This window comes from Flavobacteriales bacterium (genome assembly GCA_016715895.1).
Classification (GTDB): Bacteria; Bacteroidota; Bacteroidia; order Flavobacteriales_F; family PHOS-HE28; genus PHOS-HE28.
Window position 1 is genome coordinate 2008233 of the sequence record JADJXH010000004.1, and the last position, 57671, is coordinate 2065903.

Below are 57671 nucleotides of genomic sequence, written 5' to 3' on the forward strand. Positions count from 1 at the left end.
GTGCGCTCGTAGCGGCCCTTGAACCCGGTGATGGTCTCGTGGTAGATGCGGTCGCCCTGAGCGTTGTGCACGTCCACCACGAGCTCGCCGCGCTCGGCCACGTCGAACTGGATGCGGTAGAAGCCATCGCTGGGATTGGGGGCGCAACGCAGGTCGCCGAGGTCCGGCGAACGGTCAAGGCCGGAGACCCCTTTCCGCTCGAGCAGGGCCCGCTCCTCCGGCGACACCTCCACCGTGCCCACTTCCACGTGCATCTCCCGGAGGATATCGCTGCGCATGGTGCGGCGCAGGTGCTCCATTTCGCGGCGCAGTTCCTCCATCTCGCGGCGGATGGTGGCGCGGTCCTCATCGGGCAGCGGGGGAAGGGGGGCCAACGGGGCCATCGGAGGCATCACCCACGAGCGCATGCGGCGTTCGCCCAGGGTCCCGGTGAGGGTGCGTCGTTCGCCATCGCGCAACACCTCCACCTGCACGGCCGTTCCCGGCTCCATGCCGGCGATGCGTTCCGCCAGGTCACCGAAGCCGGTGATCGGCGCCTCGTTGATGGCCACGATGCGGTCGCCCGCCTGCAGGCCCATCCGCTGGGCGGCCGAACTGTCCACCACGGAACCGACGCGCGCACCTTCACCGCTGGTCTCCGGACCTTCATCACCGTTCACGCCCAGGAAGGCGCGTGGCTTCACGGTGAAGGTCATCGGTGGAGCCTCCGGCTCATCCCACCTGTCGAACTCGAAGGTGAATTCCTCCGGGTCATCGGTCGTCTCCCCGAGTGTCACCTGGCGTTCCGAGCGCTTTCCATCGCGGAGCACCGCAAGCGTGACCACATCGCCGGGCTTGTGGGCGCGGATGCGTTCGGTGAAGGCGGCGAGGCCACCGGCCGGATCGCCATCCATCGCCACCACCACATCCCCATCCTTCAGGCCGGCCTTGTCGGCCGGTCCATCCTCGATCACCTTGGTGAGCACGATCCCCTCGACATCGGCCTCCTTGCGCCCCTTGCCCTCCTTCGGCGCATTGTACATCCCGAGATAAGCGCCCAGGTAGCCGCGCGGCTCCTGAGCGCGTGCACGCGCCATGGCCTCATCGCGGAGGGCGAAGGCGAGGCTCATGTCCTTCAGGGTGCCGCCATCACGAAGGCGACGCAGGTCGATGATCAGGTTCTCGTCCGCACCGATGGTGCCCAGTTCCTCCATCACGCCCAATTCCTGAAGCGCGTCCTGCAGCGATCGTTCGTCGTTGAGGTCGAACTCGCGTTCGATGCGGGAGGTGCGGCCGTCCTCGGTGGTGGTGATCTCGATGCGCACCTTCCGATCGTCGGCACCATCATCGGATTGGGCGGGCAGGACGAGCGGGATGCAGACCAGGGGCAGAAGCGTGGAGCGGAGCGAAGCGTACATGGTGGTGGGACTTGCACCCAAAAGTACCCGGGGCCCCGCGGGGGGGCGGTGTTAAGGAACGTTAGATCGTGTTAAGCCTTCCGCCGGTCCTACGGACGGATCAGCAGGCCTTGCCGGACGACGCCATCCGCCTCCAGCCGCACGATGTACGCGCCCGATGCGGCCATGGTGAGGTCGATGGGCACCTGGGTGCGATGGCCTGCGGCCAGCGTGCGCACCGGTCGCCCGGCCGGATCGAACACACGCGCCACGCCGCCCGCTCCGGCCGGCCGGTCGAGCACGAGCACATAGGAGCCATCCTCTGCTGTCGGGCGCAGGTCGAGAGGCTCGGATCCCGCCGGTTCGTCGATCGCGGTGGCCGGTTCCAGGCCGATGTCGTCCAAGGCCATATCGCTGTATGGGGAGTTGCCGGTGATCCCCCGGAAGCGAGCCGACACGGTGCTGCCGGCGTAGGCCGACAGATCTGCGGTGCCCTGCCGCCACTGGTCGCCCTGGTCGCCGCTGATCATCGGAACGATGTCGGGCATCAACACTCCGTCCACGATGAGGTCCACATGCAGTTCACCCTGGGTGGCACCGTACAGGTGGTACCAGAAGCCGAGCGCGTAGGCGCCCTGTGTGGGCAGCGTGAGGCACGGGGTGTGCAGGTCGGCGCGGCGCGCACTGCAGTAGCCTGAGGACTCGAGGTAGAAGTAGCGTCCGCTCGCGGTACCGAGCGTATGGTCCGTTGCCGGGCCGGTGGACGCGGTGGGCGTGCCCTCAGCGTCCACGCGCCAGTCGATGTCGTCGTCGATGCCGTTCCGCCCGTTGAACAAGGTGCCCACATCTGCGCAGGCGAGGTCGCAGAGGGCCGAGGAGGAGCACAGGTCGAGCCCTTCGCCGTTCTCCATGAAGGGGAGGCCCGAGGCGTCCATGGTGCTGTACACCTCGGTGGTCAGGGTGTCATTCGGGGGGAAGGACTCGTTCTGTGCGGTGGCCCACACACGCACGATGCTGCTGTCATCGTCCGTCAGGCCGTTCAACGGGGTGGTGAAGTTCACCAGCACGCTGTCCCCTGGTGCGATGAGCTGGCTCAAGGACTGGGTGGTGACCGGGCCGTTGTTCACCTGACGGCCCACGGTGAAGTCCTGCACGGGCAGCAGACCCTCGTTGCGCACCATCACGGAGATCGACGGTGCGGGATGGCATTGGAGCACGAGCGCTCCCGGCTGCACCAGGGCCACCGCCGCAAGGTCGTGTTCGGCCTGGCAGTTCACGAGCTGCTGGGGGCGTGGCAGCGCCATCGAACGCCGTGCACGCGCGCCGTTCGGCGCGATGGCCGTGACGGCGAACCAATCGTCGTGCGCGGCGTGGAGGCCGGTGAAGGTGTGGGTGGTGCCGATGGTGAAGCCCACGCTGTCCATGTACTGGGCGCCGAGCTTGTGCAGGATGTAGCCGCTGGCCTGCGGTACGGCCGACCAGGAGATCCCCGCGCTGTCGATGCAGTTGAACGTGACCTGCAGGCCGTCGGCCACGGGTATGATGGTGAAGGGGCCGCTGATGTCGGTGGTGCCGTTGCGCTCCACACGGAACAGGGCGTTCTCCACCACCACGTTGCCCAGGCCCAGGTCGAAGTGGCGACGCATCGCAGGGACCTGCGGATAACTGCTCCAGGTGATGCCGCCATCGAGGCTGAGCGACACGTCGAAGGATGCCGTCCCTTCGAGCGCATCCCAACGGAAGCGATGGCTCTCATCGGCGGCCACCACATCGCCGGCCAGTGGATAGGTGATGCGCGGTCCTTCGGGCAGGAACTCGTGCACGAGGTAGTACGCCTGCGGACCCGCCGGTACGTTGCCGCCGGTGACCGTGAAGCTCCAGGTGCCCTGCACCGGTGACGGCACGGCCACCTGTTCCACGTTGTTCACATGGTCGGCGCCACGCTGCGCGGGTGCGGCGAGGATGCCGGCCACGGGCGTGTTGTCGAGCTCCCAGGGTTGGTGGGTGACGGATTGCGGGTCGGTACCCAGCAGGTCAAGGTCGTTCACGAGCGCTTCAGGGGCCTGCAGCGAGGCCGCGGGGTCCATCCAGTACAGCATCACGCGCAGCTCACCCACGCCGGCAGGCACCTCGATGGTGTGGACCTGCTGCTGGCCCTGGTCCACCGTGCCGGTGATGAAACGCTCCTCCACGATGGCCTGCCAGGCGCGTGACGTGTTCAGGCGCCCCCAGCCGTAGGTGTAATCCGGCCCGTCGTTGCCGAGGTCATCGGCCGTGTTCAGCACCAAGGCCTTCAGGAGCCCGCTGCTGGGATCGTTGCCGAACAGTCCGCGCCAGCCCTGGTAGAGCACGGCCAGCGAGCCGGCCACGCCGGGCGAGGCGGCCGAGGTGCCGCTGCCGGTCATGTAAGCGTTGTCCGGGGCGTTGCTGATCTGGCCATTGCCGTACGCGCTGATATCAGGCTTCAGGCGGCCGTCGGCGCTGGGACCTCGGCTGCTGCTGTTCACCACCAGGTCGTTGTCCGTGAGGTTGGCGGTGGCGATGCAGTTCTTGGCGATCTTGTGTCCACCGGTGATGTTGCCCCAGTCGCTGCCGGCGCCGTAGCCACAGTCCTGCCCGCCATTATTGCCGGCGGAGAACACCTGAATGAGCGCGGGGTTGGCCACGGTCTCCTGGTCCACCTGGCGCGTCACCGTGGTGTAGCCCCCGTTGCATCCGTCGCTGTAGGAGCTGTTGAAGATCACGGCGCCGTTGTTCTGGTGCAGCGTCACCGTATTGGGCAGTGCCCCCTGGTACTGCCGCACGATGATCTCTGCGCCGGGCGCCATGCCCACGTTGCGCGGGTCGAGGTTGCCCGCCGAGCCCACGATGCCGGCCACCATATCGCCATGGTCGCCCACCAGGTCCTGGGCCACCGAGCTCTGCGCGGTGCGCCCCTTGAAGTCGATGTGCGGCCCCGCGAATCCGTCGTCGTTCACCACCACGGTCACACCGCTGCCGTCGAGACCGCCGGGTGCGCCGGGTACCGGGGCGATGGGGTTCACCCGATGGAAGGTGCGGCCGCGGATGTCCTCGGGCTCGCCGGTCACCGGCGCCGGAGCCACCCACTGCACGACAGGGCTGTCCAGGAGCTTTCGCAGGGTGCGGCCGGTGAGCTGCACGATGCGCGAACCTTCGGAACCCTGCTCCTCATAGGGAAGGTGTTCCAGCACAGGTGATCGGTCCAATGAACGGCCTCCCAGGTCGGGCCAGGGCACCACGGTGACGGCCACCGAACGGCCGCGCCAGCCCTTGCCGGTGAGCGCGGTGCGCAGGGCGGGGTCCAGCTTGTCCTCCGCGGTGGGTGCGTGCCAGGCCATGAGCCCGGCGGTGCGCAACAGGTCGCGATCGATGTCGGCGGGCATGGAAACGGTCCACGCCTGCGGTGTCAGCGGGTCCAGGAACCGCACGCCGGAGGTCTCCAGCCGCGCACGTTCATCGGCGTTCAGCGTGTGGTCGAAGGCCAGGTAGCGGTGGATGCGGCCCGCGCGCTGCTCACCCCGCTCCGATGGCAGCGGACCGGTCCCCGGGCGCAGGGCCTCGAGGATGACCGGGCCGGAGCGCAGTTCCAGGGTCACGGACTGGCCGAAGAGGGGAGCGGCAAGCAACAGGAAGGGGATCGCGGACAAGCGCATGGGCCGAAGATCGGATGACAGGGTGCACGTCGGCCTCCCGCTTGAACATGGAAGGCCCTCACCCTTGTAAACCCGCAGGGCGGGAATGGTTCAGGCCGGGTCCTTGAACCGGTCAATGTCGCGCCGGTCGCGTTTGGTGGGTCGACCCTCGCCCGGAGCGCGGCCCTGGGCCTGCACCCGGCGTGCCATCTCCAGCTTTTGCAGGTCATCCCAAGGCGTCTCGTCCACGATGTGGTCGGGCACGAGCCTGGCGGCCATGCGCGTGCGGGGCAGGGCCGTGACGCGGAACACGCGCCAGATGGGCGGCTCGCGCACGCCGATGCGGTCATCGATGTGCACCTCGGCGGCCGGCTTCACCTCACGGTCGTTCAGGCGCACGCGGCCACGCTGGCAGGCCTCGGTGGCCAGGCTGCGGCTCTTGTGCAGCCGCACGCACCAGAGGAACTTGTCGATGCGCATCAGGAGAACATCTGCCCATGTGACCATGTGCACAGGCACGCGGAGCTGGGTCGGAGGTCGGTCCGAAGGTCGGCCTTCCATCAGGGATCCTCCAAGCCAGGGGTCGTTCGAACTGCAGCGGGCAGCGGTTCGGAGCCCCCATGGGCGCGTGACCGCAAGAGCACATGGTCACATGAAAAAGGCGGCGCTCATCGCGCCGCCTCGTGACCCCGGCAGGACTCGAACCTGCAACCAACAGAACCGGAATCTGTCATTCTATCCAATTGAACTACGGGGCCGGTCCGCCCGGGGGAAGGTCATCCCCGCCCCCGGAAGCGCGGCAAAGATAGCGATCCGCCCCGCCACGCGGCAGGAAGCCCTACCTTTGCCGGCCTTTTGCACGGCCCTCCAATCCCTGCCGCCCCTGCGGTGCCTCCCATGACCGACCTGCGCAACATCGCCATCATCGCCCACGTGGACCACGGCAAGACCACGCTGGTGGACAAGATCCTCCACCAATGCCAGCTCTTCCGGGTGAACGAGGAGGTGAAGGACCTGCTGTTGGACAACAACGACCTGGAGCGGGAGCGCGGGATCACGATCCTCAGCAAGAACGTGAGCGTGCGCTACAAGGGCACCAAGATCAACATCATCGACACCCCGGGCCACAGCGACTTCGGCGGCGAGGTGGAGCGCGTGCTGAACATGGCCGACGGGGTGATCCTGCTCGTGGACGCCTTCGAGGGCCCGATGCCACAGACCCGGTTCGTGCTGGGGAAGGCCATCGAGCTCGGGTTGAAGCCGGTGGTGGTGATCAACAAGGTGGACAAGCCGAACTGCACGCCCGAGGAGGTGTACGAGGCCGTGTTCGAGCTGATGTTCGCCCTGGACGCCAGCGAGGACCAGCTCGATTTCCCGGTGGTGTACGGCAGCAGCAAGCAGGGCTGGATGGGCCCCGACTGGAAGTCCCCGACCGAGGATGTGAGCCACCTGCTCGATGTGATCGTGCAGCACGTACCGGCGCCGCGTCAGGTGGAAGGCACGCTTCAGCTGCGCATCACCAGCCTCGATTACAGCAGTTTTCAAGGCAGGATCGCCGTGGGGCGCGTCTCGCGCGGTACCGTCCGCCCGGGCCAGCAGGTCACCCTGGTGAAGAACGACGGCACCCAGCAGAAGGGGCAGGTCAAGGAGCTGATGGTGTTCGAAGGCCTGGGCAAGGAGAAGGTGAAGCACGAGGTGGGTTGCGGCGAGATCGTGGCGGTGATGGGGTTGGAGGGTTTTGACATCGGCGACACCATCGCGGACGCCGAGAACCCGGAGGGCCTGCCCCGCTTCTCGGTGGACGAGCCCACCATGAGCATGCTCTTCACCATCAACAACTCGCCCTTCTTCGGGCGTGAGGGGCAGTTCGTCACCAGCCGCCACGTGCGCGACCGCCTGTTCAAGGAGATCGAGAAGAACCTGGCGATGCGCCTTCAGGAGACCGACAGCCCCGACCGGCTGCTGGTGTTCGGACGCGGCATCCTGCATCTGAGCATCCTGGTGGAGACCATGCGCCGCGAAGGCTACGAGTTCCAGCTGGGCCAGCCGCAGGTGCTGTACAAGGAGGTCGACGGCCAGCGCCACGAGCCGATCGAGCTGCTCACCGTGCAGGTGCCGGAGCAATTCAGCAGCCGTGTGATCGACCACGTGACGCGCCGCAAGGGCGACATCCTCAACATCGAGCAGAAGAGCGACCGCACGGTGCTGGAGTTCAGCATCCCTGCGCGCGGCATCATCGGCCTGCGCAACGTGCTGCTCACCGCCACCGAGGGCGAGGCCATCATCGCGCACCGGTTCAAGGGCTATGAGCCGTACAAGGGCCAGATCGCCACGCCGCGCCCGGGCTGCATCGTGAGCGCCGAGACCGGCACCGCCATCGCCTATGCCATCGACAAGCTGCAGGACCGCGGCAAGTTCTTCATCGAGCCCGGGGAGGAGGTGTACGCCGGCCAGGTGATCGGAGAGAGCCCCAAGCCGGGGGAGGAGCTCGGTGTGAACGTGATCCGCGTGAAGAAGCTCACCAACATGCGCGCCAGCGGCAGCGACGACAAGGTGAACATCGCGCCTGCGGTCAAGTTCAGCCTGGAGGAGTGCATGGAGTACATCGCCGAGGACGAGTACCTCGAGGTGACGCCCAAGAGCCTGCGCATCCGCAAGATCCTGCTGGACGAGAACGAACGGAAGCGCGCGGCGAAGAAGCTGCAGGAGGCCTAGGGCATTGGTCCATGCGGACAGGTGTCCATGTGCCCATGGCCTTGCCCACCGCTCAGCGCATGATCTGGATCGGCCGCATGGCTCCCGGTGTGCACACCAGGTAGCTCCCTGCGGGAAGGCTGTTCAACGGGACCGTCGTCCGTTCGCCGGTAAGCGTTCCCTGCAGGACCACGTGCCCTGCGGCATCAACAAGCTGCATGGGCATGCCGCTCCACGAGGCGTCCGTCACGATGGTCAGTTCACCCGAGGCGGGGTTGGGAAGTACGTGGAGTTCCGCTTCGCCATGGACCGACGGCACGCTGGTGGTACCCTCCAGCAGCCACGCCAGCGCATCCATCATGTGCGTGCGGAAGAGCGTGTCGCTCACATAGTTGTCCGCCGCATGCCCGAGGGCGGTGTAGAACACGCGTGAGCCGGTGGGCAGGCTTCGGGTCCAGCTCATGGCACGGGGCGCGTCGTAGGAGTTCACCAGCCCGTTCGGCCCCACGGTTTGCTCCACGCGCAGCACCTCCACGTTGTCGGGCCCGTAGTACCCGCCCTCCCAGTAGTAGTACTCTTCGTTCTTCACCCAGAGGTCGGGCAGGTCGGCGGTGCTTGCGTGGCTGCCGATATGCTGTATGGCATACGAGGGCGTTCCGTTCACATGGTTCGGGGTCTGCTGGACGCTGGCGCCGATCAGCTCCGCGAAGAAGTCCCAGGTGCCCGTGTTGCCGCCGTTGGCCGAGCTGTGGCGGTAGGTGTCGCAGGCGGCATGGATGCCCAGCACATGGCCGCCGTTCGCCACCCAGGTCTCGAAGTGGGCCCGTTGCTGCGCATCAAGGATGGCATCGCCACTGGTGTTGGCGAAGACGATGGCATCGTAGGTGCCGAGCACCTGTGGATCGCTGAAGGGCGCACCGCTGGCATCATCGTCCACCAGCAGGCCGAGCTCCTGCGCGATGCCTTGGAACAGGGAGAAGGACACCGCCCGCGTACCGTGGTCGAAGCCGCTGGTGCGCGTGAAGTGGAGCACACGCGGTTGGGCGTGCACTGCGAAAGGCATCGCGCCCAGAGCGAGGTACAGGAAGCGCTTCATCGGTGCCTCGAAGCTAGGCGATCGAACCCGGGGCGGTGACGCGTGTACGGGTGGGCTGAACGGATGCCGATCGGCATCGAAACCCCACGATCATGCAACGCAACACCTTCATCGTTCTGGCCCTGTCGGCCACCGCCGGCATCGTCGTCCTGCTGGCCTCGTTCACTCCACCGACCAGCGACCCGCGCCATGCGGGGGTTCACTGTCCGGCACCGCCGCCGCGGTCGGCGGAGGCCCCGAAATGCGTGTTCATGACGGTCTACGAAGGCGCCGGACTGGACAGCACGTTCGTACTGCGCACCCCGGAGAAGGTGCTTCAGGCCGAGCAGCGTGGCCTGCAATGGCTGGTGAAGGCACAGGGTGCGGATGGTGGTTATGGAGCCGGCAGTCATGCGCGACAGGATGTGATGGACCCGCACGCGGTGACCAGCGATCCGGCCACCACGGCGATGGTCGCCATGGCCATTATGCGTATGGGCAGCACGCTGGATCAGGGTGCGCACGCCCAGCAGCTGGGCCGCGCCACGGAGTATCTGCTGAAGCAGGTGGAGGCCGCGCCTCGTGATGCCGTGAACATCACCCAGCTCCAGGGGACGCAGATCCAGGCGAAACTGGGCGCGAACATCGATGTGGCCCTGGCTGCGCAATACCTCAGCAACCTGGTGGCCAAACTGAACGATCAGCACCCGAAGCGGCTGCGCTGCATGCGTGCGCTGAACACCTGTGTGGGCATGATCCAGCGTGGGCAGAACGCGGACGGCAGCATGCGCGGCGACGGCTGGGCCGGCGTGCTCCAGAGCAGCTTCGCCGCGAGCGCGCTGGAGAGCGCCAAGGCCCAGGGTGCCGAGGTGGACGACGAGTCGTTGCGCCTGGCGCGCGATTACCAGAAGAACAACTTCGATGCGGACAAGGGCACGGTGGCCACCGAGCGCGCAGCGGGTGTCACGCTGTATGCCGTGAGCGGCAGCACCCGGAACAGCGCTGCGGAGGCCCGCGAGGTGAACGAGCGGATGGAGCGGGCCAAGCGCGAGGGCAAAGTGGCCGCAGCCGCACCGGTGAGCGTGGAGACACTGGAGGATGCGGGATACAGCCGCACCGAGGCCGAGCGGATGAACGCGGCCTGGCAGGTGTATGACGCTGCCAAGCAGCAGGCCCAGCGCGAGGATGTCATCAGCGGCTTCGGGAACAACGGGGGTGAGGAGTTCCTGAGCTTCCTGCAGACGGGCGAGTCCCTGGTGATCGCCAAGGACCAGGGCTGGCGGAACTGGTACCAGCAGACCACGGGTCGCCTGGTGGGCATCCAGAACAACGACGGCAGCTGGAACGGTCACCACTGCATCACCAGCCCGGTGTTCTGCACGGCCACTTCCCTGCTCATCCTCAGCATCAACAACGACATCGAGCATCTGCTGGCGCAGGGGGCGGTGAAGTACCGGGGGGGCAACTGAGGGCCGGTGGGCGATGGCGGAGGGCCCGGCGCACGCCGGGCCTTTCGTCCTTGCTCAGGACCGGAGGACCACATGATGGAACGGATCACGAAGGCCGTGCAGCCGGTCGATCAATGTGTTCCACCGACCAGGCCGCCGCAGGAGGAGGTGCGGACCCGCCGTTCGGACCTCCTCGAGCGTGTGGGCATGGTAGTGCGCCGCGAGCTCCGGCACGCCGAGGTGGGCGTAGTAGGCCACGGTGCGCGCGCGCGCCTCCCCGGCCGCCTTCTGGTCCGGATACAGCATACTGTCCATCACATGCACTTCGCCGTCAGTGGCCAGCATCCGTGCCCGCTGCAGTGTGGACCGGGCGTCAACGAAGTAATGGAAGCTGGCGGCGAAGAGCACGACGTTGAAGCGGAGGTCGTCGAGCGCGGGGTTGAAGAGGTCGGCCAACGCGAAGCGCGGTCCGTCAGGGAACACGCGCGCGGCCTGCTGCAGCTCCGGGAGAGTGCGGTCGATGCCCAGCACCGAGTGGCCCGCCCGTGCGAGCCATGCGGACATCCAACCGTTGCCACAGCCGACATCGAGCACGGCGGACCGAGGACCGGATCGCGCGAGATGGTCCAGCAAGCGCTGCGCACTGCGGGCGCGCACGCGCCATTCCCGGCTGTACGGTCCGCCGGACCTCTGCGGCAGGCGGGCCATCTCCGCGTCATCCAGGATCCGACCTTCCCATTCACGCGCCCGGTTGTAGAGCTCTGCGAACCTGCCGGGGTGCTCCAGCAGGGCCACGCCATGTTCCACGGGACCGAGGGCTGGCAGGCCGTCCGCAGGGTGCCTCATGCTCGTGTGGACAGGGATCTCCAGAACACCATGCCCGCCCTGCCGCTCCAGGCCCGCAGTTTGTGGCGGAGCGCACGGGGACTTGTCCGCAGGCCGGCCTGGTGTGCCTTGTGCCATTCCACCTCGTTCACCACGAACCGCACGGCGTGACCATAGTAGGGTCTGCGGTAGGCCCGTGGGAAGTCGTGTTCGCGGTCGCTGCCCAGCTCCCATGGCAGAGGCCGTTCCAGATCGGCCTCCACCTGTGCGTGGAGCTCCGTGCCGGCGATGGGGTAGGCCACCGTGATGGTGAACACGTCCGGTGCGCTTTCCTTGAGGTGCTCCACGGTCCGCAGGATGTCCTCCTCCTGCTCGCCCGGGTAGCCGAGCATGATGAAGGTCCCCGTGGCGATGCCCGCCTTCCGTGCGCTCCTGATCATGTCACGCACGCGCTGCACATCCACCCGCCGGTCCATCGCATCGATCACGGCCTGGCTGCCGCTTTCGGCGCCCACCCACACCTGCACGCAACCGCTCCGCTTCAGCAGATCGATCGCCTCGTCGTTCATCCGGTCGGCGCGCGTGATGCACTCGTAGGCGATACGCAGGCCGCGGCGTTCGATCTCCTCGGTGAAGTCCTTCAGCCAGCGGTGGTTCACGGTGAAGACATCATCCACGAACCAGATGCGGTCCGGCGCGAAGCGCTGCTGGATGTCGGCCAGTTCATCGATCACCTGCTCCACCGGGCGCCGACGGTAGCTCAGACCATACACACCACGGCTGCACCACCGGCAGGTGTACGGGCAGCCGCGCATGGTGCTGACGTTGATGGTGCTGTATCCGTGCCGGCCGCGCCAGGCATCCAGGTAGGCCTGCATGTCGATCAGGTCCCGTGCAGGGAGGGACAGCCCGGCGAGGTCCTTGAGCTTCTCGCGCTCCGGGGTGTGATGCAGGGCCCCGTGGGCGTCCCGCCACACCACGCCGGCGATGCCGCTCAGCTCGGTGCGCCCGGCCTCGAACGCTTCGACCAGTTCGGCCATGGTGCGTTCACCTTCGCCCACCACGCAGGCGGTCGCGCCATGGGCCAGGAAGCGTTCGGCATGCGCCCGGGTCTCCGGACCTCCCAGCACGATGGGCAGCTCGCGGAGCGTCGGATCCTGTCGCACCCGCCGCATGATGCGCACGATGTTCGCCCGGGTCATCAGGTTGACATAGAGGCCGAGGCAGCGGGGCCGTGCGCGGAGCAGCCGGTCGAAGAGGCCATCCATGGTCCCGAAGGTGCTGTCGTACACCTCCACCTCATGCCCGGCCTCGCGCAGGTGTCCCGCGATGTAGAGCAGACCAAGAGGGGGGTAGGGGCGCATGAGCCGGCGCTCCTTGGCATCCTCATGGAGGAAGTAGCCGTGGGAAAGGAGCACCTTCATGTGCCGCGACGGAGCTGGATGAGGTAGTGGTCGCCGAGTCGGGCCGTCCACGGCGCCCGCGCGGCCAGGCGGTCCGATCGGTCCAGCCAGTGGAGGAGGCGGGGCCGGTCTCGCAGGCGCGGTTCCAGATAGCCGGGTGGCACGAACAGACCGATGGGGCGAAGGTCCTCCTGAACGAAGCTTGGCCCGAAGGCCTGCCTGAGCACGGCCGGTGAGTGATACCAGGTGCGCACGGCGCGGCCGCCCACGGGAACATCCATGGGTCCATGCCTCCAACGGCGAAAAGCGGTCGCAGGCCGGGCACGCAGCAGGTGGTAGGCCGTTTCCATCAGGCACCGGTCGGCCATCAGCACGGCCACGAAACGCCCTCCCGGGCGGAGCACGGAAGCGATGAAGCGGCCGACCGCTGCAAGCCCGGCCGCATCGATGCAGTTGAGCCCACCGAGGTCGGACAGCACCAGGTCGAACGGGCCTTCGCCGGGCGGGAGCTCCGGCACCTGCAGATCGAGCGCAGCGGTGCGCACCCGATCGGCGAGCCCGGCGTGTCGCGCCTTGGCACGGGCCACGGAGAGCATGGCCTCGCTGCGGTCGGTGGCCAGCACGCTGTGGCCGGCGCCGGCGATGTGCATGGCATCGGCACCCGTGCCGCAGTTGAGCTCGAGCACCTGCATCGGAGGTGGGTGCAACAGCGGGTCCAAGGCCCGCCACACCTGGCCGCGCTGTGCCCTGCCGATGGCGCTGTCGGTGAAGTCGGCATCGTAGCTGGCCGCGGCGATGTCGAACGCGTCCGTGCTCATGCGGCGGAGAGGCGGATGCGATCCACCAGGACGGCGGGCAGGTAGTACAGCAGGGACAACCCGCGACGGAGGTCGCCGGACCGGCCGCTGAACCCCAGCGACAGTGCGTGCAACGCCTGACGACGGCGGTAGCGCGCATGCACGTACCGGTGCAGCCGCTTGTAGTAGGCCGGCCGATGGGTGCTGCGGAACATCATCGCCAGGTCGTCGCTGTCGCTCCAGTTCGCCTTGTCACCAAGCTCGGTCCTTACGCGTTCGAAGAAGGGTGTGCCCGGCAGCGGATAGCTCACGGAGACGCCGATATCGTCCGGCAACAGCTCCTCCACCATGCGGATGGTGCGCTCCACATCGTCGTCCGTTTCCCCGGGATAGCCGAACTGCAGGAAGAAGCCGACGCGCACGCCCTTGGCCTTGAGCAGCCGTGTGGCCGCGGCGATCTGCTCCACGCGGGTGCCCTTGTCCATGGCATCCAGGATATGCTGGCTGCCGCTCTCCGCACCCACCCAGACCTCCTCCAGGCCGGACCGCACGAGGGCGTCGATGGTGTCGCTCTCCAGCAGCAGGTCCACCCGGCTTTGGATCTTGTAGGGGATGCGGATGCCTCGTGCTTCGACCAGATCGGCGAAGCGCCGCACCCAGCCGGGCTTCAGGCCGAAGATGTCATCGCACATCCAGATGTGGTCCGGTGCGGCCTGGGCCCGGAGCAGCTCCAGCTCGCGCACCACATGCTCGGGTGAACGGCTGTTGTAGCGGTTGCCGTAGATGGGTTTCGCGCACCAGTTGCACTTGAACGGGCACCCGCGCGTGGTGGCCACATTGAGGCTGAAGCGGCCCTGGGAGCGCATCCAGATCCGGCGGTACGGGGCAAGGTCGATGAGGTCCCAGGCGGGCAGGGGGAGGGCGTCGAGGTCGCGCATCACGGGTCGCTTGGGTGCACGCCGAACGGAACCATCGGGGTCGAGGTGGGCCACGTTGGCCACCGCGTGCCAGGCTGTTCCGGCGGACCAATGGCCGACCAGTTCACGGAGTGCATCCTCACTTTCGCCGAGCACCACGGCATCCGCGCCGGCCATCAGGTAAGCCTCCGGATGGTCGGATGCATCCGAGCTGTTCACCACCACCCTGCAGCCGTGTTCCCGGCCCAGGGCGATCATGCGCAGACAGGCCTCGCGCATCACCGTGAGGCACATCTTGGTGAGGTAGTTGAACCCGTCGTCGTGGATGACGAGCACCTGTGGCGCGTGGTCCGTCAAGGAATGCACCAGGCTGTCCGGGCCTTCGGTGAGGCTGCCGTCATGCACGTGCACGGCGTGACCGGCCTGGCGCAGCACGGCCGAGGCGAGCAGGGTGCCGAGCGGGGGATAGGGCCGCGCGTCCCGCCACTGTTTGCGGTCGAGCCGGTAGAAGTAGGCGTTGGTCAGCAGTACCCGGGCCATGTCAGTGCAGGGGTCGGCCGGTGCGCAGCTCCAGGTCGCGGAGCCGCTCGTGGTAGGCGTCGAGCACGCGCCGCTGGAAGTTGCGGGGATGATGCTTGCTGACGTAGCTGCGGGTGCGCAACGCCAGGTCGAAGGTGCAGGGGTCCATGTCGCTGAACTTCCAGCGCCAGTAGCGCCAGGTGAAGGCCATCGACCAGCTGTCGAGCGCCTCGCCCAGGGCGCCGCCGAGCAGCCGCTCCCAGAAGGCCTTGCGTCCCTCGTTGCCCGCGAGCACCTCGGGGACCTGCTTCACGCGGGCCACCGGCAGCAGCTCGAAGGCCCATTGGTTCGCGCGGAAGAAGGCGTCGCGCGTGCCGTTGCCGTGCAATGGGAGCAGGGTGACGATCTCGGTGGCGGTGAAGCGATTGTGGTCCTCCACGCGCAGGTGGTCGGTGTCCAGGAAGTAGTTGATGCAGAAATCGCGACGGCTGTTGAGCAGGAACAGCTTCTTGTAGGCGATGAGCAGGGTCCGCGTGAGCCACAGACGGCCCGGCGCCGTGATGATGAAGAAATCGATGTCGCCATCGGGCGCAAGGCGCCCCTTGCTGAGGCTGCCGCTGACGAACACGGCGCGCACGAAGGGGGTGCGGGCGATGCGACGGGCCATGCGCCTCGCCCTGGGCATGCGGTCACCGGCACGTTCCGCGTCCTCGCTCCGGGCCTGTACATCGGCCTCCGTGATGTGAAGCCCCCAATAGCCCCCCACGTTCGCGACCACCCCTTCGCGGTGCAGCTCGTGCAACAGGCCCTCGACCTCGTTCGGTGCCGGGCACCGGGTGCAGGCGAACGCGAGCACCTCGTCGCTCCGCATCGGATGCCGGAACACGGCGAAGTAGGCCAGTGTGCGCAGGACGGAGCTCCGCAGGTCCGCCCGGCGTCGGGGATCGCCCACGGGAGGCATCGCGACGATGGGGGCGAGGGGTTCGTTGATGATCGTCGGCACGTGGATGGAGCAGGGTGTGCGGTCGTCGAAGGTAGACTACGGACCAAGACAGCGGCTTCGGTGGGGACGTTGCCCGGTCGTGCGCGTGGACCATGCGGAAGGCCTCCGGGCAGGGACGCTACATTCGGCGGCATGATGCGGGGATATGCACGGTCCCGGGCGCTGGCGGCCGTGCTGATCTCCGCATGGCTGCTGGTGGCCGCCCTGCTCCACGTGGCCGGGTTCGAGGGGCTGCTCGGCGCCGATGCGCATGACTATCTGCGGCTGGCCCGGCAGTGGACGGCCTGGGCGCATGGCGGCGCGCGCCCGGTGATGGTGGAGCACCCGATGGGCTACCCCATCCTCGGTGCGCTGTTCGGTGGTGCCTTCGGTGCGGAGCACGCGGCGCTGCGGCTCGTGACCGGCCTGTCCTGGGTGCTGCTGCTGCTGTCGGCCCGACGCGTTCTGCGGCAGGCGCCGGGCGATGAGGCGGGCACCTTCGCGGTGCTGGTGATCGGTGGTGCGCCTTTCGTTCTGCGCTATGCGCACACCGTGATGAGCGACGTGCCGGCGATGGCGGCGGTCCTCCTCTCCACGGCGTTCACGCTGCGGTGGCACGACCGTCGCCAGTGGTCGGATCTCGGCATGGCGGTGTTGACCGCGGCGGTGGCGGTGGGCATCCGCACGGCCTGTGCGCCATTGCTGGCGGTGCTTGCACTGACGTGGCCCCGGGGGCTGCCTTCGGGCCGTGGCGCATGGCTGTGGGCGTTGGCGGCCGTGGCGGTGCTGGCCGGTGGCATCGCCATCGCGGAGGGCTCCGGCATCTCCGCCCTGCACACACCGCTGCAGGAGTGGTCCGTGCGGCACATGATCGCGCGCACGCACACCTCGGACGATGGCGTGCTGCGCTATGCGCTTCCCAACGTGCTGTACGTGCTCGGGGTGCTGGTGCATCCCGGGCTGCTGCCCATGGGCCTGCCGCTGCTGCCGTTCGTGCGGCGGAGCGATGCGCAGGTGCCGGCGGTGCGGCTGGCGCTGATGATGCTGGCGGCGTACCTGCTGCTGCTGGCCGGTCTGCCGTTCCAGAACGACCGGGTGCTGGCCTTGGGGCAGCCGTTCGCGGCCATCGTGCTCTTTCCCGCGTTCCGGCGTGCGCTGGTGTGGTGCGGGGAACGGGGCATCCGGCGCGGAGCCGTGCTCTGGGTCCTCGCGTTGCTGCAGGCCGTGCTCTTTGTGCGGGCGATGGCCCCCTTCGTGCGGCAGGCGGGCGAGGAGCGTGAGCTGGCGCGGCTGCTGCGCGCCTTGCGGCCGCAGGTGGTGTACACGCACGGGTTGGGCGGCCCGCTGATGGAGCAGGTGCCGGGCGTGGCCGTGCATGAGCTGTGGTACGGCCGCATCGCCCGGTTCGAGCCCGGTGCATGGGTGGTGGTGCGCCCGGACGCCTTGGCGGCGCAATGGGCCGGTCTGCCGCCGGCCACCAATTGGGAGGCTGCCCTCGCCCAAGGCGCTCGTGTGGTATGGCGGGGGCCTGGCGGGTGGGTGCTGGCGCGAGTGCCTCCCGATCGTCGCTGAGGACCTGCGGCGTGCTATCTTATCCGTCGCTGGATCGACGTAAAAACCGACATTCCCGCCAGGGATGGAAGCGGCGGCCCGGTAGCGAAGCGCGAGCAGCGCACGGAGCGAGGAGGCTGCGCGGAAGGCGCAGACCCCGCAGCCCGCTGCGATGCCGCGTGCAGCAAGCCGGCCAAAGCGGACAGCCCGTGGGCGGCCACACCACGTGCACGTCCATGTACCTCAACTGCCATAGCTGGTTCAGCTTCACGCACGGCGTGATGAAGCCCGACGTGCTGCTGGAGGAGGCGGCGCGGATGGGCGTGCGCAGCTTCGCCCTCACCGACATCCATTGTTCGGCCGGCATCCCCGACCTGGTGCGGGATGCGCCGCGCTTCGGCGTGCGCCCGGTGGCGGGCATCGAGTTCCGGCAGGGGCCGAAGCTGCTGTACATCGGGCTGGCGAGGAACAACGACGGCTTCCAGCGGCTGAACGAACTGCTGAGCCTCCACCTCCTGGATGACGCGGTCCTGCCGGAGCGCGCACCGGAGCTGGACGATGTGTTCTTCATCCACCCCCTGGGCCACGCACCCCTGCAGCTGCGGCCGAACGAGCGCGTGGGCGTCAGGCCGTCCGACCTCACGCGCCTGCCCTTCAGTGCTTGGGCGAAGCGGCCGCAGGACCTGGTGGCGCTGATGCCCGTGACCTTCCGCGGTGAGCGAAGGGACTTCAACGTGCACCGCCTGCTGCGGACCGTGGCGAAGAACACCGTGGTGAGCATGCTGCCGAAGGAGGAACTGGCCGAGCCCGATGAGCACTTCCGCAGCGTGGAGGATGCACAACGCCTCTACCGCGACCGGCCGCAACTGCTCGCCAATGCGGAGCGCCTGCTGGAGCAATGCACCATCACCTTCGATGGCAGCGACAAGACGCGCGCGGCCTTCACGGGCGACACGCGCGCCGACCGCGAGAAGCTGCACCGCGACACGCGCGAAGGCCTGCGCTACCGCTATGCGGAGGTGACGCCGAAGATCCTCGCACGCATGCACCACGAGCTGGACGTGATCGAGCGGATGGGCTTCATCAGCTACTTCCTCATCAACCAGGACATCGTGGACCATGCGCGCAGCCGGGGCTTCTTCCATGTGGGGCGGGGCAGCGGCGCCAACAGCCTGGTGGCCTACTGCCTGCGCATCACCGACGTGGACCCGATGGAGCTGGACCTCTACTTCGAGCGTTTCATCAACCCCGCGCGCCGGAAGCCGCCCGACTTCGACATCGACTTCAGCTGGAAGGACCGGGACGAGGTGTACCGCTACGTGTTCGGCAAGTACAACGCTCCGGATGGACGTGCCGGCGGCATCCACGCGGCGCAGATCGCCACCTACACCACCTTCCAATGGCGCGGCGCGATCCGCGAGCTGGGCAAGGCGGTGGGGCTTCCGCCGGGGGAGATCGATGCCTTGAGCGAAGGCGACCACGGCTACTACGCCCGCGGACGGCCCAGCGCGTACGCGAAGGGCGGCGATCTGGACAAGGTGGCGCGTGCGGTGGTGCGCTACTCCAAAGAGCTCATCGGCATGCCGCATCACCTGGGCATCCATGCGGGCGGCATCGTGATCACCGAGAAACCGGTAGCGCATTTCACCGCATTGTTCCGTCCGCCGAAAGGCTTCCCGGTGACGCAGATCAGCATGCTGGAGTGCGAGGACATGGGCCTGCACAAGTTCGACCTGCTGAGCCAGCGCGGGCTGGGGCATATCCGCGATGCGGTGGAACTGGTGAACAAGACCCAAGTCCCAAGTCCCAAGCGTCAAGGCCCAAGAACCGCCGCCAACCAACTTGATGCTTGTGACTTGAACCTTGAGCCTTGTGACTTCCGCGAAGCGGTCGACATCCACGACATCGCGCGCTTCAAGCAGGACCCGAAGATCAAGGAGCTGCTGCGCAGGGGCGACACCATCGGCTGCTTCTACGTGGAGAGCCCCGCCATGCGCATGCTGCTGAAGAAGCTGAAGGTGGACGATTACCTCGGGCTGGTGGCGGCGAGCAGCATCATCCGGCCGGGCGTGGCCGAGAGCGGCATGATGCGCGAGTACCTGCTGCGGCACAACGACCCCGAGCGCCGCAAGCTGGCCCCCAAGCGGCTGCTGGAGATCATGCCCGAGACCTACGGCGTGATGGTGTACCAGGAGGATGTGATCAAGGTGGTGCACCTCTACGGCGGGCTGGACCTCGAGGAATCCGATCAGGTGCGGCGCGGCATGAACATCCGCTACCGCGACCGGCCGGAGTTCAAGGTGGTGGAGCAGCGGTTCTTCGCGAACTGCAAGGCGTTCGGCTATCCGCCCGGCGAGGCCGAGGAGGTGTGGCGGCAGATCCAGAGCTTCGCCAGCTTCAGCTTCGCCAAGGGCCACAGCGCCAGCTACGCGGTGGAGAGCTACCAGAGCCTCTACCTGAAGGCGCACCACCCGCTGGAGTTCCTCGTGGGCGTGGCCAACAACTTCGGCGGCTTCTACCGCACGGAGTTCTACCTGCACGAGGCGAAGCGGGCCGGTGCGGTGATCGAGGCGCCGTGCGTGAACCGCAGTGAAGAGCTGTGCTCCTTGGTAAAGGACCGGCAGGTGAATGGTCAATGGCGAATGGCGAATGGAGGAGATCACCATTCGCCAACTCCTATTCGCCATTCACCTCCTCCCCGCATCTTCCTCGGCCTCTCCAACATCAAGAGCCTTGAGGGCGACACCGTGCAACTGATCCTGAACGAGCGCCGCCGCCACGGCTCCTTCGCCGATCTGCAGGACCTGCTGAAGCGCGTGCCGCTGCACGTGGAGCAGGCGCGCATCCTCATCCGTGTGGGCGCACTGCGCTTCACCGGCAGGAGCAAGCCCCAGCTGTTGTGGGACCTCACGCTGCTGCACAAGCCCGCGGGCGTCACCGCCGATGGCGATCTCTTCATCACCCGCGTGGAGGAGCCCCGGTTGCCCGACCTGCAGCACTACCCGCTCGCCGATGCCTACGATGAGCTGGAGCTGCTGGGCTTCCCGCTGTGCGATCCGTTCACCCTTGTGGAGCAACAGTGCCCACACACGGAGCCACCACGCGACAGTGCCCACGCACAAGACCCACGCTCGACAGTGCCTGCGCACGAGCCGACGCTCGACAGTACCCGCGCGCAAGCACTGTCCACTGTGCGTGAAGGGCCGCGCGAGGGCACTGTTGCGCGTGAGCCCGGCGCGGTGACACTGTCCACAGTGCGCGAAGGCCCGCGGGGGAGCACTGTTGCGCGGGAGCCCGGCGCGGTGGCACTGTCCACTGTGCGCGAAGGACCGCGGGAGGGCACTGTCCGCATCCTGGCAAAGGAGATGAGCGCGTACGTGGGCCGGAACGTGGAGATGCTCGGCTACATGATCCATGTGAAGGCGACCACCACACAAACAGGCAACTACATGAGCTTCGGCTCCTTCATCGATCCCGCCGGCGACTTCTGGGACAGCACGCAATTCCCGCAGGTGGCGGCACAATACCCCTTCCGCGGGCGCGGTGTGTACCGGCTCATCGGCGTGGTGGAGGAGGAGTTCGGGCATTGCGCCCTGCGCACGACGAGCATGGAGAAACTCCCGTGGAGACCGGACCCGCGGTACGGGAACAAGTAGCCGTCAGTCGACCGTGCGCCGGTCATCCCCTCCTTCCCGATCGAAGAACAGGTGGTCCGGATCGATCACCACGGCCTTGGGCTTCCCGGGAACGGTCAGGCGCAGCCTGTTCTCCCCGGAGCGCAGCCGGACGCGTTGGTCCAGTTCACCCCCTTCATGCTCCACCCCCACATCCAGCCAGTCGTTCATCGGGATCTCGGTCTCCCTGCCCAGGGAGTCGGCGTGGAGCTTGGCGCACGTGATCGAAGCGAGCACGGTCCATGAGCCGTCCGCGTTCTGTACAGCCGTGGCCGCAGTAACAGCGTTCCTGTGGAACGTGATGTGCGCCAGACCATCGTCCAGCAGGTAGCGCAGGCTGTCCGGTGTTACGGCCGCAAGCGATCGATACAGGTCGAGCGCGGTGGGGTACGGCGCATCACGGAACGCGAATGGATCCACGAACGCGCGCAAGCCGGCGTTCATGCGCTCCTCGCCGATGAGGTCTCGCAGGCCGTACATCACCACGCTGCCCTTGTTGTAGTGGATGTGCTGCTGGTTCTCCACACGCATGAGCGGCTGCTCGCCGATCCCTTCCTTGCCGCGACCTCGCAGGTAGGTATCGCGCTCGTAGTGCAGGAAGCGGCGCATCGCAGGTCGGCCGTATTCCTTCTCCAGCACCATGAGCGCGGTGTATTGGGCCATGCTCTCGCTCAACATGGAGGTGCCCTGCATGCGCGGGCCGAGCACCTGATGGCCCCACCACTGATGCGCCACCTCGTGCGCCACCACATAGTACACCATGTCGATCCGCGCCGTATCGCGCAGGTCGGTGATGAAGCCGATGGCCTCGCTGTAGGGCATGGTGCCGGGGAACGACTGGGCGAACCTGCGGTAGCGCGGGAACTCGATGATGCGCGCCACCTGGTGCTGGTACGGGGAGAAGTTGGACGACGCGTAACGGATCGCATCGCGCATCGATTTCAACATGCGCCGAACGTTGGTGCCGTGCCCGGGATGGTGGTACACCTCCAGCGTCACGCCGTCGGCTTCTTCCTTCACCACCTCGTACCGCGCGCTCAACACGGACCAGAAGTTCAGGATGGGCGTCCCGCTCACGTAGCGGAACCACCGCTTTCCGTTCCCGGTCCATTCGCGCTCCAGTTCACCCGGGGCGATGGCGGTCTGGTCCATGGCCGTTCCGATCGTGCAGGAGAAGCGGATGTGATCGGCGAATGGCATCACTGCGGATGATCGCCGGGCGTCAGGGTCGTCGCTCAACGGATCCATGCGCCGGTTCGGCGGCAGCCCGTGCTTGCGGCGCGCACCGGGGTCCACCAGTTCCGCATCCGCCTGGTAACCGATGGATGGAAGCAGGTCGCTGTTGTTGATGAAGGTGCCGTTCTCCACCAGTTCCAGGAAGTCCACATCGTTCCCGAAGCCCCGCTGGCGCCATTCGGAGGCGATGCCGATCCGGATGCTGTCGCCCACGGCGAGCGGCACCTCCGATCGGAACATGCGCACGTACAGGGCGCTGTCGTTCAGCACCTCCTTCGCACCGGGGATCTCGAAACGCAGCTTCATCCGGTCCGGCAGGCCGAACCACAGCGTATCCACCGTCCGTGGTCCCTTGTTGGTGAGCGTCAGGACGGCGCGGTAGCCGATCGAGCGTGCTTCGGGGTCCAGTTCGATGGTGATGTCGGTGGCGGTGATGTGCGGCAACGAAGTGTTCGCCAACGGCTTGTAGGTGCGCTCATAGGCCACTTGCACGGCTTCGGTGTCCTGGCGCGTATGCGGTTCGTTCAGTATGCGCGTGTTGTAGTAGCCGGAAGCCAACAGCACGAGCCATACGCCGAAGAGCGCCGCACCTGTCGACCAGGACCTCCGGAGCCTGCTCCCCGCGATGCGCGATCGCCAGCGCCAGGTCGTCTCTCCTCCCCGCACCAGAAAGAGCGCCGCGATGAAGAACAGCACGCTCGCAGCGGACGTCCAATAGGTGCGGAAGAAGATCCAAGGAGCGAGGAACGGCCCGAACCCGTTCATGTCCGAGTACCACAGCCTGGGTGCACCGAAAAGCACCACCAGATGCGACTCCACCTTGAGGAACTTCCAGATGAGCGTGTTCACTGCGAAGAGCACGATGAAGAGGCCGAAGCCCGCGTACTTGTGATGCACCACCATCTGGATGGTGAGCGCGAGCATGGACCAGAACGCGAAGGCCACCAGCCCCGGACCGATGAACCCGGCGAGGTAGAGACCTGCCTGGAGGCGTGTGTAGCCCATCGCCAGCTGCGTGGCCATGCCGGAAAGCGACATGACGGCGAGGACGAAGCCTCCGATGACGAGCAGCGCGACGAAATGGGCCAGGACCCGCCAGCGCGAACGAACGGGCAATGCATGCGCGATGCCGTCCAAGCCCGTGTCGCGGTCGCGCCAGTACATCTCCCCGCTGTAGTAGGTGATGATCACCACGATGAACAGCATCGACAGGCCCCGCAGCAGTTCGGTGACGTTGTACGTGACCGGCCAGGAGCGATTCCCGAAGGCCTGGTTCACTTCGCTCAAGGCGACCAGGCACATGAACAGGCCCAGCCCGACGATGATCCAGAACACCGTGGAGCGGAAGATGACGGAGAGGTCGGCCCGGAGGAGCTGGCCGAAGCGCTTCAGGTCGGACGCTCCATGGTGGGAAAGCCCGACCACCGGCAGTTCGGTGTCAGTGGCACCCGACACCGGTCCATCGGCGGCAGGGGTCGCTCCGGTCCTGCGTTCCGTGAACGAGAACCTCCGGAACCCGAACGCGAGGACGGCCGCTGCGATCCCCAGCCAGAGCAGCCTGTTCCAACTGAGGGCACCGGAGAGCGGCAGGAGCGCCGTGTTGCTGTCGTGCACGCTCCAGTAGCGGGTCACTTCATCCAGCGCCTGCACGCCGAAGGGATCGAGCAATGAGGCGAGCCACACGTTGTCCACTTCGGTGGCATAGGCCGTGGCCACCACATTGAGGACGACCAGGGCGATGGACGTGACGAAGGCCGCGGCCGTGGACCGCGCGAAGGTCGCCACGGCGAACATCATCGCGCTTTGGAAGGCGATGCTGCTCACCGCGAACCAGAGGAAGGCCTGGCCATGCACCACCCAGCTGTTCGGTCCGAACCGGATGGCATCGCCGTAGGGCAGCCAGCTGCCGACGACCAGGCCCGCCGAGATACCGAGCGTGGGGATGAGCGCCACCAAGGTGCTGCCGGTGAAGCGCCCAAGCAGGTATTGGCGCCGCGTGACCACCGTGCTGAACACGATGTCCGATGTGCGGTAGGCGAAGTCGCGGATGGCCGTGGCGTTCACAAAGGCCGTGACCATCGGCAACCACAGGAAGGCGAGGTTCGCATACAGCTCGTACACATGGCGCGGCGAGTTCACATGCACCATGCCGGGACTGCCCTCTCTCCCGTTCTCGAACACCGACAGCGCACAGGCGAAGGCGAACGCGAGCCCGAGGAAGACCCAGAGCAGGGGCTGCCGGGACCAGAACCGCAGTTCGAAGAGGATCAGTCGCGCGATCATTCAACCAAGCCGTTCAGCGGGATCCGACCTTGGTCCGGCACCCGTGATCACCCGTGGAATGCGTGTACCCAAGTTCCGTCACGCTTTCTTCCCAGGTCGACCGCATCGGCGGACATCACTTCACCTCCACCTTCATTCCGTTGTCCTCCATGACGCGATCGATGAAGAGGTGATCACGGTCGATCTCCACCCGCATCGGCTTCCTGTCCACAAGGAAGGTGAACTCGTTCGAGCCGCTCTTGAGGCGCACGCGCTTGTGGAGCAGAGGCACGTCGTTCAATGACCTGTCCGCCTTGCGACCAACGGCCGGGTAACGCAGGATGCTCACGTCCATCCAGTCGTTCATGGCCGCAGGCGTTTCACGGCCCAGGGAGTCGGCGTGGTTCTTCTCGCCCCAGAGCTTCAGCTTCACCTCGTAGGTGCTGTCCGGCAACATGCGGGCGGTGGCCTCCTCCACCCGGTTGTTGTAAAGCGTGATCTTCTTGAAGCCGTCCTCCAACAGATAGTTCAGGCTGTCCGGCACCACCTTGTCCAGCTCGCGGTACATGTCGAGCGCAGTGGGATACGGGGGGGGCGCGTAGCCGAAGGTGTCCACCAGCGTGCGGAAGGCCTTGTTCAAGCTGTCCTCGCCCACGAAGTCCCGCAGGCAGTAAAGGATCACGCTCGCCTTGTTGTAGTGGATGTAGCCCTGGTTCTCCACCTCCATCAGCGGCACCTCCTTCAATTGCTCGGTGCCCCGTGAACGCTGGTACCGATCGCTCTCCAGCTTGAGGAACTTGCGCATGCGCTCCGTGCCGCGGCCGAACTCCTTCTCCATCACCATCAGCGCACTGTACTGGCTCATGCTCTCGCTCAGCAGGGTGCTGCCCTGCATGTCCGCCCCCATCACCTGGTGCGCCCACCACTGGTGGCCCATCTCGTGCGCCACCACATAGAAGGTCATGTCGATGTCCGCGGTGTCGCTGAAGTCGGCGATGAAGCCGATGCCCTCGCTGTACGGCATGGTGCCCGGGAAGGCCTGCGCGAAGCTCTGGTAGCGCGGGAACTCGATGATGCGTACCTGCTTGTGGCGGTAGGGACCGAAGTTCCGGCTGTAGTACACGATGCTCTTCCTGATGCTGTTCGCCATGCGGGGCACGTTCTCCGCGTGCGGGGCGTGGTAGTACACCTCGACATCCACATCGCCGAGCTTCTCGCGGTGCACCTCGTAGCGCGCGCTCATGAAGGAGTAGAAGTTCATGCTCGGGTGGTCCACCACGTACTCGAAGTATTTCCGCCCGCTCTCCTCCCATGTGCGCTTCAGGCTGCCCGGGGCGATGGCCACCTGGTCCGGGGTGGTGCTGATCACGGTGCTCACGTTCACCCAGTCGCTGTTGTGCATCAGGTACTGCTGCATGCGCTTCGCCGGATCATCGGTCAGCCGCTGCATGCGTTGCTTGGGCGGCAGCTCGTGCTTCCTGCGCTTCATCTTGTCCAGCAGTTCTCCCTGGGCCGTGTACCCGATCATGGGCAGGATGTCCATGTTGTTGAAGAAGGTGCCGTTGTGGTTCACCTGCATCACCCGCACATCGTTCTCGAAGCCTTTCGGCGCGTAGCTGGCGGTAACCGTGAACTTCAGATCCGCACCGGGTGCGAGCGGCGGTGACAGTCGGTAGATCCGGTAGTTCACCCGTTCATCGTCCAGCACCTTCTCCGCACCGGGGATCTCCACCTCCTGCTCGATGCCCTCGCTCAGCAGCAGGTGCAGGGAGTCGATCGGCTGCATGCCCTTGTTGCGCACCGTGACCTCCGCCACACTGTGGAGCTTCCGCTCCGCCGGGGTCAGGTCGATGGTGAAGCGGATGTCCGTGTAGTGGGGTTGCAGGATGCCTTCGTATTTCTTGTAGGTCTTCTCGTAGTACACGGCGTCCTCCTCCTGTTCATCGCCGCTCATCACCTCGTTGAGGACCTTGGTGTTGTAGTAGTTCCATCCGCCCAGCGCGACCCAAAGCCCCAATGCGGGCAGCGCGAGCCAGCGATTGGGACGGAAACGCAGCCCCGCCAGCTTCAACCGCTGGCGCCCGACGCTCTCCTTGCCCCGTACCCAGAAGAACAGCGATACCAGCAACAGCAGCACCGCGAACGCCCACCAATAGGCCTTGAACCACAGCCAGCCGGTGAGCGCCGTGCCGTAGCTGTTCATGTCGCTGTACATGATGCCCGGCGCGCCGTTGAAGGAGACCAGGTTCGTGTTGATGTCCAGTGCGCTGAGCAGGATGCCCGGAAGGAAGATGGCCGCGATGAACACCCCATAACCGAGGTACTTGTTGTTCACCAGCACATGCACGGTGAACGACAAGGCCGCCATGATCCCATAGGTGACCAGTCCCGGCAGGATGTACAGGCCCAGGTATACGCCTGGCTCCAGGCGCGTGTAGCCCTTGATCAGCTGGAAGATCATGCCGCCCAGCGCGCTGCCCACCAGCATCACCAGCAACAGCATCATCAGCGCGGCGAACTTGCCCAGCAGCGGCACCCCGAGCGCCATCGGTGTGGCGTCCACCACCTCATCGAACTTCGGCTCGCGCTCCTTCCACACCAGCAGGCCGCTGTAGAAGACGATGAGGATCATGGTGAACAGGTCGAAGGAACCGCGCATCATGTCCACCACGTGGTAGGTCACCGGATGGATCTCGTTCTCGTAGAGCGAGGTGGAGAAGGCCAGGCCGAAGAACATGTTCACCAGGCCGATGCCGGCGACGATCATGAAGGCCGTGCCTTTCAGCATGCCGGTGAAGTCGTTCCACGCGATGCGGCGGAAGCGGCGGGCCTGCGAAGCGAAGCCGTCGGCCTTGGTCACCGCCGGAAGGGCCACGTGGGCGGGCACGGCATCACCGTTCTCCTCCTTCGGTGCGGCCTTGGTGCGGCGGTCCGTGAAGCTGAAGCGCCAGTAGCAGAAGATGAAGACGCCGATGGAGACCGCGATCCACAGCAGGCGGTTCCACAGCAGCACGCCATGCATCGGCAGGAGCATGGTGTTCTTGTCGTCCACCGTCCAGTAGCGGGTGATGAGCTCGAAGGCGGTGCTGCCGTAGGGGTCGAGCAGGGCACCGAGCGTTCGGTTCTCCATCTCGCTCATCAGCGTGCTCGCGAACCCGTTGCCCACGAGCACGATCACGGTGGTGATGTAGGCCGCCGCCGTGCTGCGCATGAGCACCGAAACGGAGAAGATGATGGCCGCCGAGAACAGGATGTTCGGCAGGGTGAGGTACAGGAAGGCCTGCGCATGTGCCAGCAGGTCGTTGGGACCGAGCTTCTCGGGATCCACCCAGGGCATCCAACTGCCCACGATCACACCGAGCGTGACACCCAGCAGCGGTATCGAGGCCACGAGCGTGCTGCCCAGGAAGCGGCCCAGCAGGTACTGCGCCTTGCTGATCGGCGTGCTGAACATGATCTGCGCCGTGTTGCTCGCGAAGTCGCGGATCGCGCTCGCGTTCACAAAAGCCGTCACCATGAACAGACCCAGGAAGGCCAGCGTGGCATACCAGTTGAACACCACGTAGGGCGAGTTCATCTTCACGTTGGCCATGGGCCCGCCGATCTGCAGCTTGTCCCACGTGGTGGCGCCGAAGGCCAGCAGCGCGAACAGCAGGAGGAAGATGTACACCATCGGCTGCCCGGACCAATGGCGCAGTTCCTTCAGGAAGAGCCGCCCGGTCATGCCGCCACGGTGTTGAAGGCCCCGTTGATGTGGCTGAAGAAGACGTCCTCGAGGGAGGTCTCGGCCGGTGTGAAGCCTTCCGGACGCAGCTCGCTGTACGCGTGGATGATCGGGCGCCCGGCGATCAACTTGTTGCTGATCACCTTGTGCGTGGCCTGGTGCGCCTCGAGTTCGCTCTTCGCGATGCTCTTCTCCCAGATGCGGCCCTTCACCTCGTTCAGCGCATCGCCCGGGGAGCCTGCGAACAACAGGCGGCCCTTGTTGATGATGGCCATGTTGCGGCACAGCTCCTGCACGTCCTGTACGATGTGGGTGCTGAGGATCACCACCACGTTCTCACCGATCTCCGTGAGCAGGTTGTAGAAGCGGTTGCGCTCACCGGGATCAAGACCGGCCGTGGGCTCGTCCACGATGATGAGCTTCGGCTCACCGATGAGCGATTGTGCGATGCCGAAGCGCTGCTTCATGCCCCCGCTGAAGCCGGAGATCTTCCGCTTGCGGTGCTCCCACAGGTTCACCTTCTGCAGCAGCGCCTCCACCAGGGCCTTGCGCTCCCCGTTGTGCACCACGCCCTTCAGCAGCGCGATGTGGTCCAGCATGTCGTAGGCGCTCACGCGGGGATAGACCCCGAACTCCTGCGGCAGGTAGCCCAGCACCTTGCGCACCTCGTGCTTCTGCTTGAGCACATCCAGGTCGTCGAGCGTCACCGTGCCCGCATCGGCCTCCTGCAGGGTGGCCAGGATGCGCATCAGGGTGCTCTTTCCGGCGCCGTTGGGCCCCAGCAGCCCGAACATGCCGGTGGGGATGGTGAGGCTCACGTTGTCCAGCGCTTTCACGCCGTTCGCGTAGGTCTTGCTGAGGCCGTTGATGATGAGTTCCATGGCGGGGCAGGGGGTGTTGCGTCGGCAAGTTGAGACGTGAAGATGCAGCACAATGGCCGATCACACGGACGGTCGGGAGGGTGCGACGACCGGCAATGGGACGGGGAAGGGAGGGAGGAGTTGCAGGGGGCATCACTGCTCCCCGAAGAAGTCGCTGTCGATGTTGTGGCGATGTAAGCCTGCCGGCGGGCAAGTTTGGGCGTTGCGATGTGATGATCTCAGGTCAATACACCAGCCGGAAGTTCAAGTGTTCCCTGGTGCGCTCATACGTATCGATCAAGGCCGTGCGAAGGGCCGGTTGTTCCGCCATGCCTGCGTAGATCAATTGCTCCACCTCCTGGATACGCGCTTCGGTCGGTGGCTTCTTCTTGAACTCTTTGGAATAGGGAGCCTTTACCTTCTTGAGCAGCGCGAACTGGTCCTTCATCTGCCAGATGGTCTGGTAGCAAAAGGCCGCATGGTACGGATGTGCCGGTCCAGGTAGGAGATCACTGACCTTATTGAAGCCCACGCAGACATGGACTACAGGTTTGCCGTTCTCACTGTGCAGGTAGAAGAAGTGCGCGGCGATCTTCAGCGCGCTATCGATGGGCAGATCGGCGACGGGCGCTTTGGTGATCGCTTTGCTGTAGATCGTGGTGAACGCGGTGTCCGCGGTAAAGGATGAATCGATCTTGGTGCGGATGAGGACAGTGTCGGGCAGGAGAGGCTTCAACTTCCAGACGTAGGAGGCGGTCTTCGCGTAGTTATCGAAGAGGTACATGTGGTGCCAGAACAGTGCGGCACATTGGCTATCCAGTGCGGTGTTGGCTGTGGTGCTATCCGGCTCCAAGTTGATGTAGGCGTCGTCGCCGGATCCGTTGACCTGTAGGGCGAAGAGGTCGCTGATGCGGGTGGCCGCGTGGTTCTGTGCCCGTATTCCATTCGGGATGAGCGCACTGAGGCACAGCAGTGCGAAGGCATGCGAACGGGAGGGACGCATGTTGGCGGTGGTCATGTTCCGAAGATAGATCGATAGGAGTGGGGTATGTCTTTGCGTGAGGGGGCGCAGCGGCAGCCTGCTGAAGGCGAGCCGTTGGCGCGGCCAGCGCGAGGAGGCAGCGAGGAACGAGCAGACCCCGGAGCCGGTGTCGGCGCCCGGCGAGACGAAGCAGCTACAGCGAAGCACCCGACCCCGCGCGCCGGCCGGTGGGAGGGAAGAGGGGGCACGCCCTGCCAGGAAGCAGGAATGAAAAATGTAGAATGTAAAATGGTGAACGCTGAATGATGGATCCGCCGCCTTGGTGCTGCAAATGCCTCGGAGGGTTGTTGGTCATTCTACATTCATCATTTTACATTTTTCATTCTCTTAGGTCCTCCTGTTCGCCAACAGCACCGGCGCCTGCCCGTCAAAGGGGTTGTCCATCCGGCCGATGCTCTTCGCATCCATGCCGCTGGCGCGCATCACGGTGCGGTCGCCGAAGCGCTTGCGGATCCTGTCCATGGCCTGGTAGAGGCTCATGGCCTCCTCGGTGTCGGTGAAGGCATCGATCTGGTGCCCGCCGCCCACCAGGTGGCTGAAGCGCACACCGATCAGGCGGATGCGTTGGCGGCGGTCGTAGAGGCTGCGGAACAGCTCGTGTACCGTGGGCAGGATCAGGTGGTCACAGGCGGTGTAGGGGATGCGCTGCTGCTTCAGGTGCGTGTTGAAGTCGGCATAGCGGATCTTCACCGCGATGCAGCTGGTGAGCTTCGCGCCCTTGCGCAGCTGGAAGGCGAGGCTCTCGGCCATGGCGGTGAGCATGCCCTTCAGCTTCACCACATCGATGGTGTCGCGCTCGAAGGTGCGTTCCGTGCTGATGCTCTTGCGTTCGTGCCAGGCCACCACGGGGCTGTCGTCGATGCCGTTGGCCTTGCGCCACAGCACCGGCCCGTGCTCGCCCAGCAGCCGTTGCATCAGGTCCATGGGCACCTCCTGCAGCGTGTGGACCCGGGCCACCCCCATGCTGCGCAGCAGGTGCGCCGTCCTCTCGCCCACGCCGGGGATGCGCTCGATGGGCATGGGCGCCAGGAAGGGCTTCTCCGTGCCGCGCTCCACGTACCACTCGCCCGCGCCGCCCTTGGCCTCGCCGGTGGCCACCTTGCTCACCGTCTTGTTGATGCTCATGCCGAAGCTGTTGGGCAGCCCGCTCTCTTTGATGATGCGCTGCCGCAGCTCCTTCGCCAGCTTGCGGCTGCCGTGGAAGCGGTCCGTGCCGCTCAGGTCCACGTAGAATTCGTCCACGCTGCTCTTCTCGAACAGCGGCACGTTGGCGCGGATGATCTCGGTCACCTCATCGCTCTTCTTCAGGTACAGCCCGCTGTCGCCGCGCAGGATGATCGCCTCCGGGCACAGCTGCTTGGCCATCTTCATGGGCATGGCGCTGCGCACCCCGAAGGCGCGGGCCTCGTAGCTGCAGCTGGCCACCACGCCGCGGTCGCTATCGGCGCCGATCAGCACGGGCTTGCCGTTCAGCTTCGGTTCGCGCAGGCGCTCCACGCTTACGAAGAAGGTGTTCAGGTCGAGATGTAGGATCGTTCGTTCCATGACGTTGGGGCGCATCATGATGCGCCCTTACAGGTCCAGGTGGAGGATGGTGCGTTCGCCGTTGGTCATTCTACATTCTTCATTCTGCATTTTTCATTCCCTTGGGCAGTGGTGAATGGCGAATGGTCATTGGTGAATGGTGGGCGCCTGATCGGGCTGTCCGCTGTAGCTGCCTTGTCCGGTCCAGCGGCTGGGGCGCTCCGGTGGCTTCCGCTGGTCGCCTCCTCGCTGCACCCATCCGCAGGCCCCGTCCGCGGCAGGCTGCCGCTCCCATCCCGGGCGCGGGTCCCGTCCAGCCAATAGTTCCGAGCTGACAAAATAACCGTCATGTTGCGTCCGATAAATTAGTCATTATGTTTGCGCTGTCGGATAACTGATCAGCGGGATGATGGGAACCCTGGCAATGCCTCCCGGTCGCAAGGCACCGCACACGGACCTGTTGCCGCTGGAGCACATCGTTGTGGCCGAGCCTCCTGCAGGCCATGGTGGCCCTGTGCCCACCGATGAGCAGTTGCTCGGCAGGCTCCACCTCATCCGGGGCCAGCGCGTCATGCTCGATCGGGATCTGGCCGAGCTCTATGGTGTGGAGGTCCGGGTGCTGAAGCAGGCCGTGCGCCGCAACAGGGAGCGCTTCCCCGAAGCGTTCATGTTCGAACTCACCCTCGAGGAGGACCACGCGTTAAGATCACAGGTTGTGACCTTAAAGCAGGGCGAGCACGGCAAGTACCCGCCTTTCGCCTTCACGGAGCACGGTGTCCTCATGCTCGCCAACGTGTTGCGCAGCGAACAGGCCATCGCCGTCAGCATCCGCATCATCGACCTCTTTGTGAGGATGCGCCAGGTCATGCTCGCCCACCAGGACATCCTCCTGCGGCTGGAGCAGCTGGAGCGCCGGGTGGGGGAGCAGGGCGCCGACATCCAGCTGCTCTTCCATCACCTCAAGCAACTGCTGGCACCGCCATCCGAGCCACGCAAGCGCATCGGCTACAGACCCGACGAAGCATGAACACAGCCGTGGACACCCTGCTCCAGGAGCCGCCCGCCCGTTACCCCGCCGTGGCCCCGTCCGATGCCGCCATCACCGGCCGTATCCATGTGATCCGTGGCCAGAGGGTGATGCTGGACCGCGACCTCGCCGCACTCTACGGCGTGGAGACCAAGCAGCTCAAGCGCCAGGTACGGCGTAACATCAGTCGCTTCCCGGAGGACTTCATGTTCGAACTCACCAAGGAGGAGGCCGAACGTTCAAGGAGCCAATTTGGCACCTTGAAACAAGGCGAGAACATCAAGTACCTCCCCATGGCCTTCACCGAGCAGGGGGTGGCCATGCTCTCCAGCGTGCTCAATAGCGAGCAGGCCATCCTGGTCAACATTCACATCATCCGGGTCTTCAGCCTTATGCGCGAAGTGCTCCTGTCGCACCGCGAGATCCTCCAGAAGCTGGAGCAGCTGGAGGAACGCCTCACCGGTCACGACGAGGAGATCCAGGCCATCTTCGACCACCTCACCGAACTGGTATCGCCGACCGCACCGCAGCGCGGTCCCATCGGCTTTAAACCCTCCAACACCGACAACCGCTAACCGTCATCACCCATGGCAACCCCGCTCTTCGGTTCCAACATCAAGCTCCTCCGCCAGCGCCGCGGCCGCTCGCAGGAGGAGGTCGCCATCGCGCTCGACGTCAAGCGCAGCAGCTACAGCGGCTATGAGAACGGCAGCGCCGAACCCTCGTTCGACCTGCTGGTGCGCATGAGCGAGTACTTCAAGGTGAGCATCGACAAGCTATTGAAGGACGACCTCACGGCCCTCAGCGAAAGCCAGCTCGGCATCCTGGAACGCGGGGGCGACATCGACCTCAGCGGCCGGCGCCTGCGCGTGCTGGCCACCACGGTGGACCGCGAGGACCGCGAGAACGTGGAGCTGGTGCCCGAGAAGGCCAAGGCCGGCTACGCGCTGGGCTATGCCGATCCGGAGTACATCAGCATCCTGCCCACCTTCCAGATGCCCTTCCTGGCCAAGGACCGCAAGTACCGCACCTTCCAGATCAGCGGCGACAGCATGCCGCCGGTGGGTGATGGCTCGTGGGTCACGGGCGAGTACGTGCAGAACTGGCAGACCATCCGCGATGGCCAGCCCTACATCGTGGTCACCAAGGACGACGGCATCGTCTTCAAGGTGGTGTACAACCAGTTGAAGGAGAAGGGTACCCTGCTGCTGTGCAGCACCAACCCGCTCTATGCACCCTTCGAGGTCCCGGTCACCAATGTGCTGGAGGTGTGGAAGTTCGTGCACTTCATCAGCGCCGAGCTGCCCGAGCCCAACATGAGCCGCGACGATCTGGCCCGCAGCGTGGTGGAGCTGCGCAAGGAAGTGGGCCAGCTGCGCCTGGCCATGGAGCAGCAGGGCCGACTGGCGTTCTGATCCGATGGCCGTTCAAGCGGTCCCAGGGCACTTCCGGCCGTGGTGCTACCTTGCGCCATGCCCCGTTCCCTGCGCGACCTGCTGTCGGCCCTGGCGGCCGCTCTCCTGCTCACCGGCTGCCTCACCATCGAGGAGAATTACACCTTCAAGAAGGACGGCAGTGGCACCATGGAATACGTGGTGGACATGAGCGCCCTGGGCGAGATGCTCAAGAGCCTCGAGTCCATGAGCGAAGGCAAGGGCGGCGACGAAGGGCCGGGCGACCTGGACATGAAGGACCAGGCGGCCAAGCTCAAGTCCCTGCCCGGTATCAGCAAGGTGAAGGTGAAGAACAAGGAGAAGTTCGTCCAGCGCCTCACCTTCCGCTTCAAGGACCTCACCGCGCTCAACGGCGCGCTGAACGTGCTGATGCCGGACAGTACCGGGGTCTCGCATGATTTCTTCCGTTGGGACGGCAGCACCCTGGTGCGCACCAACAACCGGCACGCCCTGGAGATGGGCGATGACATGGGGGCCGACGCCTCCGGTGACAGCACCGACCCCACGGCCTTCCTGCAGAGCATGCACTACAAGTACAGCTTCACCTTCGCCGAGGCCATCCGTGACCGTCAGGTGGCCGAGGGCGTCAGCCAGGAGAGCCCGGAGCCCCGGCAGTTGAAGCTGGATACCGACTGGAGCGTGATCATGAAGGACCCCTCGGCCCTCGACCTCCGCATCACCCTGGACAAGTGAATCCCTTGCAGGAACACCTGCTGGAGCGCGCCATCCGGCTGGCGGCCAAGGTCCACAAGGGCCAGGTGGACCGCTTCGAGAAACCCTACATCCTGCACGTCATGCGCGTGATGATGCGTGGGCACGACCTGGAGGAGCAGGTGCTCGGCGCTCTGCACGATGTGCTGGAGCGAAGCAGCCTCACTGTCAGCGAGCTCCAGGAGAAGGGCTTCCCGGAGCGCATCCTCAAGGCGCTGGTGCACATCAGCCGGCGCGCTGACGAGGACTATGAGGCCTACATCGAACGGGTGATGCAGGACCCCCTGGCCATCCGGGTGAAGCTGCACGACCTGGCCGATAAGATGGACCTGTTGCATGTGAACACCCTGAGCCACGCCGACCTCAAGCGCTACAACAAGCAGCTGGCCGCGTACCACCGGTTGAAGAAACTGGTGGAGCAGGCCCGCGCCAACATGATCATCCACTAGCCGGACCCACGGCCCGTCGTTCCACGCATCGCCATCCCCATGAAGACCGCCCACGCACTCCCGCTCGCACTGCTGCCTCTCCTCACTGCGTTCCAGGTCGGTGGCCCGGAACTGCGCACCCGCACCGAAGCGTCCCACACCGCCCCGCCGGACAGCTTCGTCTGGCAGACCGATCAGTTCGCCGATGTGCGCATCCTGCGCTACCAGGTGCCCGGTTGGGAGCAGCTCAGCCTGCAGCAGAAGCAGCTGGCCTATTGCCTCAACATGGCGGGCCTGGCCGGTCGCGACATCCTGTGGGACCAGAACCACCGGCACAACCTGCAGGTGCGCCGGGCGTTGGAACGCATCCTGCGCGACCACAAGGGTGCCCGTACCGGAGCCGAATGGGACCACTTCGTCACCTACGCCAAGCAGGTCTTCTTCAGCAACGGTATCCACCACCACTACAGCAACGACAAGCACGAGCCCGCGTTCAGCCGTACGTACTTCGAGGGCCTGCTGAAAGGCTGCGGCGCGGCATTACCGGAGGAGGTGCTCGGCACCATGTTCGATCCGGCGGTGGCCGCCAAGAAGGTGAGCCTCGAGGCCGGCAAGGACCTGGTGCAGGCGAGCGCGGTGAACTTCTACGGCCCGGGGGTCACACAGGCCGAGGTGGAGGCCTTCTACGCCGAGCGCGAGAAGCAGGACGACCCCGCGAAGCCCCTGGCGCATGGCCTCAACAGCCGCATCGTCCGCGGCGCCGACGGCCGGCTTCAGGAGCAGGTGTACAAGGTCGGCGGCCTCTACGGACAGGCGTTGGAGGAGAGCGTCAGGTGGTTGGAGAAGGCCGCGGCGGTCGCGGAGAACCCCCAGCAGCGCAAGGCGATCGAGCTGCTCATCCAATACTACCGCACGGGCGACCTCCGCACGTGGGACGAGTTCAACATCGCCTGGGTGAAGGACACCACCAACAGCGTCGATTTCATCCTCGGCTTCGTGGAGGTGTACAACGACCCCTTGGGTAAGCGCGGCAGCTACGAGAGCATCGTGGAGGTCAACGATCCGGAGGCCACGCGCAACATGCTGGCCATCCAGCGCAACGCGCAATGGTTCGAGGACCACAGCCCGTTGCTTCCCGAGCACAAGAAGAAGAACGTGGTGGGCATCACCTATCGCTTCATCAATACGGCCGGCGAATCCGGCGATGCGGCACCCAGCACGCCGATCGGGGTCAACCTGCCCAACGCCAACTGGATCCGGGCTGCCCACGGCAGCAAGAGCGTGAGCCTGGGCAACATCAGCGAGGCCTACGAGAAGAGCGCGGGCAGCAGCACGCTGGAGGTCTTCTGCTACGATGCCGAGGAGATCGAACGGGCCAAGGCGCACGGCGCGCTCGCGGGCAAGCTGCACACCGCCCTGCACGAGGTGGTGGGTCATGCCAGCGGCCAGTTGGAGCCCGGGGTGGGCGAGACCGACCAGACCCTCAAGAGCTACGCCAGCACCCTGGAGGAGGGCCGCGCGGACCTCGTGGCCCTCTATTTCATCATGGACCCGAAACTGGTGGAGCTGGGCGTCATGCCGAGCCTCGAAGTGGGCATGGCCGAGTATGATGGCTACCTCCGCAACGGTCTGCTGGTGCAACTGAGGCGGATCAAGCCGGGCAAGGACATCGAGGAGGCCCACATGCGCAACCGGATGTGGGTGAGCGCCTGGGTGGTGGAGAAGGGGCTGAAGGATGGGGCGGTGGCCAAGGTGGTCCGGGATGGCGCCACCTATTATGACATCCGCGACTACGACAAGCTCCGCGGGCTGTTCGGCGAGCTGCTGCGCGAGGTGCAACGCATCAAGAGCCAGGGGGACCATGCCGCCGGCAAGGCGCTCGTGGAGACCTACGGGGTGAAGGTCGATCCGGCGCTGCACGCCGAGGTGCTCAAGCGTGCGGAGCAGATCCGCACCGCGCCCTATGCCGGGTTCATCCAGCCGCAGATGGTGCCTGTGACCGACGTTTCGGGGAACATCACCGATGTGAAGCTGGAGTTCCCGGATGACTTCCTGAAGCAGATGCTTCACTATGGGGAGAAGCACAGCTTCCTGCCCGATGTGAACTGACCGACCGCCGTTTTCGTCGATGATCGGCCCTTATTGGTCGGTCGCCTTGTGAGGGCTGTCGGAAATTCCTGGTGCGCCCGAAACTCGCCGGGCGGGGCCGGCGTAACAAGGCCTGTCCAAGTAGTTCAACGGTCAATCTGAAGAGTCACGAACCCCCTGCCAAGGGCTCAGCCCGGTGGGGGGTTTCGTGCGTTCGGCCGGCCCGGTTGCACAGCAGGTTGGCGGCCCAGGTGGCCATCAGCAGATCGGGCTTGGTGCGCGGCTCGTAGCCGTGTGCCTTCACGAAGCCTACGGCAGCGCTGTGCAGGCGGTGGCTTCCTGCTGCGGGATCGGGGTTCAGGTCCAGATCGATGCCGTGGATGGGCAGGTGCCCCTCAAGGTTCAGCCAGCGCGCCACGTCCAGGCTGCGTTCCACCTCACCCCACAGCCGGGTCCACCTATCGGTGATCTTCCGTGCCCTCTCGCGGCGGTAGATCACATGGGCCCCGTTGCCACGGTAGCGCAGGACCACCGTGGTGGTGTAGATCGTCCGGTCCCCCAGGTTCTGGCTGTCGCTGCCGATCCGCAGCAGGGCGTCAGGCGCACTGGAAAGCAGTCCACCCAGGTGAGCGATGGGGTCCACCATCCCGCCATCCGACATTCGCCTGAACCCGTTCATCTGTGCGCTGTGCTCCGAAGGTAGCACCCGTGAACACCCATGACGGAGGTCCATCGGTTCGATCGGGACCGCTATATTTGCACCCCCTGATCGAGGAAAGGCCACACCCACCGGAGTGGCGGAATTGGTAGACGCGCACGTTTCAGGGGCGTGTGACCGTAAGGTTGTAAGGGTTCGAGTCCCTTCTCCGGTACCACTGATCGGCCCGCCACTGGCGGGCCGATCTTGTTCAGGGGCCTCCCTCCCTGGGCGGTTACCTTTGGCCGTCATGAACCGCGTGAAGCGATTCCGCACCAAGCGCCTGTGGTACAACACCAAGGCTTGGGCGTACGTGAGCGTGGCGGTCGTGCTGGGGTCCTTGGTGCTGGCGGCCGTGCTGCGCGTTCTGCCCATCGCGTTCATGGGCGCGGTCCTGGTGGCGCTGGGTTTCATGGTGGCCGTCCACCGCGACCGGCGCAGCTCCGGGGCCTATCTGGTGGACAGCACCGCGCTGGTGCTCACCGCCGGCGCTCAGACGCGCCGGGTGGGGCGCACCGAGTTCGTGGATGCCAGCCTGGTGGACCGCGCGGCCGCGCGCGACTACATCCGGCAGATCTCAGGGGCCATGGTGGACAGGGAGCGGGCGCGCGAACTCGAACGGGATTTCGTGCGGTTCTGCAGCGTGGACATCGGCCTCAATTCACTCACCTTCGGGCTGGGTCGACGCCTGATCGACCGATTGCCCAATTCCAAGGATGATCTGGTGCTGCTCCGGCTCACCGGTCAGCGTCAGCTGCTGCTCTCGCCGGTCTACAATCAGGACCTTGTGGACACCTTGAGCCGCTGGGCCCACCACACCGAGGCGGACACGGGCACTGCCCGTCGCGTCTAGCCGCAGTTCAGGACGTGCGGATGCGCTGGCCGATGCGCAGGATGGAACGCGTGGAGAGGCGGTTCAGTTTGCACAGCCGTGCCACCGTGGTGCCATGACGACGTGCGATGGAGGACAGGGTGTCGCCACGCTTCACCCGGTAGTACGCCGAGGAAGCGGCCGCAGGGCGCTCGAACAATGAGGCATCCAGGCGGAGCGTGCTGGCGGTGAGCTCGCCTTCGCTGAGGTTGAACACCCGCGCCGGGTCGATGGCCCGTCCGAGGTAGCGCACTTCGAAGTGGAGGTGGCTACCCGTGCTCCGCCCGGTATTGCCGCCCAGACCGATGCGTTCACCGGCCTCCACCAGCTGCCCCACGTCCACGCTGATGCGGCTGAGGTGCGCGTACAGGGTCTCGAGCCCGTTGGCGTGGCGGATCACCACCACATTGCCGAAGGAGCGGTGGTACTGGGCGATGCGCACCATGCCCGCGAAACCGGCAACCACAGGGTCACCGGTCTCCAGCTTCAGATCGACCCCGTAGTGCATGCGCCCGTGACGCGGGCCGAAGGGCGACGTGATCCGTCCGCAGACCGGCATCTCATGATCGCAGGCGGCATGGCTCAGCCACACGGTGGTCGGGGCCACGGGCAGCGTCTGGTCATGATGCCCGAAGATGCTCTCGGTGTTCCAATCGCAATACAGGTCGTACCCGGGGATCAGCCACAAGCTGTCCTTCAAGGTAAGCGCACCACCCGAGAAGCTCGGAAGCGCCAGCTCATCATAGCCGGGATCCGCGATCGCCTCCTCATAGGCTTCGACCTCTTCGGCCCCGCCGATGGCGGCGCTGTCCACCTGGGCGAACAACGGACCGCCGAGCAGGCTCACGACCAGGGCGATGATGGACGCGTTCCGGAGCATGGCGCGCAAAGCTATCCGCGAGGTCGGACCATGCAAGTCCGTGGACGTTAAATAGTTTCAACACGCGGTCGGGGTGGCTCCGGGCCATCCGGAACCACCCCGCGCTCAGTCCCGCAGCGACGTGCGATCAGGGCAACTGCTGTGCACGTGTTGCCGTGGGCACGGTACCGCCCACGTTCACCAGGATGGGGTCGCGATCGTTCGCCCCACCGGCGTATTTCACGGTGGCGTCCATGTTGACGTCCTCGCTCCAATAGCCGGTCACGGTGGCGGTCGGGATCGTACCGCCGATGCGGACCAGGATGGGGTCCCGGTCGTTGGAGCCACCGGCGTACTTGAGCTGCGTATCACGCACCACATTGCCCGCCCAGAGCAGGCGCACGCTGCCGTTCACTTTCTGGGCGTTGGTGCCGAAGGTGGGCACGCTGCCGTCCGTGAAGTTGATCGCGGTCGGCGCGGCGGTGAGGTTCACGGTGTTGAGCGTCATGCAGGCGAGGTGGTTCCTGTGGCGGACGGCCACATAGTACTCGTCCGCCGGAGCGTTCACCTGCAAGGCCGAGGTGCCGTCCAGGTCGACCACATCGCCATCGCGTTGGACCAGGGCGCTGCGGGTGTGCAGCACGGTGGCGCTGTTGGTCTTGGAGCGCAGTTCCACCAGGATCCAGTCGGTGATCGCGTTGCTTCCGGAGGTGGTGAGCACGGCCGGAGCGATCGTCTCCCCGCCACCCCCGCCCACATGGGTGAACCCGAGCGCGGTGAACGGCTCGGTGAGCGGGAAGGATGCCTGCAGGCGCAGCGCATCGTTCATCAGGCCGGTGCCGGTGTTGTACGGTCCTTCAAGAACGGCCTTCAGCGAGAGCCCGACCCCGGTGGGTGGTGTGGGAAGGTTCTCCGGGACGAGCCCGTCGAAGGGTTGGGTCCCGTCGGCAAGGGCCAGCGACCGCACCACGGTGAAGCTGTTGTTCGTCGGGTTGTAGCGGAAGATGGTGCCCAGGCCGTTGGTGCCGCCCTGCACACAAACCCCATAGAGATTGCCGTCGGTGCCCTGGATGAGGTTGCTCTCTGACGCGGAGCCCTCGGTGGTGGCCATGTCGTACAGCTGGGTGTAGGTGCCGGTGACGATGTCCCAGCTGTACAGCGTGCCGTTGAAGTAGAGACCGTCCTCCCGGCACATGCCATAGAGCAGGCCGTTGCCCGCCTGCACCAGGCGGCCGGCCGGGTTGCCACCCTGCAGTCCGTCGAAGTCGTACAGCTTGGTGAAGGAGTTCGTGGCGGTGTTGAAGGAGAACAGGCTGCCGTTGTCGAAGGCGCCTTCCTCGCTGAGGGTGCCGTAGAGCAGACCGTTGGAGGCTTGGATGAGGTCCGCGTACGGTTCGATGCCGGTGCTGAGGGAAAAGTCCACCAAGGGTGTCACGCTGCTTGCACCCGGGACATAGCTGAACAAGGTGCCGAAGCCGTTCGCCCCACCGGCGGTGGTGGTGCCATAGAGCAGGCCGTTGGAGGCGAGCAGAAGCCCGGCGCGCGGAAGGGTGCCTGTGGCCCCGGCGAAGTTGACCTTGGCGATCAGGGAGGAGTTGGTTGGATCGAATTCGATCAAGGTGCCCGCGTTGCTGGAGCCGCCCAGGTTGCAGAGCCCGTAATACTTGCCGTTGGCGGCTGTGAGCGAGCCGGTGGGGAAGTTGCCCGTCGTGCTGTTGAGGTCCACTAGGCGCGTGAAGGTGTTCGTGTTCGGATCGAAGGAGAAACAGATGCCGCTCGCATTGGTGCCGCCGGCCGAGGTGAGGCCGTAGAACTTGCCATTGGCGTCGCGCACCAGACGTCCCTTCGGCTGCGAACCGCTGCTCAGCGCGAAGGACACATCCTCTGTGAGGGTGTTCCCTGCGATCACATAGCGGAACAGTGCGCCGCTGCCACCATCACCACCGTCGCTGCCCACGCCGTTCAGGGTGCCTGCGGGCGATTCGAAGACGCCGCTCCAGCAGCTGCTCACCCCGATCTCGGCCAGGTTCTTCACCACTGCGTACGTGCTGGTGGCCGGGGTGTAGGAGAAGAGCACACCCAAGCTGGAGGTTCCGCCCAGGTTCGTGGTCCCATAGAGGACGCCGCTGGCCGCACGGCGCAGGCGGCCCAGGGGGCGATAGCCGATGGCCGGGGAGAAGTCCACCAGCCGGGCGTAGAGATTGCCGGATAGGTTGAAGCTGAAGAGCACGCCCTGGCCGTTGGCCCCGCCCTCGCTGGTGGTGCCGTAGAGGAGCCCACCGGTGCCATCCTGGATCAGTTCGGCGTACGGAACCGATCCATCCGCCGAGGATAGATTGAACAGCACGGTGTAGGCGAAGGTGGAACTGTTGAAGCTGAAGATGACGCCCTCCCCGTTGGCGCCGCCCTGCGTCGTGGTGCCGTACAGCAGGTTGTTGCTCGCACGCATCAACCCGGCGAACGGACGGGCACCGTTGGCGAGGGTGAGGTCCGCCCGCTTGAAGAAGTTGTTGCCCGTGGGCTGGAACTCGAAGATGATGCCCTGATTGGTGGCGCCCCCCAGGAGCGTGGTGCCATAGAGCTGCCCGTTCGCCGCCTGCACCAGGCCGCCACGGGGTGATCGGCCGTTCAGGTTGGCCCCTGCGTTCACGAAGTCGTGGCGCTTGGCCAGGACACCGGTGGTGATGTTGTACTCGAAGATCGTCCCGAACCCATTGGCCCCGCCAGCGCTGCAGGTCCCGTAGAGCCTCCCGTTCGTGTGCTGCACCAGGCCGCGCACAGGCTGTTCACCCAGGGTGTTGCTGAAGCTCGCCAGGGTGGTGAACACCCCCGTGGTGGGGTTGAACTCGAAGAGCGTGCCCACCCCGTCGGTGCCACCGAACTCGGTGACACCATAGAGCCGTCCATTGCCGGCCTGCATCAGGTCGCACTTGGGGCCACCGCCCGAGATGCGGAAGAAGTCGTGCTTCTTGGTGAACGTGCCGGTCTCGGTGATGGAATAGATCGTGCCGATGTCGCTCGTGCCACCCGTGCTTGTCATGCCCCAATAGGTCTGGGCGGTCAGCAAGGAGGTGCATGGGAACAGGCAACAGGCCAGCAGAAGGGTCAGCGTTCGGCGCATGGTCGGTCGGATAGGGAGCCCCAAGGTAGTCCATCCGGGCCATTCGTACGCCGCGCCAACGGGTCAGGCGGGTTGATACCTTTGACGAGATGCCCCCGAACGACCGCCTGGTGGACCCGGTTGAACTGGCCAAGGCCAGCCACATGCGGCCGGGCGACCCGCGTGTGGCCTTGTTCACCGAGGTGAGCGGGCTGAAGCGGCTCCAGAAGGTCTATGAAGAGGTGAGCCACCTGCACGACATCGCCTTCGTGAAGGCGGTGTTCCAGCGATTGGAGCTGGAAATGGAGGTCCAGGCCGATCAGCTCGCGCAGCTGCCGCGCGAGGGGGGCTTGATCCTCGTGGCCAATCATCCTTACGGGGCCATCGATGGCATGGCGCTGGTGGAGGTGTTCGGCGAAGTGCGGCCCGATCTGAAGGTGATGGCCAACTTCCTGCTCCAGCAGTTGAAGCCGCTGGGCCATCGCTTCATCGGAGTGAACCCCTTCGAGCAGCTGCGCAGCGCGAGCAGTTTCCAGGGCATGCGGGCCGCCCTGGCCCACGTGAAGCAGGGAGGGGCCCTGGCCCTGTTCCCCGCCGGAGAGGTCAGCAGCTGGCGTACCGAGCTCAAGGCCGTGGCCGATCCCCGATGGAAGGTGCCGGCCCTGAAACTGGTGCAACATGCGGGCGTACCCGTGGTGCCGGTCTGGTTCGACGGCGCCAACTCGGTGGTGTTCCAGATGCTGGGCATGATCCACCCCAATCTGCGTACGCTCACGCTGCCTAACGAGATGCTGCGGATGCGGGGCCGCCACGTCCGCATGCGCATCGGCAAGCCCATCCCGGTCAAGGAGATCGCCGCCTTCACCTCGGCCGAGCAATTGGGCCGGTATCTGCGGGCCAAGACCTATGCCCTGGGCTCAGGGGTGCAGGTCCGGCGCGAGCAGTTCAAGCCGCTGCTGTTCCCGCGACGCCCCAAGGAGGTCGTGGAGGCCGTGGACCCCGGCCTGCTCGAAAGGGAGCTCGCCGGCATCCAGGACCTCAAGCTGAACAGCCAGGCCGAGTTCGACCTGTACCTGGCCGGAAGTGAGCGCATCCCGGTCATGCTGCGCGAGATCGGCCGCTTGCGCGAGGTCACCTTCCGCGCCGTGGGTGAGGGCACCAACAAACGGATCGACCTGGATGAGTTCGACCTGTACTACGACCACCTCTTCCTCTGGGACCGGGACAAGCGTCGCCTGGTCGGCGCCTATCGCATCGGCGATGGGGCGCGCATCATGCCGCGCTACGGGCGGAGAGGCCTGTACCTGAGCACCCTGTTCCGCATGGATCGTGCGATGGATCGCGTGCTGCGTCGAAGCTTCGAGCTCGGCCGCTCCTTCATCGCGCAGGAGTACCAGCGTCACCGGCTTCCGCTGTTCATGCTGTGGCGGGGACTGTTGATCCACATCACCTCCAACCCGTCGCACCAGTACCTCATCGGACCGGTGAGCATCAGCAGCACCTACAGCCACTTCTCGCGCGCCCTGATCATGGCATACGTGGAGCGGCACCACTACGATCATGCGCTGGCCGCAATGGTGACGCCCCGCAACCGCTTCCGCGTGAAACGGGACGGCGCCGACAGCGAGGCGCTGGTCCAGGCGTCGGAGGCCGACATGAAGAAGATGGACCGGCTCATCGCCGAGATCGATCCGCACGAAACAGCCATGCCGGTGCTGCTGAAGAAGTACCTGCTGCTGAACGCCAAGATCATCGGCTTCAACTGCGACCCCCACTTCAACGATGCGCTGGACGGCCTGATGGTGCTCGATCTGCACAAGCTGCCTCCCCGCACGGTGGAGGACCTGCGCAAGGGCATGGCCGAAGGTGCATGACCGTCAGGCGTGGACGGCCTCGGCCCGCAGCGGTGCACCCGCCGCAGCCGCCGCCGCATCCCGCTCGTGCAGGTAAAGGTGCCACGCCCCGTCGTAGTACTCCAGCGCACTGAGGTGCTCGATCCAATCGCCGGAGTTGAGGTACTCCACGCGGCCGCGGTCGGTGATGATGGTGCGCATGCCTGGCTGGTGGATGTGCCCGCACACCACCCGGTCGAAGCCCTCGTGGATGGCGATCTCCGCCGCGGTGGTCTCGAAATCGCTGATGAACTTCACGGCCCGCTTCACGCTGTTCTTCACCTTGCGGCTCAGGCTCATGCGCGGACGACCGAGCCGCACCAGCGTCCAGTTCACCACGGTGTTGATGCGGATGAGCAGGTCGTAACCCCAGCCGCCGAGCCGTGCGAGCCACTTGGCATGGGTCATTGTGGCATCGAACAGGTCGCCGTGGAAGAACCAGTGGCGACGCCCGTCCAGCGTTAGTTCCAGCCTGTCCACCAGGTGCAGGTTGCCCAGGTGACTGGGGCTGAACCGCCGCAGTGCCTCGTCGTGGTTGCCCGTGATGTAGTGCACCGGCACCTTGCCCGCCAGCTTCAACAACCGCTTCACCACCTGCATGTGGCTCTTGGGGAAGTAGCGCTTCTTGAACTGCCAGATGTCGATGATGTCGCCATTGAGGATCACCATGCGCGGCTTCACCGAGCGCAGGTAACTGTTGAGCTCGCGGGCCCGGCAACCGTAGGTGCCGAGGTGCAGGTCGCTCAGAACGAGCACGTCGATGCGGCGCTTCATCCAGTGCGCGAAGCTGCCCCGGGCATGTGGATCCAGCGTTAAGCCGGTGTGACCATCCTGTGCGCTATGCACAGGGGCTGTGGATGGATCATCGATCTTCGGGGCATGGCGGGGCTCACCACGCTGGTCCTGGGCGCAAGCCCGAAGCCCGATCGATACGCGAACATGGCTGTGCGTCGACTGCTGGCCCATGGCCATCCGGTGGTGGCCGTGGGTGCGCGGGCCGGGCACATCGGCGAGGAGCCCATCCGCACGGACATCCCCGACGGCCTGCGGTGCCACACGGTGACGCTCTACCTCAACGCGCACAACCAACAGATCTGGCAGGACCGGTTGCTGGCCCTGGCACCGCAGCGCATCATCTTTAATCCGGGCGCCGAGAACCGCCGACTGGCGGAGGAGGCCCGCCGACGGGGCATCGAGGTCGTGGGGGGGTGCACGCTGGTGATGCTGGCGGCGGGGACGTACTGAGGTGCTCAGCCCACCTCCTCCAGCACCACCGCGCACGCCTGCCGCACCTCCTCCTCCGTGATCACCAACGGCGGTGCGATGCGGAAGGCCGTGGGGCAGCTCAGGAACCAGAAGCCCAGGACGCCGCGGCGCAGGCAGCCATGCACCACGCGCTGGACCCGATCGGCATCGCCGAGGTCCACGGCCAGCATGAGCCCCGCTCCGCGCACTTCAGCGATCCGGGGATGAACGAGCAGTTCCTTGAACAGGGCGCCCATGTGCACACTGTTCGCGATCATCTCCTCGTCGAGCAGGGCGTCCAACGCCGCCAGCCCCGCCACGCAGGGCAGGGGGTGTCCGCCGAAGGTGGTGATGTGGCCGAGCACCGGATCGTGCGTGAGCAGCTGCATGTGGGCGCGCGTGCTGACGAACGCACCCATCGGCAAGCCGCCGCCCAGGGCCTTGCCCAGCACCAGGATATCCGGGACCACGCCGAAGTGTTCAAAGGCGAAGAGACGGCCCGTACGCCCGAAGCCGGTCTGCACCTCATCGAACACGAGCAGGGCGCCCACTTCGGTGCAGCGCGCCCGCAAGGCCTGCATCCATGAGGCGTCGGGCACGCGCACGCCGGCATCGCCCTGGATGGGCTCCACCACCACGCAGGCGGCGTGTTCGGTGATCAGCGCAAGGTCGGCCGGTGCATTGAAGGTGATGTGCGCCACATCGGGCAGCAGTGGTCGGTTGCGGTACTTCTTCGCTTCGTTGTCCGTCAGGCTCAGCGACCCGTGGGTGCTGCCGTGGTAGCTCTTGCGACAGCCGAAGAGCCGGGTGCGGCCGGTGACCCGCTTGGCGAGCTTCACGGCGGCCTCGATCGCCTCGGTGCCACTGTTCACGAAGTACACGCTGTCCAGTGCCGGTGGCAGCAGCCCGGCAAGGCGTTCGGCGAAGCGCACCTGCGGCTCCTGGATGAACTCGCCGTACGGGATCACATGCAGGTACCGGTCGCACTGCTCCTTGATGGCCTGCACAACGCGGGGATGCCGGTGCCCCACGTTGGCGACGGCCAGGCCGGAGACGAGATCGAGGTAGCGTTGACCGTTCCGCGCGGTGAGGTGGCATCCTTCCGCATGGACGATGTCCAGGGCCAGGGGCCGCGGGCTGGTCTGCGCGAGGTGGGCGTGGAACGCGGGGAGCAGGTCCTTCATGGTCGCCGGGGAAGCCGGCGCAAAGGTGCGTGCTGCGCGGTCAACGGCGCTGGGGAGGGGGACCGGGGCGATCACCCTGGCGTTCGCGCATGCGGCGGAGCAGCTCGCGGTTGAAGTCGCGTTCGGCGCGGTGCAGCTCCAGGGTCTTGCGCGCCCCGATGAGCTTGATGAACTCCCCGCTGTAGCGCTTGCGGAGGTCGAGCTCCTTTTGTTGCGAGGCCAGTTCCCGGTCGATGTGGCCGGCCGCTTCGGCATCCGTGAGGTCCGCGTCCGTCCTCAAGGCACGATGGCCTTCGCGACGCTCGCGGCGCAGGGTCTCCAGCTCCTTGTCGTACTGGTTGTACACCGGCCAGAAGCGCTGTGATTCCTCCGGGCTCAGGTCCATCTTCTGGGTGAGGTAGGCGCTGCGCTGGGCCTTCACTTCCTGAAGGCGCTCCGGGGCGATGGGCAGGTCGTCCTCCTGGGCGCAGGCCAGGAGGACGGTTCCGAGCGTGAGGCCGAGAACGAGGGTGCGGAGCAGGTGGCGGGTCATCATAGGCTTTCGATGAGGTCGGTGACTTCGGTGCCGGTGAGGTCGTAATACTCGGCCAGCTCATCGGCGGACAAGGCTGGCGCTTCGGGTGCAGGCGCGAGGGCGGCAAGGTCCTCCTCGGAAAGGCCGTCCAGCAGGTTCTCCTCCCAAACGACCATGGCGATGCCATCGGGCACGTTGCCGATGGCCGGCGCGTGCGCGGGCGTTCCTGGCGCCGGACGCCACATCCACCAGCCAGCGAGGAGGAGTGCTGCGACCGGCAGGGCCACCGCGGTCGGAACCAGCCAGCGCCGCCATGCGGGTGCCGGAGCCGTGCGCGGCAGCATGGCCTGCACCTCCTGCGCGAACCGGTCGTGGAACCCATCGGGCACCGCGAAGGGGTCCGTGCGCGGGATGCGGGACAGCATCGGTGCGATGCGCTCCAGGTCGTCGTTCTCGGTTCCGTGTTCCATGGTCGTCAGGTGTTGGACGTTCCGGAGGTCATTTGGTTCGATCGCGGGTGAGATGGTCCTCGATCTTGCGCACCGCGATGTGGTAGCTGCTCTTCAGCGCACCCACGCTGGTGCCGGTGATGGCGCTGATCTCCTCGTACTTCAGCTCCTGGAAGTACTTCATGGTGAAGACCGCACGCTGCTTGTCGGGCAGGGTCATCACCGCGCGCTGGAGGGCGGCCTGGATGGCGTCGCCGGTGAAGTGCTCGCTCTTGTCCAGGGTGGTGGTGAGCCGTTCGATGACGTGGTCCTCGCTGACGAAGAGGCCGCGGCGCAGGCGTTTCAGGTGGGAGATGCACTCGTTGTGCGCGATGCGGTAGAGCCAGCTGTAGAGCTGGGCGTCCTCGCGGAAGCGGTCCAGACCGTTCCAGGCCTTGAGGAACACGTTCTGCAGCACGTCCTTCGACTCGTCGGGGTCGGTGATCATCCGCCGCACGAAGGCGTACAACCGGCCCTGGTACTGGCGCACGAGCAGGTTGAAGGCGTAGTGCCTGGAGCCTTCCTGGCGGAAGAGGTCGAGCAGTTCGCGGTCGCTGAGCGGCGTCATGCAGGCATCGGTGGAAGGACCGCAGGGCCTGCGGCGGCGGTCAGCGGCGTGCGCGCACCCGGTGCACGGCGGCCACGATGTCCTGCGTGTCCAGGCCGTACTTCTTCAGCAACTGGTCCGGGGTGCCGCTCTCGCCGAACACGTCGTTCACCGCCACATACTCCTGCGGTGTGGGGCGATGGCAGGCCAGCACCTGGGCGATGGCATCGCCCAGGCCTCCATGCCGGTTGTGTTCCTCGCAGGTGACCGCGCATCCGGTGCGTTCGACGGAGTCTAGGACGGCGGCCACGTCCAACGGTTTGATCGTGTGCACGTTGATCACCTCGGCCCGGATGCCCTCGGCAGCCAGGGCTTCAGCGGCTTGCAAGGCGCGCCAGACCAGGTGGCCGCAGGCGAAGATGCTGACGTCGGTGCCGCGCACGAGCACCTGGGCCTTGCCGATCTCGAAGGGCATGTCGGCCGGGATGAACACGGGCCATTTCGGGCGGCCGAAGCGCAGGTACACCGGGCCTTCATGCACGGCGATGGCCAGCGTGGCCTGCCGGGTCTGGTTGAAGTCGGCGGGCACCACCACGCTCATGCCGGGCAGCATGCGCATCAGGCCGATGTCCTCCAGGATCTGGTGGGTGGCGCCATCCTCGCCGAGGGTGAGCCCGGCATGGCTGGCGCAGATCTTCACGTTCTTGCCGGCATAGGCGATGCTCTGGCGGATCTGGTCGTACACGCGGCCGGTGCTGAAGTTGGCGAAGGTGCCCGTGAAGGGGATCTTGCCACCGATGGTGAGCCCGGCGGCCATGCCCATCATGTTGGCCTCGGCCACCCCCACTTGGACGAAGCGGTCGGGGAAGGCCTTGGCGAAGGCGTCCATCTTCAACGATCCGGTGAGGTCGGCGCAGAGGGCCACCACGTTGGGGTCGCGCTGCCCGGCCTCCAGGAGGCCGGCACCGAAGCCGGAGCGCGTGTCCTTTTCGTCGAGCTTGGGGAAGGGGTTCATCGGCGGAGGGTTCAGAAGGTGAGGGTGACGGAGCGACCGCTTTCCACGGTGACGGGCTTGACGATGCTGTATTCGGTGCGACGGGCGTTGGCGCTGCGGTACACCACTTCGTAGGTGCCGGGCAGCAGCCGGAACTGGTCCTGAACATCACGCGGGTCGAGGTCGGCGACCCACTCGCGGTCGGTGCCGCGCACCACGAAGAGGGCCCCATGTCCCGGGGCGCCGGCCTGCACGTTGAGCACGCCCTCCTGCGGGATGTGCACCGTGTTGGTGGCGCCCTGTTCGATCCGCACGCCCGGCACCAGCATCCGCGGGAGGGTGAGCACTTCGAGGTCGTAGGTGCCCACGAGGTAGCGGTCGGTGCTGTTCACCCGCTGCACGTGCAGGGTGGCCGCTTCCCCGGCCTTGCGCACCAGGCACTGCACGCCGTGCGGGTCGGCCATGCCGGAGCCCAGCTTGAGTTCCAGCTGCCCCTGACCGGCAGGCACCTTGATCACGGTGTGCGCACCGGGCGTCAGCTTGATGTTCTCCTGCACCACGGGCGGGATGGTGTGCACCACCAGCCGGTAGGTGAGCACCGGGTCGATGGTGAGGGTGTCGGGCAGACCGCGTTCGTTCAGCGTGTGCTCGAACTGGTGCTGCACCTGGCCCGTGCGCTGGTCGGTGAAGGTCATGGCCACGTCGGTCTCCAAGGGCTTTCCGGCAGTGGTCAGCAGGTCCACCTGGCAGGTGGTGGTGTTGAGGGCCTGGGCCACCACGACGTCCAGCACGTGGGCGAAGAGCTCCGGCGAACTGGCGTCGTAGTAGTTGCCCACGCAGCGCAGGCTGTACTGCTGGCCCTCTTCGATGCCGACGCCGATCACGAAGGGCTTGAGCACGATGCCTTTCGCCTGCAGGGCCCGGCTCACCGCGCAGGGATCCTCGTCGCAGGCCTCGATGCCGTCGGTGATGAGGATGATGATGTTGCGCACGCCCTTGCCTTCCGGGAAATCACCGCCGGCCTTCTCGAGGGAGCGGGCGATCGGCGTGGTGCCCACGCAGCGCACGCCTTCCAGCACGCGGCGCATGGCGGGGATGGCATCACCACCGAACGGCACTTCCAGCCGGGTGTCGTTGCAGTCCTGTTTGCCGGGTTCGATGGGGGTCTGGTGACCGTAGAGGCGCAGGGCGAGTTCGATGTCGGTGCGTCCCTGCAGTTCGCTCAACGAGCGCAGCAGCAGTTCGCGCGCCGTGTTGATCTTCGGTTTGTCGCCCCAGAACGCGTTCATGCTGTTGCTGGCATCGAACACGAAGAGCATCCGCGTGAGCGGTTTGCCGGGTGCCTGGGCCGCAAGGCTGGCGGCGCCGAGCAACAGGAGGGCGAGGAGCGTGGAACGCATCGGGCCCCGCCGGAGCAAACGGGGTACCAGAACGCGCGGCATCGGTGGCGGAGCGGAGGGTCCGGTCAATAGTCGCCCAGCGTTTCCGGCAGTTGGGCCAGCGCGCGGGCGGCCTGCTCGTCGGTGGGGGCCACGCCATGCCAGTGGTGGCTGCCGGTCATGAAGTCCACACCCTGACCCATCTCGGTGCGCATGAGGATCGCCACGGGGCGTCCCCGGCCGGTGCGCGCGCGGGCCTCGTCCAGGCCCCGAAGCACGTCGCCCAGGTCGTTGCCGTTCATCTCCAGCACGTCCCAGCCGAAGGCGCGCCATTTGGCGGGCAGGTCGCCGAGCGGCATCACCTGGTCCACATCGCCGTCGATCTGCCGGCCGTTCCGGTCCACCGTGGCGATGAGGTTGTCCACCTTGTGGGCGGCGGCGCTCATGGCGGCCTCCCACACCTGGCCCTCCTGCAGTTCGCCATCGCCGTGCAGGCTGTACACCAGATGGGGATCCTGGTTGAGGCGCTTGGCGAGGGCCGCACCGATGGCCACGCTGAGCCCCTGACCGAGGGAGCCGGAGGCCATGCGCACCCCGGGAAGCCCTTCGTGCGTGGTGGGATGCCCCTGCAAGCGGCTGTCGAGGCGGCGGAAGGTGGCGAGCTCCTTCACCGGGAAGTAGCCCGAACGCGCGAGCACGCTGTACCACACCGGGCTGATGTGACCATTGCTGAGGAAGAAGAGGTCCTGGCCGGCACCGTCCATGCTCCAGGCCGCAGGGTCATGGCGGAGCACCTTGAAGTAGAGGGCGACCATGAACTCGGTGCACCCGAGCGATCCGCCGGGGTGGCCGCTCTGCACGGCATGCACCATGCGGATGATGTCGCGGCGCACCTGCGAGCAGGTCCGCGCAAGGTCGTCGGTGGAAGCGCGGGAGGCCTTGCTGGCTGCGGCGTTGGGGGCTGACATGCGTGGAATGACGCCGCGAAAGTAGCCGGGTGCGTAAGGGTGGCCCGGACCGTGTGGATAACTTTTGAAAAGGGACGACGGCCCGGCTCAGTTCGCCATCGACCCTTGCTCCCTGGCTTCCGGCCTGGCCAGTGCCCAGGTGTTCAGGAAGGCGAACAGCACCACGCCCCACTGCCGGTCCAGCAGGTCCTCGGTGAGGCAGCACAGGGCCAGAAAGGTGAGCAGGGCCCCATGCAGGGCGTCCTTGCGGCGCATCGCTTCGCGCAGCGGCACGGCGAACAGGAGCGCGAAGGCGATCGCGCCGGGCAGGCCCAGACCGATCCACCAGAGGAACAATTGATCGTGCGGACCGTGATGGCCGTCGGCATAGGCACCGCCCGCGATGCCGCGCAGGCACTCGTCCATGGCCCCGCGCACCCGATCGGGACCGATGCCGATGAGGGCGTGCGCTTCCAGCAGGGACAGGCCGCAGTGCACCAAGGCCCAGCGTTCACCGGTGTCGGTGGTGGCGGTGCTGGGCACGGCGGCGGGGGTGGTGAGGGCCTCCTTCCATCTTCCGCGCAGGGTCGGCGCTGCGATCAGCATCAACACCAGCAGGGTGGCCAGGGGAAGGGCCACGCTTCGCCGCACACCACCGGTGCTGCGCAGCATGATCACCGCGAACGCGACCAGGAAGGCGAGGGCCGGCATGCGCGAGGCGAGCAGGGCGCCCAGCAGGGCGCAGGCCACCACCAACGCGATGCGAACGGCGGATCGCCGGCGCACCAGGTGGGCCGTCTGGATCAGCGCGGCGAGGAAGAGGTGATAGGCCGCATACACCGCGTGCATGCCGGTGTTCGCGGCGAAGGCTTCGCGCAGGGCGCGGGGCTCGTCGAGCAGGTCCGGCTGAGCGAAAAGCACGGGCAGCAGGCCGCGCAGGCCCAACAGCAGGGCGGCACCGCTGAAGACGTCCAGCGCCACCGGGCGGGGCAGGGGCGGCGGTGGGGCCAGCAGCAGCAGCACGGGAAGCAGGAGCAGGGGCACCGTGCGTTCGGCACTGAGCCACGCGGCGTGCGGGTCCTCGCAGAACGGCGCACGCAGGGCGAGCAGCAGAAAGGGAAGGCCGAGCGCGAGGACGAGGGGCCGGCGCACCCTTGCCTCAGGCGCGGATCCCTGCCGCAAGGCACGCGTCAGCTGGACGGCCGCGAAGGCGATGAGCATGGCTCCGGTGGCCGGCAGGGGCCACAGGGCCTGCGCCGCAAGCAGCAGCAGCAGACCGCTGGCCGCGTGGTCGAGCCGATCGTCAGTGCGCCGCATGGGTCAGGCATTGGTCCACGGCCTCGCGCATGGCGGTGCGGAACACATCGCGACCGAACCGGGCCGCATGGGCGCGCAGTTCGTCGGGTCCGCAGCGCACACCCGAGCGCTCGAACCGCTCCACCGCTTCGCGGATCGATGCTCCGTCGGCCGAGGGGAAGAACAGGCCCGTCACGCCGTCCACCACCGTTTCCAGATAACCGCCGGCGCCGAGCGCGATCACGGGCGTGCCGCAGGCGTTGGCCTCCAACGGCGTGAGCCCGAAGTCCTCGTGCGCGGCGGCGACCAGCGCGCGCGCGCTCCGCAGCAGGTGGACGAGCTCCTCGTGCGGCACCTCGCCCATGAGCTGCACGTTGGGTGGACGAGATCGCATCAACCGGTCACGCTCGGGCCCATCCCCGCAGACGATGAGCCGGCGACCGGGCATGGCGCGGAAGGCGTCGATGATGCGGTCCACGCGTTTGTAAGGCACCAGGCGCGAGACGGCGAGATAGTGGTCGCGAGGTGCCGGTCCCGGGGTGAAGCGCTCCAGGTCCACCGGCGGATGCACCACGCGCGCCTCCCGGCCATAGCAGGTCCGGATGCGATCGGCGGTGGTGCGGCTGTTGGCCACCAGGCAGGTGATGCGCTCGGTGTTCGCGCGGTCCCACTGCCGCAGCCGGTTGAGCACGCGCCGGAGGAGGAAGCCCCTCACCCCGTGCATGCCGTGGTCCCGCAGGTAGTCGTCCTCCATCACCCACGCGTAGCGCATGGGGGTGTGGATGTAGCTCAGGTGCACCTGCCCCGGATGGGTCCGCACCCCCTTGGCCACGGCGTAGGAGGCCGACAGCACCAGGTCGTAGCCGCGCAGGTCGAGCCGCTCGATGGCCATGGGGAACAGGGGCAGGTAGCTGCGGAAGTGGGTGCGGGCGAAGGGCAGATGCTGGATGAAGGTGCTTCGTGCACGGCGTCCCCCGAGCACCTCCTGCCGGGCCTCGGGCGTCAGGAAGTCCACGAGCGCGAACACGTCCGGGTCGAACAGGTCGATCAGTTCGCGGGTGACGCGTTCGGCGCCGCCCTGCACGGCCAGCCAGTCATGCACCAGGGCGATGCGCATCGGTCAGTGGCTCAGCTCGGGAGCGAATGCGCGCAAGGCCTGGTGAAGGGCGGCGTCCTGCGCGTCGAAGGCGTAGTGGGTGGCGCGGAGGAGGCCGCTGCGGACCCGGGCCTCGCGGGACTGCGGATCGTTCGCCAGCTCGGTCATGGCCCCGGCCAAGGTAGTGGCCTCGCCGACTGGCACGCGCAGCGCGGCGTCGCCGAACGATTCGCGGAACACCGGAAGGTCACTGGCGATCACCGGACATCCCCGGGCCATGGCCTCCAGGATGGGCAGCCCGAAGCCTTCATACCGGCTGGGCATCACCAAGGCGGTGGCGCGGCGCATCAGGGCGAAGAGCGCATCGTCGTCCACGCGTCCGGTCCAGGTCTCGCCGGGTCCCGGCCTCAGGTCCTGTCGGGCGAAGACGCGGCCGGCATCGCCCACGATGACCGCCAGCGCCTCCGGACGACGTTCGCGGCACAGGGCAAAGGCGCGCTGAAAGATGCCCACCTCCTTGCGCGGGTCGCCGGGCCCGATGAAGAGGAACAGGGGAGGTCCGGTCGGTGCCGGACCCGGTTCGTTGTCCTGCGCGACGGCAGGCGGCACCACCTGGATGCGTTGGGCGGTGGAGGGGACCTGCCGGGCCAGCTCATCGGCCACCGTGCGGCTGACGGTGATGAGGCCGCGGACCCGCGGGATCAAGGAGGGGAGGAGCAGGCGGTACCAGGTCCCGAAGGCACCGCTGAACCACTCGGGGTGCTCCAGCCACGCGAGGTCGTGCACCACCAGCAGTTGATCGCGCAGCAGCCACGGGCCGGTGTTCGCCGGGCCGAGCAACAGGTCATGCCTCCGCAGCCGCAGGGGCAGCACCAGTTGCTCCCACAGGTGGCCGGTGAAGCCGCTCGCATGCCGGGTGGTGATGGTGCGGAACGGAAGCTCCAGCCGCTGCAGCGCGGCCTCCAGTTGCAGGGCGTAGCGCTCCACGCCGGTCACCGGCCGGTGCAGGCAGCGGCCGTTGAGCACCAGCGCCATGGCGCACAAGGTAGGCGGACGGCCGCGCGTGCCCGGTTAACTTGCGCGCCATGTCAGCGCCCGCCGTCCACGCCCTGCACGGGCGTCGCATCGCCTGGCCGCTGGTGCTGCAGGTGGCCTGGAAGAACGTCAGGCTCCGCTACAAGAGCTCGCTCCTCGGCTTCGTGTGGACCTTCCTGAACCCCGTCATCTACCTGGCGATCTTCCTGTTCATCTTCAGCCGGGCCTTCGAGCAGGTGGCCAACTACCCCGTGTTCGCCCTCACCGGCCTCATCCTCTGGACCTTCTTCGCCACCACCTCGGCCCACGTGCTCGGCGCGCTGGTGGAGAACGCGCATGTGCTGCGCTCGCTCGCGGTGCCGCCGCTGGTGTTCCCGCTGGCGCAACTGTTCGCCGGCCTCATCAACCTGCTCTTTTCGCTGGTGCCTTTCGCGCTGCTGCTGGCGGCTTTCGGCTGGCGGCCCCAGCCGGTGCACCTGCTCGCCCTGCCCACCTTGGTGCTCTTCGCCGTGTTCGTCTTCGGCCTTTCCCTCGCCCTCTGCACGCTGAACGTCTACTTCCGCGACATCGGCCTGCTGTGGAACGCCCTGTTGCCTGCGCTCTTCTACATCACGCCCATCGCCTACCCGCCGGACCTGGTGCCCGCCGACCTGCGCTGGATCGCCGGCCTGGACCCGCTCTACTGGTACATCGGCCTGTTCCGCACCATCGTGGTGGACGGGCTCAGCCCCGATGCGGGGACCCTGGTGCTGGTGACGGCCTTGTCCACGGCATCGCTGGCGCTGGGCATGGTGGTGTACGGATCCCTCCGTCGTGGACTGATCGCCAATTACTGAGATGAGCGCAGCGCCGATGATCGAAGTGCGCGGCCTGCAGGCCGACTACCACGTGCAACGCCACGGTGCGGGCTCCATCAAGGAGTACCTGGTCTCGTTCGGCCGCAAGGGCCTGCTCGAACGCAAGCGGATCATCGAGCAGGTGGACCTCGACATCGCGGCGGGCGAATGCTTCGGCATCGTGGGCCGCAACGGCAGCGGCAAGAGCACCCTGCTGCGCGTGCTCGCCGGCATCGTGGAGCCCACGGCCGGATCGGTGACGGTGCGCGGGCGCGTGGCGCCCATGCTCGCCCTGGGCGTGGGCCTCGAGCCCGAGCTCGACGGGCTGGAGAACGCGCGGCTCTGTGCGGCCCTCATGGGCGGGGACCGCCAGGCGATGCGGCGCACCGTGGACCATGTGCGGCACTTCGCCGGCCTGAGCGACGACGACCTGCGCATGCCGGTGAAGCGCTACAGCACGGGCATGATGGCCCGGCTCGGCTTCGCCATCGCCACCACCGATGATCCGGAAGTGCTGCTGATCGACGAGGTGCTCGCCGTGGGCGATGCAGGCTTCCAGCTCAAGTGCTACGAACGCATCGCCGAGCTGAAGCGCAAGGGCGGCACTATCGTGTTCGTGTCGCACGCGCTGGGCGAGGTGCAGCGCATCTGCGACCGCGCGGGCTGCATGGAGGCGGGGCGCTTGGTGAAGGTGGGCGGCACCCACGAGGTGGGCGTGTTCTATCACGGCCTGTTGGGCATACCGGTGGAAGGGTGATGAGCGGACGCGATACGGCACATCCGGAGGGCGCGGGCATCGCGGTGCTGATCCCCTGCTACAACGACGGCGCCTTCCTCCGCGAGGCGCTCGACAGCGTGTACGCGTCGACCAGCGCCCCGGCGGAGCTGGTGGTGGTGAACGACGGCTCCGACGATCCGGCCACCGTGCAGCTGCTCGCCACGCTCCGCGATGAGGGCGTGCGCGTGATCGACCGGCCGAACGGCGGGCTGGCCGCGGCGCGCAACACGGGTTGGCGGGCCACCTCGGCCCCCTGGGTGCTCTTCCTGGACGCCGACAACCGGGTGGAACCGGAGCTGATCGCCAGGCTGGCGGAGGCCGTGGCCCGCGATCCGCAGGCGGACGTGTGCTTCACCGACAAGCGCGAGTTCGGGCTCCGCGACGGCGTGGTGCGGCAGCATGCCGACGACCTGCCCCGGCTGCTGGTGGGCAACCGCATCGACGCCTGCGCGCTCGTGCGCCGCGGCCTGCTGGAACAACTGGACGGCTACGACGAGGCCATGCGCGACGGCTACGAGGACTGGGAGCTGTGGATCCGCGCCACGGCGGCGGGCGCGCGCTTCCACCACATCCCCGAAGCGCTCTTCGCCTACCGCGTGCGTTCCGGCTCGCTGCTTGCCCGCGCCGATGATCCCGAGGTGCG

General features: G+C 66.4%; 44 protein-coding genes and 2 tRNA genes (2 of these 46 cut by a window edge). 17 read left to right on the top strand and 29 right to left on the bottom strand.

Going from position 1 to position 57671, the window contains the following annotated elements:
• The 4 genes from IPM49_17215 to IPM49_17230 form a co-directional block, all read right to left on the bottom strand.
• Positions 1–1397, bottom strand: the 5' portion of a protein-coding gene (locus tag IPM49_17215) for a PDZ domain-containing protein (GenBank protein MBK9276262.1). The gene continues 91 nt to the left of window position 1, outside the view; 1397 of the gene's 1488 nt are visible here — the first part of the coding sequence; its start codon is at positions 1395–1397; its stop codon lies off the left edge, out of view.
• A gap of 89 nt (positions 1398–1486) precedes the next feature.
• A complete protein-coding gene (locus IPM49_17220; GenBank protein MBK9276263.1) occupies positions 1487–5050 on the bottom strand; it encodes a S8 family serine peptidase in 3564 nt (1187 codons plus the stop codon).
• Positions 5051–5140: 90 nt separating this feature from the next.
• Positions 5141–5509, bottom strand: a complete 369-nt coding sequence (locus IPM49_17225) for an RNA-binding S4 domain-containing protein (protein MBK9276264.1) — start codon at positions 5507–5509, stop codon at positions 5141–5143.
• A gap of 204 nt (positions 5510–5713) precedes the next feature.
• Positions 5714–5787 (bottom strand) — tRNA-Arg (locus IPM49_17230).
• Between the two features lie 139 nt (positions 5788–5926).
• Between IPM49_17230 and typA the strand changes: the two genes are divergently transcribed.
• Entirely contained in the window at positions 5927–7744 is a 1818-nt protein-coding gene (gene typA / locus IPM49_17235; protein MBK9276265.1) for a translational GTPase TypA, read from the top strand.
• Positions 7745–7796: 52 nt separating this feature from the next.
• Here typA and IPM49_17240 read toward each other — a convergent pair whose 3' ends face one another.
• Positions 7797–8819, bottom strand: a complete 1023-nt coding sequence (locus IPM49_17240) for a ThuA domain-containing protein (GenBank protein MBK9276266.1) — start codon at positions 8817–8819, stop codon at positions 7797–7799.
• A gap of 92 nt (positions 8820–8911) precedes the next feature.
• Between IPM49_17240 and IPM49_17245 the strand changes: the two genes are divergently transcribed.
• On the top strand, positions 8912–10267 hold the full coding sequence (locus IPM49_17245) for a hypothetical protein (GenBank protein MBK9276267.1): 1356 nt from the start codon (positions 8912–8914) through the stop codon (positions 10265–10267).
• A gap of 54 nt (positions 10268–10321) precedes the next feature.
• Here IPM49_17245 and IPM49_17250 read toward each other — a convergent pair whose 3' ends face one another.
• The 5 genes from IPM49_17250 to IPM49_17270 are packed head-to-tail and all read right to left on the bottom strand — an operon-like array spanning position 10322 to position 15710.
• Positions 10322–11092: a class I SAM-dependent methyltransferase gene (locus IPM49_17250; protein MBK9276268.1), complete on the bottom strand. Its 771-nt coding sequence runs from the start codon at positions 11090–11092 to the stop codon at positions 10322–10324.
• Positions 11089–12495, bottom strand: a complete 1407-nt coding sequence (locus IPM49_17255; GenBank protein ID MBK9276269.1) for a radical SAM protein — start codon at positions 12493–12495, stop codon at positions 11089–11091. The genes IPM49_17250 and IPM49_17255 overlap by 4 nt, the downstream gene beginning before the upstream one ends.
• On the bottom strand, positions 12492–13292 hold the full coding sequence (locus IPM49_17260; protein ID MBK9276270.1) for a class I SAM-dependent methyltransferase: 801 nt from the start codon (positions 13290–13292) through the stop codon (positions 12492–12494). The genes IPM49_17255 and IPM49_17260 overlap by 4 nt, the downstream gene beginning before the upstream one ends.
• Positions 13289–14728, bottom strand: a complete 1440-nt coding sequence (locus IPM49_17265) for a B12-binding domain-containing radical SAM protein (GenBank protein ID MBK9276271.1) — start codon at positions 14726–14728, stop codon at positions 13289–13291. Before IPM49_17265 ends, IPM49_17260 begins: the two co-directional genes overlap by 4 nt.
• Position 14729: 1 nt before the next feature.
• Entirely contained in the window at positions 14730–15710 is a 981-nt protein-coding gene (locus IPM49_17270; protein MBK9276272.1) for a hypothetical protein, read from the bottom strand.
• Between the two features lie 132 nt (positions 15711–15842).
• Between IPM49_17270 and IPM49_17275 the strand changes: the two genes are divergently transcribed.
• Both IPM49_17275 and IPM49_17280 read left to right on the top strand, forming a co-directional pair.
• Entirely contained in the window at positions 15843–17261 is a 1419-nt protein-coding gene (locus IPM49_17275) for a glycosyltransferase family 39 protein (protein MBK9276273.1), read from the top strand.
• A 215-nt stretch (positions 17262–17476) separates the two neighbouring features.
• Complete coding sequence (locus IPM49_17280) at positions 17477–20896, top strand: DNA polymerase III subunit alpha (GenBank protein MBK9276274.1); 3420 nt, start codon at positions 17477–17479, stop codon at positions 20894–20896.
• A 3-nt stretch (positions 20897–20899) separates the two neighbouring features.
• Here IPM49_17280 and IPM49_17285 read toward each other — a convergent pair whose 3' ends face one another.
• The 5 genes from IPM49_17285 to dinB form a co-directional block, all read right to left on the bottom strand.
• Positions 20900–24433 carry a hypothetical protein gene (locus tag IPM49_17285; protein ID MBK9276275.1) on the bottom strand — a complete coding sequence of 1178 codons (3534 nt, stop codon included), beginning with the start codon at positions 24431–24433 and terminating at the stop codon, positions 20900–20902.
• 115 nt (positions 24434–24548) lie between these two features.
• A complete protein-coding gene (locus tag IPM49_17290; protein ID MBK9276276.1) occupies positions 24549–28136 on the bottom strand; it encodes an ABC transporter permease in 3588 nt (1195 codons plus the stop codon).
• Positions 28133–29017: an ABC transporter ATP-binding protein gene (locus IPM49_17295; protein MBK9276277.1), complete on the bottom strand. Its 885-nt coding sequence runs from the start codon at positions 29015–29017 to the stop codon at positions 28133–28135. Before IPM49_17295 ends, IPM49_17290 begins: the two co-directional genes overlap by 4 nt.
• Before the next feature lie 223 nt (positions 29018–29240).
• Positions 29241–30014 (bottom strand): hypothetical protein, encoded by a 774-nt coding sequence (locus IPM49_17300; protein ID MBK9276278.1) that lies wholly within the window; start codon positions 30012–30014, stop codon positions 29241–29243.
• Between the two features lie 351 nt (positions 30015–30365).
• On the bottom strand, positions 30366–31583 hold the full coding sequence (gene dinB / locus IPM49_17305) for a DNA polymerase IV (protein MBK9276279.1): 1218 nt from the start codon (positions 31581–31583) through the stop codon (positions 30366–30368).
• A 403-nt stretch (positions 31584–31986) separates the two neighbouring features.
• Here dinB and IPM49_17310 point away from each other — a divergent pair, with 403 nt between their 5' ends.
• Genes IPM49_17310 through IPM49_17335 form a run of 6 tightly spaced genes read left to right on the top strand, consistent with a single transcriptional unit; the run spans position 31987 to position 37291 of the window.
• The gene (locus tag IPM49_17310) at positions 31987–32589 is read left to right on the top strand and encodes an ORF6N domain-containing protein (protein MBK9276280.1); all 603 of its coding nucleotides are present in this window, start codon (positions 31987–31989) and stop codon (positions 32587–32589) included.
• Complete coding sequence (locus IPM49_17315) at positions 32586–33164, top strand: ORF6N domain-containing protein (protein MBK9276281.1); 579 nt, start codon at positions 32586–32588, stop codon at positions 33162–33164. The genes IPM49_17310 and IPM49_17315 overlap by 4 nt, the downstream gene beginning before the upstream one ends.
• 12 nt (positions 33165–33176) lie before the next feature.
• Positions 33177–34004, top strand: coding sequence for a helix-turn-helix domain-containing protein (locus tag IPM49_17320; protein ID MBK9276282.1), 828 nt, complete (start codon positions 33177–33179; stop codon positions 34002–34004).
• A 57-nt stretch (positions 34005–34061) separates the two neighbouring features.
• Positions 34062–34736, top strand: coding sequence for a hypothetical protein (locus tag IPM49_17325; protein ID MBK9276283.1), 675 nt, complete (start codon positions 34062–34064; stop codon positions 34734–34736).
• Positions 34733–35203 (top strand): phosphohydrolase, encoded by a 471-nt coding sequence (locus IPM49_17330; GenBank protein MBK9276284.1) that lies wholly within the window; start codon positions 34733–34735, stop codon positions 35201–35203. The genes IPM49_17325 and IPM49_17330 overlap by 4 nt, the downstream gene beginning before the upstream one ends.
• Before the next feature lie 39 nt (positions 35204–35242).
• Complete coding sequence (locus IPM49_17335; protein MBK9276285.1) at positions 35243–37291, top strand: dihydrofolate reductase; 2049 nt, start codon at positions 35243–35245, stop codon at positions 37289–37291.
• 145 nt (positions 37292–37436) lie between these two features.
• Here the strand turns inward: IPM49_17335 and IPM49_17340 are convergent, their stop codons facing one another.
• On the bottom strand, positions 37437–37916 hold the full coding sequence (locus IPM49_17340) for a hypothetical protein (GenBank protein ID MBK9276286.1): 480 nt from the start codon (positions 37914–37916) through the stop codon (positions 37437–37439).
• A 142-nt stretch (positions 37917–38058) separates the two neighbouring features.
• Here IPM49_17340 and IPM49_17345 point away from each other — a divergent pair.
• Positions 38059–38145 (top strand) — tRNA-Leu (locus IPM49_17345).
• Positions 38146–38217: 72 nt separating this feature from the next.
• Positions 38218–38820: a hypothetical protein gene (locus tag IPM49_17350; protein MBK9276287.1), complete on the top strand. Its 603-nt coding sequence runs from the start codon at positions 38218–38220 to the stop codon at positions 38818–38820.
• A 7-nt stretch (positions 38821–38827) separates the two neighbouring features.
• On the opposite strand, the gene IPM49_17355 is transcribed toward IPM49_17350, so the two are convergent.
• Together IPM49_17355 and IPM49_17360 are read right to left on the bottom strand one after the other, a co-directional pair.
• Positions 38828–39718, bottom strand: a complete 891-nt coding sequence (locus IPM49_17355; protein ID MBK9276288.1) for a peptidoglycan DD-metalloendopeptidase family protein — start codon at positions 39716–39718, stop codon at positions 38828–38830.
• A 127-nt stretch (positions 39719–39845) separates the two neighbouring features.
• On the bottom strand, positions 39846–42818 hold the full coding sequence (locus IPM49_17360) for a hypothetical protein (GenBank protein MBK9276289.1): 2973 nt from the start codon (positions 42816–42818) through the stop codon (positions 39846–39848).
• 89 nt (positions 42819–42907) lie between these two features.
• Between IPM49_17360 and IPM49_17365 the strand changes: the two genes are divergently transcribed.
• Positions 42908–44671, top strand: coding sequence for a lysophospholipid acyltransferase family protein (locus IPM49_17365; GenBank protein ID MBK9276290.1), 1764 nt, complete (start codon positions 42908–42910; stop codon positions 44669–44671).
• A 3-nt stretch (positions 44672–44674) separates the two neighbouring features.
• Here IPM49_17365 and IPM49_17370 read toward each other — a convergent pair whose 3' ends face one another.
• Positions 44675–45463, bottom strand: a complete 789-nt coding sequence (locus IPM49_17370) for a UDP-2,3-diacylglucosamine diphosphatase (protein MBK9276291.1) — start codon at positions 45461–45463, stop codon at positions 44675–44677.
• Between the two features lie 105 nt (positions 45464–45568).
• On the opposite strand from IPM49_17370, the gene IPM49_17375 reads away from it, so the two are divergent.
• The gene (locus IPM49_17375; GenBank protein ID MBK9276292.1) at positions 45569–45934 is read left to right on the top strand and encodes a CoA-binding protein; all 366 of its coding nucleotides are present in this window, start codon (positions 45569–45571) and stop codon (positions 45932–45934) included.
• A gap of 5 nt (positions 45935–45939) precedes the next feature.
• Here IPM49_17375 and IPM49_17380 read toward each other — a convergent pair whose 3' ends face one another.
• The 10 genes from IPM49_17380 to IPM49_17425 all read right to left on the bottom strand — a co-directional run bounded on the left by IPM49_17380 (position 45940) and on the right by IPM49_17425 (position 55414).
• The gene (locus IPM49_17380; protein MBK9276293.1) at positions 45940–47118 is read right to left on the bottom strand and encodes an aspartate aminotransferase family protein; all 1179 of its coding nucleotides are present in this window, start codon (positions 47116–47118) and stop codon (positions 45940–45942) included.
• Between the two features lie 40 nt (positions 47119–47158).
• Positions 47159–47653, bottom strand: a complete 495-nt coding sequence (locus tag IPM49_17385) for a hypothetical protein (GenBank protein MBK9276294.1) — start codon at positions 47651–47653, stop codon at positions 47159–47161.
• Entirely contained in the window at positions 47650–48102 is a 453-nt protein-coding gene (locus IPM49_17390) for a hypothetical protein (protein ID MBK9276295.1), read from the bottom strand. Before IPM49_17390 ends, IPM49_17385 begins: the two co-directional genes overlap by 4 nt.
• Positions 48103–48130: 28 nt before the next feature.
• Positions 48131–48688, bottom strand: coding sequence for a sigma-70 family RNA polymerase sigma factor (locus tag IPM49_17395; protein MBK9276296.1), 558 nt, complete (start codon positions 48686–48688; stop codon positions 48131–48133).
• Positions 48689–48728: 40 nt separating this feature from the next.
• Positions 48729–49682: a transketolase family protein gene (locus IPM49_17400; protein ID MBK9276297.1), complete on the bottom strand. Its 954-nt coding sequence runs from the start codon at positions 49680–49682 to the stop codon at positions 48729–48731.
• An 11-nt stretch (positions 49683–49693) separates the two neighbouring features.
• Complete coding sequence (locus tag IPM49_17405; protein ID MBK9276298.1) at positions 49694–51061, bottom strand: VWA domain-containing protein; 1368 nt, start codon at positions 51059–51061, stop codon at positions 49694–49696.
• A gap of 65 nt (positions 51062–51126) precedes the next feature.
• Positions 51127–52008, bottom strand: a complete 882-nt coding sequence (locus IPM49_17410) for a transketolase (GenBank protein MBK9276299.1) — start codon at positions 52006–52008, stop codon at positions 51127–51129.
• 87 nt (positions 52009–52095) lie between these two features.
• Positions 52096–53304: an O-antigen ligase family protein gene (locus IPM49_17415; protein ID MBK9276300.1), complete on the bottom strand. Its 1209-nt coding sequence runs from the start codon at positions 53302–53304 to the stop codon at positions 52096–52098.
• Entirely contained in the window at positions 53291–54400 is a 1110-nt protein-coding gene (locus tag IPM49_17420) for a glycosyltransferase (GenBank protein ID MBK9276301.1), read from the bottom strand. The genes IPM49_17415 and IPM49_17420 overlap by 14 nt, the downstream gene beginning before the upstream one ends.
• Before the next feature lie 3 nt (positions 54401–54403).
• Positions 54404–55414: a glycosyltransferase family 4 protein gene (locus tag IPM49_17425; GenBank protein ID MBK9276302.1), complete on the bottom strand. Its 1011-nt coding sequence runs from the start codon at positions 55412–55414 to the stop codon at positions 54404–54406.
• A 50-nt stretch (positions 55415–55464) separates the two neighbouring features.
• Between IPM49_17425 and IPM49_17430 the strand changes: the two genes are divergently transcribed.
• The 3 genes in view from IPM49_17430 to IPM49_17440 are tightly spaced (at most 1 nt apart) and all read left to right on the top strand, a layout consistent with a single transcriptional unit that may run on beyond the window.
• Positions 55465–56250, top strand: coding sequence for an ABC transporter permease (locus IPM49_17430; protein MBK9276303.1), 786 nt, complete (start codon positions 55465–55467; stop codon positions 56248–56250).
• Position 56251: 1 nt separating this feature from the next.
• A complete protein-coding gene (locus tag IPM49_17435) occupies positions 56252–57007 on the top strand; it encodes an ABC transporter ATP-binding protein (protein MBK9276304.1) in 756 nt (251 codons plus the stop codon).
• Positions 57007–57671 carry the beginning of a glycosyltransferase gene (locus IPM49_17440; protein MBK9276305.1) on the top strand. It continues 2398 nt past the right edge of the window, so 665 of the gene's 3063 nt are visible here — the first part of the coding sequence; it begins with the start codon at positions 57007–57009; its stop codon lies beyond the right edge, outside the window. Before IPM49_17435 ends, IPM49_17440 begins: the two co-directional genes overlap by 1 nt.

Bases quoted from the DNA above. Each gene is read 5' to 3' on its own strand.
- IPM49_17420 (MBK9276301.1), bottom strand. From the start codon at position 54,400: ATGCGCATCGCCCTGGTGCATGACTGGCTGGCCGTGCAGGGCGGCGCC.
- IPM49_17280 (MBK9276274.1), top strand. From the start codon at position 17,477: ATGTACCTCAACTGCCATAGCTGGTTCAGCTTCACGCACGGCGTGATG.
- IPM49_17385 (MBK9276294.1), bottom strand. From the start codon at position 47,653: ATGATGACCCGCCACCTGCTCCGCACCCTCGTTCTCGGCCTCACGCTC.
- IPM49_17310 (MBK9276280.1), top strand. From the start codon at position 31,987: ATGCCTCCCGGTCGCAAGGCACCGCACACGGACCTGTTGCCGCTGGAG.
- IPM49_17300 (MBK9276278.1), bottom strand. From the start codon at position 30,014: ATGACCACCGCCAACATGCGTCCCTCCCGTTCGCATGCCTTCGCACTG.
- IPM49_17275 (MBK9276273.1), top strand. From the start codon at position 15,843: ATGATGCGGGGATATGCACGGTCCCGGGCGCTGGCGGCCGTGCTGATC.
- IPM49_17220 (MBK9276263.1), bottom strand. From the start codon at position 5,050: ATGCGCTTGTCCGCGATCCCCTTCCTGTTGCTTGCCGCTCCCCTCTTC.
- IPM49_17265 (MBK9276271.1), bottom strand. From the start codon at position 14,728: ATGGCCCGGGTACTGCTGACCAACGCCTACTTCTACCGGCTCGACCGC.
- IPM49_17415 (MBK9276300.1), bottom strand. From the start codon at position 53,304: ATGCGGCGCACTGACGATCGGCTCGACCACGCGGCCAGCGGTCTGCTG.
- IPM49_17350 (MBK9276287.1), top strand. From the start codon at position 38,218: ATGAACCGCGTGAAGCGATTCCGCACCAAGCGCCTGTGGTACAACACC.
- IPM49_17325 (MBK9276283.1), top strand. From the start codon at position 34,062: ATGCCCCGTTCCCTGCGCGACCTGCTGTCGGCCCTGGCGGCCGCTCTC.
- IPM49_17260 (MBK9276270.1), bottom strand. From the start codon at position 13,292: ATGAGCACGGACGCGTTCGACATCGCCGCGGCCAGCTACGATGCCGAC.
- IPM49_17295 (MBK9276277.1), bottom strand. From the start codon at position 29,017: ATGGAACTCATCATCAACGGCCTCAGCAAGACCTACGCGAACGGCGTG.
- IPM49_17355 (MBK9276288.1), bottom strand. From the start codon at position 39,718: ATGCTCCGGAACGCGTCCATCATCGCCCTGGTCGTGAGCCTGCTCGGC.
- IPM49_17405 (MBK9276298.1), bottom strand. From the start codon at position 51,061: ATGCGTTCCACGCTCCTCGCCCTCCTGTTGCTCGGCGCCGCCAGCCTT.
- IPM49_17390 (MBK9276295.1), bottom strand. From the start codon at position 48,102: ATGGAACACGGAACCGAGAACGACGACCTGGAGCGCATCGCACCGATG.
- IPM49_17285 (MBK9276275.1), bottom strand. From the start codon at position 24,433: ATGATCGCGCGACTGATCCTCTTCGAACTGCGGTTCTGGTCCCGGCAG.
- IPM49_17425 (MBK9276302.1), bottom strand. From the start codon at position 55,414: ATGGCGCTGGTGCTCAACGGCCGCTGCCTGCACCGGCCGGTGACCGGC.
- IPM49_17360 (MBK9276289.1), bottom strand. From the start codon at position 42,818: ATGCGCCGAACGCTGACCCTTCTGCTGGCCTGTTGCCTGTTCCCATGC.
- IPM49_17315 (MBK9276281.1), top strand. From the start codon at position 32,586: ATGAACACAGCCGTGGACACCCTGCTCCAGGAGCCGCCCGCCCGTTAC.
- IPM49_17245 (MBK9276267.1), top strand. From the start codon at position 8,912: ATGCAACGCAACACCTTCATCGTTCTGGCCCTGTCGGCCACCGCCGGC.
- IPM49_17250 (MBK9276268.1), bottom strand. From the start codon at position 11,092: ATGAGGCACCCTGCGGACGGCCTGCCAGCCCTCGGTCCCGTGGAACAT.
- IPM49_17335 (MBK9276285.1), top strand. From the start codon at position 35,243: ATGAAGACCGCCCACGCACTCCCGCTCGCACTGCTGCCTCTCCTCACT.
- IPM49_17255 (MBK9276269.1), bottom strand. From the start codon at position 12,495: ATGAAGGTGCTCCTTTCCCACGGCTACTTCCTCCATGAGGATGCCAAG.
- IPM49_17395 (MBK9276296.1), bottom strand. From the start codon at position 48,688: ATGACGCCGCTCAGCGACCGCGAACTGCTCGACCTCTTCCGCCAGGAA.
- typA (MBK9276265.1), top strand. From the start codon at position 5,927: ATGACCGACCTGCGCAACATCGCCATCATCGCCCACGTGGACCACGGC.
- IPM49_17340 (MBK9276286.1), bottom strand. From the start codon at position 37,916: ATGGTGGACCCCATCGCTCACCTGGGTGGACTGCTTTCCAGTGCGCCT.
- IPM49_17370 (MBK9276291.1), bottom strand. From the start codon at position 45,463: ATGAAGCGCCGCATCGACGTGCTCGTTCTGAGCGACCTGCACCTCGGC.
- dinB (MBK9276279.1), bottom strand. From the start codon at position 31,583: ATGGAACGAACGATCCTACATCTCGACCTGAACACCTTCTTCGTAAGC.
- IPM49_17435 (MBK9276304.1), top strand. From the start codon at position 56,252: ATGAGCGCAGCGCCGATGATCGAAGTGCGCGGCCTGCAGGCCGACTAC.
- IPM49_17375 (MBK9276292.1), top strand. From the start codon at position 45,569: ATGGCGGGGCTCACCACGCTGGTCCTGGGCGCAAGCCCGAAGCCCGAT.
- IPM49_17380 (MBK9276293.1), bottom strand. From the start codon at position 47,118: ATGAAGGACCTGCTCCCCGCGTTCCACGCCCACCTCGCGCAGACCAGC.
- IPM49_17410 (MBK9276299.1), bottom strand. From the start codon at position 52,008: ATGTCAGCCCCCAACGCCGCAGCCAGCAAGGCCTCCCGCGCTTCCACC.
- IPM49_17225 (MBK9276264.1), bottom strand. From the start codon at position 5,509: ATGCGCATCGACAAGTTCCTCTGGTGCGTGCGGCTGCACAAGAGCCGC.
- IPM49_17365 (MBK9276290.1), top strand. From the start codon at position 42,908: ATGCCCCCGAACGACCGCCTGGTGGACCCGGTTGAACTGGCCAAGGCC.
- IPM49_17290 (MBK9276276.1), bottom strand. From the start codon at position 28,136: ATGACCGGGCGGCTCTTCCTGAAGGAACTGCGCCATTGGTCCGGGCAG.
- IPM49_17320 (MBK9276282.1), top strand. From the start codon at position 33,177: ATGGCAACCCCGCTCTTCGGTTCCAACATCAAGCTCCTCCGCCAGCGC.
- IPM49_17400 (MBK9276297.1), bottom strand. From the start codon at position 49,682: ATGAACCCCTTCCCCAAGCTCGACGAAAAGGACACGCGCTCCGGCTTC.
- IPM49_17430 (MBK9276303.1), top strand. From the start codon at position 55,465: ATGTCAGCGCCCGCCGTCCACGCCCTGCACGGGCGTCGCATCGCCTGG.
- IPM49_17240 (MBK9276266.1), bottom strand. From the start codon at position 8,819: ATGAAGCGCTTCCTGTACCTCGCTCTGGGCGCGATGCCTTTCGCAGTG.